The organism is Pseudomonas sp. MT92 (assembly GCF_058792515.1).
On the sequence record NZ_JBXAFA010000015.1, the window covers coordinates 112858 to 170528 of the forward strand.

General features: G+C 61.5%; 49 protein-coding genes and 1 pseudogene (2 of these 50 only partly in view). 29 read left to right on the top strand and 21 right to left on the bottom strand.

What is annotated here, in order from left to right:
* Positions 1–637, top strand: partial view of a phasin family protein gene (locus AC1Q6D_RS25725; protein ID WP_103404464.1) — the 3' portion only. 218 nt of this gene lie to the left of the window's left edge; only the last 637 of its 855 coding nucleotides appear in the window; its start codon lies off the left edge, out of view; its stop codon occupies positions 635–637.
* A 192-nt stretch (positions 638–829) separates the two neighbouring features.
* Here AC1Q6D_RS25725 and AC1Q6D_RS25730 read toward each other — a convergent pair whose 3' ends face one another.
* The 10 genes from AC1Q6D_RS25730 to AC1Q6D_RS25775 form a co-directional block, all read right to left on the bottom strand.
* Positions 830–1450, bottom strand: a complete 621-nt coding sequence (locus AC1Q6D_RS25730) for a TetR/AcrR family transcriptional regulator (RefSeq protein WP_103404465.1) — start codon at positions 1448–1450, stop codon at positions 830–832.
* Positions 1451–1509: 59 nt separating this feature from the next.
* Positions 1510–3192 carry a class II poly(R)-hydroxyalkanoic acid synthase gene (gene phaC / locus AC1Q6D_RS25735; RefSeq protein WP_103404466.1) on the bottom strand — a complete coding sequence of 561 codons (1683 nt, stop codon included), beginning with the start codon at positions 3190–3192 and terminating at the stop codon, positions 1510–1512.
* 112 nt (positions 3193–3304) lie between these two features.
* On the bottom strand, positions 3305–4159 hold the full coding sequence (gene phaZ, locus AC1Q6D_RS25740) for a poly(3-hydroxyalkanoate) depolymerase (protein ID WP_047536441.1): 855 nt from the start codon (positions 4157–4159) through the stop codon (positions 3305–3307).
* Positions 4160–4315: 156 nt separating this feature from the next.
* On the bottom strand, positions 4316–5995 hold the full coding sequence (gene phaC / locus AC1Q6D_RS25745) for a class II poly(R)-hydroxyalkanoic acid synthase (RefSeq protein WP_103404467.1): 1680 nt from the start codon (positions 5993–5995) through the stop codon (positions 4316–4318).
* Positions 5996–6254: 259 nt separating this feature from the next.
* Positions 6255–6632 carry a gamma-butyrobetaine hydroxylase family protein gene (locus tag AC1Q6D_RS25750; RefSeq protein WP_103404468.1) on the bottom strand — a complete coding sequence of 126 codons (378 nt, stop codon included), beginning with the start codon at positions 6630–6632 and terminating at the stop codon, positions 6255–6257.
* A 136-nt stretch (positions 6633–6768) separates the two neighbouring features.
* Positions 6769–8106 carry an ATP-dependent protease ATPase subunit HslU gene (gene hslU / locus AC1Q6D_RS25755; protein WP_047536446.1) on the bottom strand — a complete coding sequence of 446 codons (1338 nt, stop codon included), beginning with the start codon at positions 8104–8106 and terminating at the stop codon, positions 6769–6771.
* A gap of 55 nt (positions 8107–8161) precedes the next feature.
* Positions 8162–8692: an ATP-dependent protease subunit HslV gene (gene hslV, locus AC1Q6D_RS25760; RefSeq protein WP_103404469.1), complete on the bottom strand. Its 531-nt coding sequence runs from the start codon at positions 8690–8692 to the stop codon at positions 8162–8164.
* Positions 8693–8968: 276 nt separating this feature from the next.
* A complete protein-coding gene (locus tag AC1Q6D_RS25765) occupies positions 8969–9682 on the bottom strand; it encodes an SPOR domain-containing protein (protein ID WP_090465652.1) in 714 nt (237 codons plus the stop codon).
* Between the two features lies 1 nt (position 9683).
* Positions 9684–11420: an arginine--tRNA ligase gene (gene argS / locus AC1Q6D_RS25770; protein ID WP_103404470.1), complete on the bottom strand. Its 1737-nt coding sequence runs from the start codon at positions 11418–11420 to the stop codon at positions 9684–9686.
* Positions 11421–11589: 169 nt separating this feature from the next.
* Entirely contained in the window at positions 11590–13809 is a 2220-nt protein-coding gene (locus AC1Q6D_RS25775) for a primosomal protein N' (RefSeq protein WP_103404471.1), read from the bottom strand.
* Positions 13810–14097: 288 nt separating this feature from the next.
* On the opposite strand from AC1Q6D_RS25775, the gene rpmE reads away from it, so the two are divergent.
* The 3 genes from rpmE (at position 14098) to AC1Q6D_RS25790 (ending at position 16591) form a co-directional block, all read left to right on the top strand.
* Positions 14098–14316, top strand: coding sequence for a 50S ribosomal protein L31 (gene rpmE, locus AC1Q6D_RS25780; RefSeq protein ID WP_018929146.1), 219 nt, complete (start codon positions 14098–14100; stop codon positions 14314–14316).
* Between the two features lie 35 nt (positions 14317–14351).
* Positions 14352–15140 carry a thermonuclease family protein gene (locus AC1Q6D_RS25785; RefSeq protein ID WP_103404472.1) on the top strand — a complete coding sequence of 263 codons (789 nt, stop codon included), beginning with the start codon at positions 14352–14354 and terminating at the stop codon, positions 15138–15140.
* Positions 15141–15322: 182 nt separating this feature from the next.
* On the top strand, positions 15323–16591 hold the full coding sequence (locus AC1Q6D_RS25790) for a malic enzyme-like NAD(P)-binding protein (protein WP_047536459.1): 1269 nt from the start codon (positions 15323–15325) through the stop codon (positions 16589–16591).
* A 209-nt stretch (positions 16592–16800) separates the two neighbouring features.
* Here AC1Q6D_RS25790 and AC1Q6D_RS25795 read toward each other — a convergent pair whose 3' ends face one another.
* On the bottom strand, positions 16801–19239 hold the full coding sequence (locus AC1Q6D_RS25795) for a penicillin-binding protein 1A (RefSeq protein WP_371919912.1): 2439 nt from the start codon (positions 19237–19239) through the stop codon (positions 16801–16803).
* Positions 19240–19454: 215 nt separating this feature from the next.
* Here AC1Q6D_RS25795 and AC1Q6D_RS25800 point away from each other — a divergent pair, with 215 nt between their 5' ends.
* The 23 genes and pseudogenes from AC1Q6D_RS25800 to AC1Q6D_RS25910 all read left to right on the top strand — a co-directional run bounded on the left by AC1Q6D_RS25800 (position 19455) and on the right by AC1Q6D_RS25910 (position 46450).
* Positions 19455–20516: a pilus assembly protein PilM gene (locus AC1Q6D_RS25800; RefSeq protein WP_103404474.1), complete on the top strand. Its 1062-nt coding sequence runs from the start codon at positions 19455–19457 to the stop codon at positions 20514–20516.
* A complete protein-coding gene (locus tag AC1Q6D_RS25805) occupies positions 20516–21082 on the top strand; it encodes a PilN domain-containing protein (RefSeq protein WP_103404475.1) in 567 nt (188 codons plus the stop codon). Before AC1Q6D_RS25800 ends, AC1Q6D_RS25805 begins: the two co-directional genes overlap by 1 nt.
* Positions 21079–21702 carry a type IV pilus inner membrane component PilO gene (locus AC1Q6D_RS25810; protein WP_103404476.1) on the top strand — a complete coding sequence of 208 codons (624 nt, stop codon included), beginning with the start codon at positions 21079–21081 and terminating at the stop codon, positions 21700–21702. Before AC1Q6D_RS25805 ends, AC1Q6D_RS25810 begins: the two co-directional genes overlap by 4 nt.
* Positions 21699–22226, top strand: coding sequence for a pilus assembly protein PilP (locus AC1Q6D_RS25815; protein ID WP_103404477.1), 528 nt, complete (start codon positions 21699–21701; stop codon positions 22224–22226). Before AC1Q6D_RS25810 ends, AC1Q6D_RS25815 begins: the two co-directional genes overlap by 4 nt.
* A 13-nt stretch (positions 22227–22239) precedes the next feature.
* On the top strand, positions 22240–24312 hold the full coding sequence (locus tag AC1Q6D_RS25820) for a type IV pilus secretin PilQ (RefSeq protein WP_103404478.1): 2073 nt from the start codon (positions 22240–22242) through the stop codon (positions 24310–24312).
* 4 nt (positions 24313–24316) lie between these two features.
* Positions 24317–24835: a shikimate kinase AroK gene (gene aroK / locus AC1Q6D_RS25825; protein WP_047536474.1), complete on the top strand. Its 519-nt coding sequence runs from the start codon at positions 24317–24319 to the stop codon at positions 24833–24835.
* A 152-nt stretch (positions 24836–24987) separates the two neighbouring features.
* A complete protein-coding gene (aroB, locus tag AC1Q6D_RS25830; RefSeq protein ID WP_047536476.1) occupies positions 24988–26088 on the top strand; it encodes a 3-dehydroquinate synthase in 1101 nt (366 codons plus the stop codon).
* 10 nt (positions 26089–26098) lie between these two features.
* Positions 26099–27697: an AAA family ATPase gene (locus AC1Q6D_RS25835; RefSeq protein ID WP_103404479.1), complete on the top strand. Its 1599-nt coding sequence runs from the start codon at positions 26099–26101 to the stop codon at positions 27695–27697.
* Between the two features lie 348 nt (positions 27698–28045).
* Positions 28046–32491 carry a glutamate synthase large subunit gene (gene gltB, locus AC1Q6D_RS25840; protein WP_103404480.1) on the top strand — a complete coding sequence of 1482 codons (4446 nt, stop codon included), beginning with the start codon at positions 28046–28048 and terminating at the stop codon, positions 32489–32491.
* A gap of 33 nt (positions 32492–32524) precedes the next feature.
* Positions 32525–33943 carry an FAD-dependent oxidoreductase gene (locus AC1Q6D_RS25845; RefSeq protein ID WP_103404481.1) on the top strand — a complete coding sequence of 473 codons (1419 nt, stop codon included), beginning with the start codon at positions 32525–32527 and terminating at the stop codon, positions 33941–33943.
* Between the two features lie 189 nt (positions 33944–34132).
* The gene (hemE, locus tag AC1Q6D_RS25850) at positions 34133–35200 is read left to right on the top strand and encodes a uroporphyrinogen decarboxylase (protein WP_047536484.1); all 1068 of its coding nucleotides are present in this window, start codon (positions 34133–34135) and stop codon (positions 35198–35200) included.
* Between the two features lie 295 nt (positions 35201–35495).
* Positions 35496–36962, top strand: a complete 1467-nt coding sequence (gene gbpA / locus AC1Q6D_RS25855; RefSeq protein ID WP_103404483.1) for an N-acetylglucosamine-binding protein GbpA — start codon at positions 35496–35498, stop codon at positions 36960–36962.
* Positions 36963–37058: 96 nt separating this feature from the next.
* Entirely contained in the window at positions 37059–37589 is a 531-nt protein-coding gene (locus AC1Q6D_RS25860; protein ID WP_103404484.1) for a type II secretion system protein N, read from the top strand.
* Between the two features lie 8 nt (positions 37590–37597).
* Positions 37598–39523: a type II secretion system secretin GspD gene (gene gspD, locus AC1Q6D_RS25865; protein ID WP_103404485.1), complete on the top strand. Its 1926-nt coding sequence runs from the start codon at positions 37598–37600 to the stop codon at positions 39521–39523.
* A complete protein-coding gene (gspE, locus tag AC1Q6D_RS25870) occupies positions 39520–41001 on the top strand; it encodes a type II secretion system ATPase GspE (RefSeq protein ID WP_103404486.1) in 1482 nt (493 codons plus the stop codon). The genes gspD and gspE overlap by 4 nt, the downstream gene beginning before the upstream one ends.
* Positions 41002–41004: 3 nt before the next feature.
* Complete coding sequence (gspF, locus tag AC1Q6D_RS25875; protein ID WP_103404487.1) at positions 41005–42213, top strand: type II secretion system inner membrane protein GspF; 1209 nt, start codon at positions 41005–41007, stop codon at positions 42211–42213.
* A 2-nt stretch (positions 42214–42215) separates the two neighbouring features.
* Entirely contained in the window at positions 42216–42665 is a 450-nt protein-coding gene (gene gspG, locus AC1Q6D_RS25880) for a type II secretion system major pseudopilin GspG (protein WP_103404488.1), read from the top strand.
* A 3-nt stretch (positions 42666–42668) separates the two neighbouring features.
* Positions 42669–43136 (top strand): type II secretion system minor pseudopilin GspH, encoded by a 468-nt coding sequence (gspH, locus tag AC1Q6D_RS25885; RefSeq protein WP_103404489.1) that lies wholly within the window; start codon positions 42669–42671, stop codon positions 43134–43136.
* On the top strand, positions 43129–43512 hold the full coding sequence (gspI, locus tag AC1Q6D_RS25890) for a type II secretion system minor pseudopilin GspI (protein ID WP_103404490.1): 384 nt from the start codon (positions 43129–43131) through the stop codon (positions 43510–43512). The genes gspH and gspI overlap by 8 nt, the downstream gene beginning before the upstream one ends.
* Positions 43505–44047, top strand: coding sequence for a type II secretion system minor pseudopilin GspJ (gene gspJ / locus AC1Q6D_RS25895; RefSeq protein WP_103404491.1), 543 nt, complete (start codon positions 43505–43507; stop codon positions 44045–44047). Before gspI ends, gspJ begins: the two co-directional genes overlap by 8 nt.
* The gene (locus AC1Q6D_RS25900) at positions 44044–44892 is read left to right on the top strand and encodes a type II secretion system protein GspK (protein WP_103404492.1); all 849 of its coding nucleotides are present in this window, start codon (positions 44044–44046) and stop codon (positions 44890–44892) included. Before gspJ ends, AC1Q6D_RS25900 begins: the two co-directional genes overlap by 4 nt.
* Positions 44889–45995, top strand: a pseudogene (gene gspL / locus AC1Q6D_RS25905) (type II secretion system protein GspL). Before AC1Q6D_RS25900 ends, gspL begins: the two are co-directional and overlap by 4 nt.
* Entirely contained in the window at positions 45992–46450 is a 459-nt protein-coding gene (locus AC1Q6D_RS25910) for a type II secretion system protein M (protein ID WP_103404493.1), read from the top strand. Before gspL ends, AC1Q6D_RS25910 begins: the two are co-directional and overlap by 4 nt.
* Here the strand turns inward: AC1Q6D_RS25910 and AC1Q6D_RS25915 are convergent.
* The gene (locus tag AC1Q6D_RS25915; protein ID WP_047536509.1) at positions 46443–47723 is read right to left on the bottom strand and encodes an MFS transporter; all 1281 of its coding nucleotides are present in this window, start codon (positions 47721–47723) and stop codon (positions 46443–46445) included. The two genes, AC1Q6D_RS25910 and AC1Q6D_RS25915, sit on opposite strands and share 8 nt — an antisense overlap.
* Positions 47724–47842: 119 nt before the next feature.
* On the opposite strand from AC1Q6D_RS25915, the gene AC1Q6D_RS25920 reads away from it, so the two are divergent.
* On the top strand, positions 47843–48745 hold the full coding sequence (locus AC1Q6D_RS25920; RefSeq protein ID WP_103404494.1) for a LysR family transcriptional regulator: 903 nt from the start codon (positions 47843–47845) through the stop codon (positions 48743–48745).
* Positions 48746–49227: 482 nt separating this feature from the next.
* A complete protein-coding gene (locus AC1Q6D_RS25925) occupies positions 49228–49491 on the top strand; it encodes a DUF6124 family protein (RefSeq protein ID WP_103404495.1) in 264 nt (87 codons plus the stop codon).
* A gap of 121 nt (positions 49492–49612) precedes the next feature.
* Here the strand turns inward: AC1Q6D_RS25925 and AC1Q6D_RS25930 are convergent, their stop codons facing one another.
* The 9 genes in view from AC1Q6D_RS25930 to AC1Q6D_RS25970 are tightly spaced (at most 26 nt apart) and all read right to left on the bottom strand, a layout consistent with a single transcriptional unit that may run on beyond the window.
* A complete protein-coding gene (locus AC1Q6D_RS25930; RefSeq protein ID WP_103404496.1) occupies positions 49613–50839 on the bottom strand; it encodes a beta-ketoacyl-ACP synthase in 1227 nt (408 codons plus the stop codon).
* Positions 50839–51567 carry a 3-oxoacyl-ACP reductase FabG gene (gene fabG, locus AC1Q6D_RS25935; protein ID WP_103404497.1) on the bottom strand — a complete coding sequence of 243 codons (729 nt, stop codon included), beginning with the start codon at positions 51565–51567 and terminating at the stop codon, positions 50839–50841. The genes AC1Q6D_RS25930 and fabG overlap by 1 nt, the downstream gene beginning before the upstream one ends.
* A complete protein-coding gene (locus tag AC1Q6D_RS25940) occupies positions 51564–52037 on the bottom strand; it encodes a hotdog family protein (protein ID WP_047536520.1) in 474 nt (157 codons plus the stop codon). Before AC1Q6D_RS25940 ends, fabG begins: the two co-directional genes overlap by 4 nt.
* Positions 52034–53230 (bottom strand): beta-ketoacyl-[acyl-carrier-protein] synthase family protein, encoded by a 1197-nt coding sequence (locus AC1Q6D_RS25945; protein WP_103404498.1) that lies wholly within the window; start codon positions 53228–53230, stop codon positions 52034–52036. The genes AC1Q6D_RS25940 and AC1Q6D_RS25945 overlap by 4 nt, the downstream gene beginning before the upstream one ends.
* Positions 53227–53730, bottom strand: coding sequence for a hypothetical protein (locus AC1Q6D_RS25950; RefSeq protein WP_103404525.1), 504 nt, complete (start codon positions 53728–53730; stop codon positions 53227–53229). The genes AC1Q6D_RS25945 and AC1Q6D_RS25950 overlap by 4 nt, the downstream gene beginning before the upstream one ends.
* A gap of 26 nt (positions 53731–53756) precedes the next feature.
* Positions 53757–54482 (bottom strand): class I SAM-dependent methyltransferase, encoded by a 726-nt coding sequence (locus tag AC1Q6D_RS25955; protein WP_103404499.1) that lies wholly within the window; start codon positions 54480–54482, stop codon positions 53757–53759.
* Positions 54479–55726: an NAD(P)/FAD-dependent oxidoreductase gene (locus AC1Q6D_RS25960; RefSeq protein WP_103404500.1), complete on the bottom strand. Its 1248-nt coding sequence runs from the start codon at positions 55724–55726 to the stop codon at positions 54479–54481. Before AC1Q6D_RS25960 ends, AC1Q6D_RS25955 begins: the two co-directional genes overlap by 4 nt.
* Positions 55713–56873 (bottom strand): sodium:proton antiporter, encoded by a 1161-nt coding sequence (locus AC1Q6D_RS25965; RefSeq protein ID WP_103404501.1) that lies wholly within the window; start codon positions 56871–56873, stop codon positions 55713–55715. The genes AC1Q6D_RS25960 and AC1Q6D_RS25965 overlap by 14 nt, the downstream gene beginning before the upstream one ends.
* Positions 56870–57671, bottom strand: partial view of an MMPL family transporter gene (locus AC1Q6D_RS25970; RefSeq protein WP_219738997.1) — the final stretch only. The gene runs 1532 nt beyond the window's last position; 802 of the gene's 2334 nt are visible here — the last part of the coding sequence; its start codon lies beyond the right edge, outside the window; its stop codon occupies positions 56870–56872. The genes AC1Q6D_RS25965 and AC1Q6D_RS25970 overlap by 4 nt, the downstream gene beginning before the upstream one ends.

Here is a 57671-nt window from a genome sequence, read left to right on the forward strand (position 1 = left end):
TTCTTCGGCCAAGTCGCGCATCAGCGGCGTGAAAGATCGTGCACTGGGCAAGTGGGACGAGCTGGAAGGCGCTTTCGACAAGCGTCTGAACAGCGCTATTTCGCGCCTGGGCGTACCGAGCCGCAACGAAGTCAAGGCACTACACAGCAAGGTCGATACCCTGACCAAGCAGATCGAAAAGCTCACCGGTGCCAAGGTTGCGCCTGTCGCGGCGAAAACCGCGGCCGCCAAACCAGCGGCTAAACCAGCCGCCAAAACCGCTGCCAAGCCACTGGCTAAAGCGGCGGCTAAACCTGCTGCCAAGCCAGCGGCGAAAACGGCCGCTGCCAAACCCGCTGCAGCCAAACCAGCGGCTAAACCGGTTGCCGCAAAAGCCGCCGCTAAACCTGCTGCCAAGCCTGCCGCCGCCAAGCCTGCAGCGAAAACCGCAGCGGCCAAACCAGCAGCAAAACCTGCCGCTGCGAAGAAGCCAGCGGTGAAAAAACCGGCCGCTCCAAAAGCTGCCGCACCAAAACCAGCAGTGGCTGCCGCAACGCCGGCAGCACCGGTCAGTTCGTCGAACTCCGCGACCGCGCCGACCCCTGCTGTAACCCCGACTGCCGCGCCAGCACCTTCGACGCCAACCAGTCAGTCCTGATTTTTTCAGGGCTCAAGAAAACGCCCGGCCTGCCAAGGTCGGGCGTTTTTTTTGCAGCATTTTGAAAGCACCACAAACCTGATGTGGGAGCGAGCCCTGCTCGCGATGAGGTCATCGCATTCAAAAACATTGCCTACTGACACACCGCCATCGCGAGCAGGCTCGCTCCCACAGGGATAGGTGTGATCAGCATTAATCGTGCTCTTCCAGGTACTGCATCGCCAGTCGCTCCGTCGCCACCTTGATGGGCGGCAGCAGATGCGGCGCCACCAGCATCATGATCTGGTAGACCACCAATCGCACTTCACCTTCGCGATCGAGAATCCGCTGATAGTCCAGCGAGAACAGCAGCGTCATGGTGATCTGCTCCACCAGTTGCCCCAGCGCCTGGGTGTCGCTGACCAATTGCCCCTGGGCTTTCAATCGCGCCAGTAACGACGCCAGCGTGCGCTTGAGTGCATTGAGCAGGTTGCGGATGCCCTTGGCCAGCTTCGGCAGGCGGCCGGCCAGGTTCGACAGGTCCTGGAACAGAAACCGGTAGTGGGCCAGGCGTTCGACGATCAGGTGCAGGAACAGCCAGTAATCTTCCGGTGCCAGTTCAACGTCCGATGGCGGGTCGAGCAGCGGGGCCAGCTCATTCTGGAAGCGTTCGAACAACCCGAGAATCAGCGGCTCCTTGCCGTGGAAGTGGTAGTAGAGGTTGCCGGGGCTGATGCCCATTTCGTTGGCAACTTCCATGGTGGAGACGTTTGGTTCGCCCTTCTGATTGAACAACTGCAGGGCACATTCGAGGATGCGGTCGCGGGTTTTCATCCAGTCTTCTTATTGATCGGGTGATGCCACGGCCGGTCGCGGCCGTGGGTCGTTGAGTGTCAGCGCACGCGCACGTAAGTACCGGGCGCCGCCTCCATGGGTGGATAGTTCTGGTTGCCGAGGGCCATCTGGGTTTCCTTTAGCGCCCCCGAACGTTCCTGAATCCAGCTCAGCCACGGGGTCCACCAGCTGCCATCGACGTGCTTGGCATCGTAGTACCAGGCCCGTGGGTCACTGCTCAGTTTGCCGTTCTCGACGTAGTTGGCTTTCGGGTTGTTCGGCGGGTTGAGAATGCTCTGCACGTGTCCGCTGTTGGACAGCACGAAGCGGCGATCACCCCCGAGCAGCAGCGTCGAGCGATACACCGCGTCCCACGGTGTGATGTGGTCATTGATACCGGCCACGCTGAAGCTGTCGACGGTGACCTTCTGCAAGTCGATCGGCGTGCCACACACTTCCAGGCCACCCGGGTGGGTGAGCGGGTTGTGCTTGAAAAAATCCAGCAGGTCGCCATGCAGGGCCGCCGGCAAGCGCGTGTTGTCGTTGTTCCAGTAGAGGATGTCGAACGCCGGGGGTTCTTTGCCCAACAGGTAGTTGTTGACGAAATAGCTCCAGATCAAGTCGTTGGGGCGCATCCAGGCGAACACCTTGGCCATGTCGCGACCGTCGAGCACGCCTTTCTGGTAGGAACGACGCTTGGCGGCTTCCAGGGTCTGTTCGTCGGCGAAGAGGGTCGCTGGCGAATCCAGCTGGCTGTCGAGCAGGCTCACCAGATACGTCGCGCTGGAGACCCGGCGCAGTTGCCGTTTGGCTTGCAAGTGACCTTGCAACGCAGCAATGGTCAGCCCGCCGGCGCAGGCGCCCATCAGGTTGACCTCGCGGGCACCGGTGATCGCCCGGCACACATTCATGGCTTCCTCAACCGCCTCGACGTAGGTCGACAGGCCCCATTCGCGGTGACGCACATCCGGGTTGCGCCAGCTGATCACGAAGGTTTGCAGGCTGTTCTTGAGGGCGAACTGGACAAAGCTGTTGTGCGGGCTCAGGTCGAAAATGTAGTACTTGTTGATTTGCGGCGGAACCACCAGCAGCGGCTTGGAATACTGCTTTTCGCTCATCGGCTTGTACTGGATCAGTTCCAGCAACTCGTTGCGAAACACCACGGCGCCGGTGGTGGTGGCGACGGTCTTGCCGACTTCGAAAGCCTGTTTGGTGACTTGCCGGGGCAGGCCGTCGTTGTGCAGCAAGTCATCCACCAGGTGACCGATCCCGCGCACCAGGCTGTTGCCGCCGGAGTTGAAGAGTTCCTTGATTGCCAGTGGATTGAGCAGGCTGTTGGACGGTGACACGGCATCGTTGAGCAGGGCGAAGGCGAAATGCGCGCGGGCACGATCGTCCGGGGTCATGTTGCTCTCGTCGATCCAGCTCTTGACCTGCTTTTGCCAGGCCAGGTAGGCCTGCAAGCTGCGACGGTAAAACGGGTTGAGGCTCCAGGCCGGGTCGGCGAAACGGCTGTCCTGTGGATTGGTCGGGTGCAGGGTCTCACCGAGCAGCACACGGCCCAGCTGCCCGCCCAGTTTCAGGGCGTGCCGGGCGCTGTGCACCGGGTTGCGCAGGCCATGGGCGGCAACGCTGCGCAGGGTCGAAATCAGATCCCGACCGCGCAGGCCGGTAATCGCACTCTGTGCGTTGATGAACGCGGCGGGAGTGGGCAAAGTGTCCCGCGCTGGTTTGTCACGCATGAGTCAACACTCCTTCGTCTTCAGGCCAAAAACACACAACCGAACCTGAACACCATAGACGCTGTTTCGGGTTGTTGCGCGGCGCGGCGTCCTGCCGCCCGTCAATGAGCCGCTAACCGCCCAATGGCGCCGGGTGCGGATGCATCACGGCGCGTTGTCGTTCTTCTTCGAGGAATTTCATGATGATCGGCGCCACCGCTTCGGCTCGCGTGATCAAAAACAGATGGCCGTCATCGATGATGTGCAGCTGGGCATTGGGAATCCGCCAGGCCAGCAAGCGCATGTTGATCAGCGGGATCAACGGATCGTCATCGCCCGCCAGTACCAGGGTCGGCTGATGGATCTTGTGCAGCCAGTGGATGCTGGTCCAGCCGAGGCCGGCAAACAGTTGCCAGTAGTAACCGAGCTTGCCTGCCGAACGCACTTTTGCCGCGTGGCTCGCGGCCAGTGTCGGGTCGCGGCGAAATGAGCCGCCGTAGATCATCGGTGCAATGCGAATCACGTGCGACGGCTGGATGTAGCGCCTCGGACTGGCCATCATCCACAGCACTTTCGGCTTGCCCGGCACCATCACCGCGCCGGCCGCAGTGGCGGCCAGCACCAGTTTCTTGCAGCGCTCCGGATAGTCGTAGGCGAACTGCTGGGCAAGGGCGCCGCCCCAGGACACGCCGATGACGTTGACCTGCCCGTAGTCGAGGTAGTCGAGCATGCGTGCCGTCAGTTTGGCCAGGCCCGGAAAGCGATACGGTCGATTCGGCGTCGAAGAGCCACCGACACCGGGCACGTCGAAAGCGATGACTTCCAGGTCCGGGTCCAGTGCCGCGACGAACGGAAACACCAGCTCCAGGTTGGCGCCGATGCCGTTGAAAATCAGCAAGGGCGTCAAGTGAGGCTTGCCGGGGCGTACCGCCGTGCGGAGGGTCTGGCCATCCAGGTCGACGGTACGAAATATGAACGGTTGCGGCATGCTTCTGGCCCTGTTTATGAATTCATCCCCGCCCCCCTGCAGGAGCGAGCCTGCTCGCGAAGAATGTCCGGGCAACGCGGTCGTTCAAGTGCCCCGCGTCATCGTTAACGTCCGTCGCGAGCGAGCTTGCTCCTACAGGGGAGCGGGGTGTGTCAGTTACCGCTCGTGTACGTAAGTGCCTGGCGCAGTCTCGCCTGCCGGATAAGCCTTGTTGCCCAGTTTCGCCGGGGCCTTTTTCAGTTCGCCCGAACGCTGGGCCTGCCAGGCCTGCCAGTGCAACCACCAGGAGTCGGTGTGCTTGGTGGAGTTCTCTTGCCACTCCTCGGCATTGGCGGCCATTTCGGTGCTGGTCATGTAACGGGATTTCGGATTGCCCGGCGGGTTCAGGATGCTCTGGATATGCCCGCTGCTGGACAGCACGAACTCGACATTGCCGCCGAACAGTTGCGCCGACTTGTAGCAGGACTTCCACGGGGTGATGTGGTCGTTGGTGCCGGCCAGGGAAAAGATGTCGGCCGTGACCTGCTTCAGGTCGATGGGCGTGCCGCACACTTCCAGTGCATTGGGGCGAATCAGCGGGTTGTTTTTGAACATCTCGATCAGGTCGCCATGGAACGCGGCGGGCAATCGGGTGGTGTCGTTGTTCCAGAACAGGATGTCGAACACCGGCGGTTCGTTGCCGAGCAGGTAGTTGTTGACCCAGTAGTTCCAGATCAGGTCGTTGGGACGCATCCACGCAAAGACTTTCGCCATGTCGCGGCCTTCCAGAACGCCGGCCTGGTAGGAGTGGCGCTTGGCGGCTTCGAGGGTCTGCTCGTCGACGAACAGGGCGACATCGCTGTCCAGCGTGGTATCGAGCACGCTGACCAGCAGGGTGAGGGCGTTGACCTTGTTCTCGCCGATCGCAGCGTAGTGGCCCAGCAGGGCGGTGCAGGTGATACCACCGGAGCAGGCGCCGAGCATGTTCACATCTTTGCTGCCGGTGATGGCGGTGACCACGTCGACCGCTTCCTTGAGCGCCTCGATGTAGGTCGACAGACCCCACTCGCGCTGCTCCTTGGTCGGGTTGCGCCAGCTGACGATGAAGGTCTGCACATTATTGCGCAGGCAAAACCGCGCCAGGCTCTTGTCCGGGCTCAGGTCGAAAACGTAGAACTTGTTGATCTGTGGCGGCACCACCAGCAATGGACGCTCGTGGACTTGCTCGGTAATCGGCTTGTACTGGATCAGCTCCAGCACATCGTTGCGAAAGACCACTGCACCGTCGGTCACGCCGAGGCTCTTGCCGACCTCGAACGCGCCCATGTTGACCTGGCTCGGCATGCCGCCGTTGTGCACAAGGTCCTTGGCCATATGCGAAAGACCATCGAGCAGGCTCTTGCCGCCGGTTTCGAAGAAGCGTTTGACGGCCGCCGGGTTGGCCGCCGTGTTGGTCGGGGCCATGGCTTCGGTCATGAGGTTGATCACGAAGTGCCCGCGAGCGGCGTCACTGGCCGAGAGTTTGCTGTCATCGATCCAGTCGTGGAGTTCCTTGCGCCACGCCAGGTAGGTTTGCAGATAGCGTTTATAAAGGGGGTTCTGGCTCCAGGCCGGATCGGCGAAGCGACGGTCATCGCTGCCCGGTTGCAGGGTGGATTTGCCGAACAGCACGTTCTTGAGTTCAAGGCCGAAGTGCGCAACATGCCTGGCGCTGTGCACCGGTTGTTTGATGGCCTGCCTGAGCACCATTCGAGCAGAAGCCAGTAGATCCTTTCCACGCAGTCCAACGACAGGATTCAGTCCCAAGGTGTTTTCCGAGGCCTGATACTTCAAGTCATCGTTATTCTTGTTACTCATCTACGACGCTCCATTGTCCTGAGACGAGTACCCGGGGCCTGCTGTGCAGTTACACAGCCAATGCCAGGTACTACTGCTCGGGTGACCGTTAGTGCTGCATCGCTGCTTTTGTTTCGCAGAGAACACTGCAGGGAACTTGCCAGCTCCATTGGTTACCCGAGTTTAATTTTTTTCGCAAGCAGGCCAATGACTGACCTTACGGCCAAGCATTCAAACAGATGAAATTAGAAAATGCCCTCTAAAGAGCAAGAGGCTCAGGCTAGAGCATCAGCTTGACGACGGATTCGTTCGGGTCGCGGGTTTTTCCGGCGGCTTTGAGCTCGGCAAGATAATCCTCCCAGAGTGCGTCATGACGTCGCCCCAGTTCATAGAGGTATTCCCAGGTGAACAGGCCGCTGTCGTGGCCGTCATCGAAGGTCAATTTCAGTGCGTACTGACCGGCCGGTTCTATCTTGCTCAGGCCTACGTTGATCTTGCCAAATTGCAGGATGGGTTTGCCGTGGCCCTGGACTTCGGCGGAAGGAGAGTGCACGCGAAGGAATTCGGCGGGCAGGGTGAATTCCTCGCCGGTCGCGTATTTGAGCGTCAGGGTTTTCGAGGCTTTGTGCAGTTTGATGTCGGTGGGGAGTTGGGTCATGACCTGAGTTCCGTTAGGGATGGAACCCTGTAGGAGCGAGCTTGCTCGCGATGGACGTTAACGATAGCGCGTGGTGTCTGAACAAACGCGTCGCTCTCAGGTTCATCGCGAGCAGGCTCGCTCCTACAAGTGTTGCTTACAGGATATAACGGGACAGGTCTTCGTTCTGCGCCAATTCGCCGAGGTGGCTGTTGACGTAGTCAGCGTCGATCTGGATCGCCTTGTCGTCATGGGCGCTGGCCAGGTCGCCGGCGCTGAACGACACTTCTTCAAGCAGGCGCTCAAGCAGCGTGTGCAGACGACGGGCGCCGATGTTTTCGGTTTTCTCGTTGACCTGCCAGGCGATTTCCGCAATGCGTTTGATGCCGCTTGGCTGGAACTCGATGGTCAGGCCTTCGGTTTTCAGCAGTGCACAGTATTGCTCGGTGAGCGAAGCGTGCGGTTCGCTGAGGATGCGTTCGAAGTCTTCCGGCGACAGCGCCTTCAGTTCGACACGAATCGGCAGGCGACCTTGCAGCTCGGGTACCAGATCGCTCGGCTTGCTCAGGTGGAAAGCGCCCGAGGCGATGAACAGAATGTGGTCGGTCTTGACCATGCCCAGTTTGGTGTTGACGGTGCAACCTTCGATCAGCGGCAGCAAGTCGCGTTGCACACCCTCGCGGGACACATCGGCGCCGCCGACATTGCCGCGCTTGGCGACCTTGTCGATTTCGTCGATGAACACGATACCGTGCTGCTCGACCGCTTCCAGTGCCTTGGCCTTCAATTCTTCATCGTTGACCAGGCGACTGGCTTCTTCGTCGCGCACCATCTTCAGCGCTTCCTTGACCTTGAGCTTGCGGCTCTTGCGTTTGCCTTTGCCCATGTTGGCGAATAGGCTCTGCAGCTGGTTGGTCATTTCTTCCATGCCCGGTGGCGCGGAGATATCGACACCGGCGATTTCGGCGACTTCGATTTCGATCTCCTTGTCATCCAGCTGACCTTCGCGCAGGCGCTTGCGGAACAGCTGACGGGTGTTGGAATCCGAGGTTGGGGCATCGTCGTTGCTGAAGCCCATGCGCGGCGGCGGCAGCAGCGCGTCGAGGATGCGCTCTTCAGCGGCGTCTTCGGCGCGGTGGCGAACCTTGATGATTTCCTGTTCGCGCAGCAGCTTGATCGCCGCATCGGCCAGGTCACGAATGATCGATTCGACGTCGCGGCCGACGTAGCCGACTTCAGTGAACTTGGTGGCTTCGACCTTGATGAACGGTGCGTTGGCCAGTTTGGCCAGGCGACGGGCGATTTCGGTTTTACCGACACCGGTCGGGCCGATCATCAGAATGTTTTTCGGGGTGACTTCAACGCGCAGCTCTTCGGGCAGCTGCATCCGGCGCCAGCGATTGCGCAGGGCAATGGCGACGGCGCGCTTGGCATCGTCCTGGCCGATGATATGGCGATTGAGTTCGTGGACGATTTCACGGGGAGTCATGGACATAGTATTTGGCGGACCTCAAGCAAGAATGAGCCGTGGCGCGATGGCCGGAGCGGACTTATTCGGCGCAGTCCTGCTCCTCAATGGTCTGGGTGTGGTTGGTGAATACACAGATGTCGCCGGCAATGCCCAGGGCGGTCTCGACGATTTCCCGGGCCGACAGATCGGTTTTCTTCAGCAGTGCGCTGGCGGCAGCCTGGGCGTAACCGCCACCGGAACCCATGGCGATCAAGCCTTGCTCGGGCTCAACTACGTCGCCGTTGCCGGTGATGATCAGAGAGGCGTCTTTGTTGGCGACCGCGAGCATGGCTTCGAGGCGGCTCAGGGAGCGGTCGGTTCGCCATTCTTTGGCGAGTTCTACGGCAGCACGAACCAAGTGGCCCTGATGCTTTTCAAGCTGGCCTTCGAAACGTTCGAAGAGGGTAAAGGCGTCAGCGGTGGCACCGGCAAAACCGGCGAGGACCTGCCCGTGGTACAGGCGGCGAACTTTTTTCGCGTTGCCTTTCATCACGGTATTGCCAAGGGATACCTGGCCGTCGCCGCCCATGACGACTTTGCCGTGGCGGCGAACTGAAACGATGGTGGTCAAGGGAAGAGTCTCCACGCAGCGGGGCGAAAATGCCTTATGCCCACTCATATGGGGGTGGTGAAGTGGATTTCAACTGTAGGACGGGAGAGGGGACGAGTGGTGCATTGCGATGGTGATGGAGTGCCGCTGTCACCGTTGTGGCGAGGGAGCTTGCTCCCGCTTGGCTGCGAAGCAGCCACAAACCCGGTTCCTGCGGTCTGCCTCATGGACCGCAAACGCTGGTTTTGGGAGTGCTCCGCACTCCAGCGGGAGCAAGCTCCCTCGCCGCAAGGGGCGTTATCGACTCTGGCGCTGTTGTAACAACAGGTTGCTGAAGCCGGCGCCGGCCAGTTGTTTCTGGGCGGTGGTCAGTTGTTCGCGGTTGCTGAACGGTCCGACCAGAACCCGATACCAGGTCTCGTCTTTCACTGTGCCGGATTCGACCGCCACCGCCTGGCCGAGCAGGATGATCTGCGCACGAACCTTGTCGGCGTCAGTTTGCTTGCGGAACGAACCCGCCTGGAGGAAGAACTTCGTCACCGGCGCGGCTTTGGTGACGGGTGGCGCGGGTGGCGGCGTGATACCGGACAGCGCCGCCTGAGCGCGGGCGGTGTCGATCTTCGCCGCTTCCGCCGGTGTAACCGGCGTCGTCGGAACGGCCGGCACTTGCGGCGTCGGCAGGGTTTTTTCCGGCACGGCATCCGGCGGCACGATGACTTCCGATTCCGGCAGCAAGGTGTAGAAGTCGTACTTCGGCTTCACCGGTTGCGTCGGGCTCGGCGGGGTCTTGTTGGCCTCGGCGATCTTGGTGGCTTTCTGCTGTTGTTGCTCCACCTTCTCGCGTTTGACCGTATCGCTGCCCTTGCCCGGCTCCAGCTTCATCAGGAATACGATGAATGCGCCGACCGTCAGGCCGATGGCCATCCACAACCAACCCGGAATCGGCTGCTTCGCTGGAGCTTGGTAACGGCTGGCGCCACGCTTGGGTGCAGGTTTTTTCTTGGCAGCCAACTTACATACGCTCCAGAGTTTCCAGGCCCAAGAGTTCCAGGCCTTGCTTGAGGGTGCGTCCGGTCAGCGCGGCGAGGCGAAGGCGGCTCTGCATTTGCGCCGGGGTATCGGCGGCGAGGATCGGGCAGTTCTCGTAGAAGCTGGAGAACAGGCCGGCGACGTCATACAGATAAGTGCAGAGAATGTGCGGCGTGCCTTTTTCAGCCACGTTATTCAGCACTTCGCCGAATTGCGCGAGTTTTGCCGCCAGTTCGTGTTCGTGGGGCGCTTCGAGGACGATCTGGCCGTCGACTTCGCTGAAATCCTTGCCGAGCTTGCGGAACACGCCGGCCACACGGGTATAGGCGTACAGCAGGTACGGCGCGGTGTTGCCTTCGAAGTTGAGCATCAGGTCGAAGTTGAAGCTGTAGTCGCTGGTGCGGTGCTTGGACAGGTCGGCGTATTTCACCGCGCCAATGCCCACGACCCTGGCGATGTTGCGCAGCTCGTCTTCGGCCAGTTCCGGGTTCTTGTCCTTGACCAGGGTGTAGGCGCGTTCCTGGGCTTCGGTCAGCAGATCGATCAGCTTCACGGTGCCGCCGTCGCGGGTCTTGAACGGACGGCCATCAGCGCCGTTCATGGTGCCGAAGCCCATGTGCTCCATGTCCATCGGGTGGGTCACGAAGCCGGCCTTGCGCGCCACGGCGAACACTTGCTGGAAGTGCAGGGCCTGACGCTGGTCGACGAAGTACAACGCGCGGTCGGCCTTGAGCTTGCCGCTGCGGTAGCGCACGGCGGCCAGGTCGGTGGTGGCGTAGAGGTAGCCACCATCGGCCTTGACGATGATCACCGGCAGCGGATCGCCGTCGGCGTTCTTGAATTCATCGAGGAACACGCACTGGGCGCCATTGCTCTCGACCAGCATGCCGGCGGCCTTGAGGTCGTTGACCACGTTGATCAAGTCGTCGTTGTAGGCGCTTTCGCCCATCACGTCAGCCATGGTCAGCTTGACGTTCAACAGTTCGTAGATCTTCTGGCAGTGGGACAGCGAGATGTCCTTGAACTTGGTCCACAGCGCCAGGCAGTCCGGGTCACCGGCCTGCAACTTGACCACCAGGCCACGGGCGCGATCGGCGAACTCTTCGGATTCGTCGAAGCGCTGCTTGGCGGCGCGGTAGAAGTTTTCCAGGTCCGACAGTTCGTCGCTGGTGATCGGGTTTTCCTGCAGATAAGCCATCAACATGCCGAACTGGGTGCCCCAGTCGCCAACGTGGTTCTGACGGATCACTTCGTCGCCGAGGAACTCGAGCACCCGTGCCACGCCGTCGCCGATGATGGTCGAGCGCAGGTGGCCCACGTGCATTTCCTTGGCCAGGTTCGGGGCCGACAGGTCAACCACCGTGCGTTGCACCGGGCCGGCCTTGCGAACGCCGATGTGCTTGTCGGCCAGGGCGGCGTCCAGGCGGGTCGCCAGGGCATCGGTGTTCTGGAAGAAGTTGAGGAAGCCGGGGCCGGCGATTTCGGCCTTGGCGACATTTTCGTCAGCCGGCAGCGCGGCGATGATTTTCTCGGCCAGATCACGCGGCTTCATGCCGGCAGGCTTGGCCAGCATCATGGCGATGTTGCTGGCGAAGTCGCCGTTCTTCTTATCGCGAGAGTTTTCCACCTGGATCGCCGGCGTCAGGCCTTCAGGCAACACACCTTCGTTGACGAGTTGGGTGATGGCTTGTTGGATCAGCTGGCGAATGGTGTCTTTCATGGTCTTCTCTTTCGACCGCTGGCGCGGCGGCGCATCGTGCGCTGGTGGAAAAACTGGGCATTATCCGTGGCGAAGACGGGCTTGCCAACCTTAGCAGGCAGGATGTGGATGTGTGGTGACAATTAAGGCCCCATCGCGAGCAAGCTCGCTCGCGATGGCGGTACCCAAATCAATACAAATCGACCGGGTCCACATCCAGCGACCAGCGCACCGCCCGCCCGCTCGGCATCTGCTCCAGCACTAACAACCAACTGGCCAGCAAGCGATGCAGCGGCGCCCGCGCGGTGGCCTGTAACAATAGCTGTGCTCGATAGCGTCCGGCGCGGCGTTCCATCGGTGCCGGTACCGGCCCCAGTAATTCGATGCCGGTCAAACCCTGTTCGGCCAGCAGGCGTTCGGCCTCGTTGCACGCCTCGTCGAGAAATCCTTCGGCCTGTCCCGGCTTGTGCGCTTCGGCTCGCAGCAGTGCCAGGTGCGCAAAAGGCGGCAGGCCTGCCGCGCGGCGTTCACTCAAGGCTTGCTCGGCAAAGGCGAAATAACCTTGCTCGGTCAATTGCACCAGCAGCGGGTGATCGGCCAAATGCGTCTGGATGATCACCTTGCCCGGCTCTTCGGCACGCCCGGCACGCCCGGCAACCTGGACAATCAGCTGTGCCATGCGCTCGCTGGCACGGAAGTCACCGGAAAAAAGCCCGCCGTCGGCGTCGAGAATCGACACCAGGGTCACTCGTGGAAAGTGATGCCCTTTGGCAAGCATTTGCGTGCCCACCAGGATGCAGGGCTGGCCTTTCTGGATGGTCGCGAACAACTGATTCATGGCGTCTTTGCGCGAAGTGCTGTCGCGGTCGACCCGCAAAACCGGGTAGTCGGGGAACAAAATGCCCAGTCGCTCTTCGGCCCGTTCGGTACCTGCCCCCACCGGACGCAAATCGACCTTGTTGCATTTCGGGCACTGGCGCGGCACTCGCTCGACGTAGCCGCAATGGTGGCAGCGCAACTCGCCGTGGCGCTGGTGCACGGTCATCCGCGCATCGCAGCGCTGGCATTCGGACATCCAGCCGCAATCGTGACAGAGCAGGGTCGGTGCGAAGCCGCGGCGATTGAGGAACACCAATACTTGCTGGCCAGCAGCCAGCGTCTGACCGATGGCTTGTTGCATCGGCCCGGAAATGCCGCTGTCCAGTGGGCGACTTTTTACGTCAAGGCGCAGGAAGCGTGGCTGCTTGGCGCCACCGGCGCGCTCGTTCAGGCGCAGGAGGCCGTAGCGTCCGGTGTAGGCGTTGTGCAGGCTTTCCAGCGAGGGTGTAGCGGAGCCGAGCACGATCGGGATGTTTTCCTGGCGGGCGCGCACCAGGGCCAGGTCGCGGGCGTGGTAGCGCAGGCCTTCCTGCTGTTTATAAGAGCCGTCGTGTTCTTCATCGATGATGATCAGGCCGGGATTCTTCATCGGCGTGAACAGTGCCGAGCGGGTGCCAATAATGATATCGGCTTCGCCGTCGCGGGCGGCGAGCCAGGCATCGAGGCGTTCACGATCGTTGACTGCCGAGTGGATCAGGGCGATGCGCGCATTGAAGCGCTGTTCGAAGCGCGCCAGGGTCTGCGGGCCGAGGTTGATTTCCGGGATCAGCACCAGCGCTTGTTTACCGGCCTCCAGGGTTTCGCGGATCAGTTGCAAATAGACTTCGGTCTTGCCACTGCCGGTGACGCCGGCCAGCAGGAACGCGTGATAACTGTCGAATCCGGCGCGAATCGCTTCATAAGCGGCGCGCTGCTCCGGATTGAGCGGCAGTTCAGGCTGCGCCAGCCAGTGTTCGTGGCGTGCGCCAGGGGCATGTTTGCGGATTTCGACCTGCACCAGGTCCTTGGCCAGCAACAGATCGAGGCTGTCTTTGCTCAGCATCAGTTTGCTCAGCAGCGGATGAGCGACGCCGTGGGGGTGCTGGGCCAGCGTCGCCAGCGCTTCACGTTGGCGCGGGGCGCGGGCGATGCGCGGGTCATCGAGGCTGGCGCCGGGGGCGGCGGACCAGAAACGCTCCTGGCGTGCCTCGGCCAGTTCGCCTTGGCGCAGTAGCACCGGCAGCGCCCAGCTCAAGGTGTCGCCGAGACTGTGTTGGTAATACTGGGAAGTCCACAGGCATAGCTTGAACAGGGCGGGTGGCAGTGGCGGCGTGGCATCGAGCAATGCCAGTGCGGGCTTGAGTTTTTCCGCCGGGACTTCGCTGGTGTCGGTGACCTCCACCAGAATCCCGATCATCTCCCGCCGGCCGAACGGCACTCGCAGGCGCATACCGGGATGCAACTGGGCGCGCAGGACCCCGGCCGGAGCTCGGTAGTCGAACAGGCGGCGCAGCGGCGAGGGCAAAGCGAGGCGCAGGATGGCGTCGGGCACGCGGGGAGTCTCGATAGACAGGCAACAAAAGGGCTAGGCGCATAACGTGTGGGAGCGAGCCTGCTCGCGATGACGGCGTGTCAGTCAGCATTCATCGCGACTGGTACACCGCTATCGCGAGCAGACTCGCTCCCACCGGGGATCGCGTATTGGCTCGGGAGCCTAGCAGACGGTCGGTCTCAGGGACAGCTTGCGTGATTGGCATTGTCTGGTAGAATCCGCGGCCTAATTACGTGCGGTATTCAACAATAGTGTTGGGTGGCGGCACGCTAGCCCGAGGAAGACATCATGAAAGCTGATATCCATCCAGAATACCCAGCAGTTGCTGTTACCTGCAGCTGCGGCAACAAGTTCGAAACCCGTTCGACCTACGGCAAAGCCCTGGCGATCGACGTTTGCAACGAATGCCACCCGTTCTACACCGGTAAGCAAAAGACTCTGGACACTGGCGGCCGCGTTCAGCGTTTCGCAGACCGTTTCGGTGCTTTCGGCGCGAAAAAGGCCTAAGGCCGATCAACTTGGGAGGCCGTTTCGGTTTTTCCATGCTGATGAAAAAGGCGTCCCTTGCGGGCGCCTTTTTTGTGTCCGCGATTTGGCTCTCCGGCGCCCAGGCGTTCTGCCCGGCACCGAGTGGTCTGGCATCGGTCGCGGTGCAGCGGGTAGTGGACGGTGACACGCTGCGCCTCGCGGATGGTCGCAGTGTGCGCATGATCGGCTTGAATACGCCGGAGCTGGGCAAGAAAGGCCGGTCCGACGAACCATTTGCCGTGGCGGCGCGAAAGCGTCTCGAAGCCTTGGTGGCCGCGAGCGGCGGACGGGTCGGATTGCTTCCTGGCAAGGAAGGCAAGGATCACTACGGCCGTACCCTGGCCCATGTCTACGGTGCCGAGGGTGCCAACCTCGAAGCGCAGATGCTCGCCGAAGGGCTCGGCTTTCAAGTGGCAGTCGCACCCAATGTCGATTTGGTCGACTGTCAGCAAGCGGCAGAACGCAGCGCCCGACAGGCCGGTCTTGGTGTGTGGCGCCAGTCACCTGTACTGAAAGCGGATCAGATCAGTGACTCCGGGTTTGCCGTGCTCAGCGGTCGTGTGAGCAAGGTTCAGCGCAATCGCGGCGGGGTTTGGATCGAGTTACAGGATTCGGTTGTATTGCGCGTTGCACCCAATGTGCTGGACAGATTCTCCGCTGCCGCGCTTGATGGCCTCAAAGGCAAGCAAGTCGAGGCTCGCGGCTGGGTGCTGGATCGTTCGCGCAAGGGCGGTCTCAAGGAGGGGCAGGCGCGCTGGATGTTGCCGCTGACCGATCCAGCGATGCTTCAGGTCGCGCACTGATAAAAAATTGTAGACATTTTTTCTGTCGATTGTGAGCAGTCTATCCCTTGTGTTCCGCGGCTCTTGGCCCAAAGTCGTAGGTCAGGGCGCTTGACAGGGGTGACTGGTCAGTCTTGTGGGGATTTTGCGAGGCGCGTATCCTCGCTGACCAGTCTGTCCAACAGTAAAAGCGGAATGCCCCCATGTCTGATTTGAAAACTGCCGCTCTCGAATATCATGCCAATCCTCGTCCAGGGAAGCTGAGCGTCGAGCTCACCAAGGCCACCGCTACCGCCCGCGACCTGTCGCTGGCCTACAGCCCCGGCGTAGCCGAACCAGTACGCGAAATCGCTCGCGACCCTGAACTGGCCTACAAATACACCGGCAAAGGCAACCTGGTTGCAGTCATTTCCGATGGCACCGCGATTCTGGGTCTGGGTAACCTCGGCCCATTGGCCTCCAAGCCAGTCATGGAAGGCAAGGGCGTGCTGTTCAAGCGCTTTGCCGGCATCGACGTTTTCGACATCGAAGTCGACTCCGAAAGCCCGCAAGCCTTCATCGATACCGTCAAGCGCATCTCCATCACCTTCGGTGGCATCAACCTGGAAGACATCAAGGCGCCTGAGTGCTTTGAGATCGAACGTGCTCTGATCGAGCAGTGCGACATCCCGGTATTCCACGATGACCAGCACGGTACCGCTATCGTGACCGCCGCTGGCATGATCAACGCCCTGGAAATCGCCGGTAAAACCCTGCCGGAAGCCAAGATCGTTTGCCTGGGTGCCGGCGCTGCCGCGATCTCCTGCATGAAGCTGCTGGTCAGCATGGGCGCGAACATCGAAAACATCTTCATGGTTGACCGTACCGGTGTGATCCACTCCGGCCGTGACGACCTGAACCAGTACAAGGCTGTCTTCGCCCACGCGACAGACAAACGTACCCTGGCAGACGCTCTGGAAGGTGCAGACGTGTTCGTCGGCTTGTCCGGTCCGAACCTGCTGAGCGCTGAAGGCCTGAAATCCATGGCGGCCAACCCGATCGTGTTCGCTTGCTCGAACCCTGATCCGGAAATCTCCCCGGAACTGGCACACGCGACCCGTAACGACGTGATCATGGCCACCGGTCGTTCCGACTACCCGAACCAGGTCAACAACGTACTGGGCTTCCCGTTCATCTTCCGTGGTGCCCTGGACGTTCGCGCCAAGCGCATCAACGAAGAAATGAAAGTGGCTGCGGCCAACGCCCTGCGTGAACTGGCCAAGCTGCCAGTGCCTCAGGACGTGTGTGATGCCTACGGTGGTGCGCCGCTGGAATTCGGTCGTGAGTACATCATTCCGAAGCCAATGGACAAGCGCCTGATCACCCTGATCTCCGACGCTGTGGCCAAGGCCGCAATCGAGACCGGTGTGGCGACCCTGCCGTATCCGAAGAACTACCCGCTCAAAAGCGTGGATGACGTGTTCAACGGCTAAGTCGTTGTAGCGCTTCAAAAGAAAGCCCCGGCTCGTGAGAGTCGGGGCTTTTTTGTTGTCTGGAGGGTCGATGGCACAGTTGTGTGCGCTGCCAAACCCTGTAGGAGCGAGCCTGCTCGCGAAAAATAGCCAGACAGCGCGGGTATTCAGACTGCCCGCGTCATCGTTGACGACCATCGCGAGCAGGCTCGCTCCTACAGGCTGCTTCTCTAGAACAAATCGATCGGCGCCGCTTCATCCGCTGGCAGCGGGCTGCCTGGCGCATTGCCGTTGCCCAGTTCGCTTGCCGACGGTGGCGTGTCTTCGGCCTTGAACAGTTCGAAGTAGGCTCCAGGCGTGCCTGGGCTTGCCGCACGGCCACTGACCGGGTCGACGCGCAGGCTCAGGATGCCTTCCGGCTCCGGTTGTGTATGTGGCGGCAGGCCTTTGAGCGCGGCGCCCATGTAGTTCATCCAGATCGGCAGCGCGACGGTGCCGCCGAACTCCTTGCGCCCCAGGCTTTCCGGCTGATCGAAGCCGGTCCAGACGGTGGTCACGTAATCGGCGTTGTAACCGGAGAACCAGGCGTCCTTGGACTCGTTGGTGGTCCCGGTCTTGCCGGCGATGTCAGGGCGACCCAAGGCCAGTGCACGGCGGCCGGTGCCGAGTTTGATCACATCTTCAAGCATGCTGTTGAGGATGTAAGTGGTACGGCCATCGACGATGCGCTCAGCCACGGCCGGTGCCTGTGGCGCCGGTTGGGTAGTTGGCGCTTCACCCGGCATGGCGTTGACCGTGAAGGCCTGGGCGGACGGTGCGGCGATGCCGTCGTTGGCGGCGCCGCCTTTCGGCACGCTTGCCGGGTTGGCGACGAACAGCGTGTCGCCGTTGCGGCTTTCGATCTTGTCGATGATGTAAGGGGTGATCTTGTAGCCGCCGTTGGCGAAGGTGCTCCAGCCGGTGGCGATCTCCATTGGCGTCAGGGTCGCGGTGCCCAGGGCCAGGGACAGGTTGGGCGGCAGATCCTGCTTGTTGAAGCCAAAGCGGGTGATGTAGTCGATGGTTTTGCCAACGCCCATCGCCTGCAGCAGGCGGATCGACACCAGGTTACGCGACTTGTACAGCGCTTCGCGCAAGCGGATCGGGCCGAGGAAAGTGTTGGTGTCGTTTTTCGGACGCCAGACCTTGTCCAGGTACTCATCGACGAACACGATCGGTGCGTCGTTCACCAGGCTGGCGGCGGTATAGCCGTTATCCAGCGCAGCGGCGTAGACGAAAGGCTTGAAGCTCGAGCCCGGCTGGCGTTTGGCCTGCAAGGCTCGGTTGTAGTTGCTCTGCTCGAAGGCGAAGCCACCGACCAGCGCGCGGATCGCGCCGTTTTGCGGATCAAGTGAAACCAGCGCGCCCTGGGCCTGCGGGATCTGGCTGAACTTCAACGAATTGTCCGCCTGACGTTGCACGCGAATCAGGTCCCCGACCTGGGCCACGTCGGACGGCTGCTTCGGATTAGCGCCCATGCTGTTGGTGTTCAGGAACGGACGCGCCCATTTCATGCTGTCCCAGCTGACGTGCTCGTCGCCATTGCGGGTCAGCACCTGCAGGCCGTTCTTCTCGACCTGAGTGACGATGGCCGGTTCAAGGCTGCTGATGGTGCGCTGCTTGGTCAGCTCGGTCGCCCAGGCGTCGCGGGTCTTGCCCGGCAGGCGCGACTCAGGGCCGCGATAGCCGTGGCGCTGGTCATAGGTCATCAGGCCTTCGTGGACGGCGGTGTTGGCCATTTCCTGCAGATTGCTCGGCACCGTGGTCGTCACGCGGAAACCTTCGGTGTAGGCGTCGCTGCCATAGCGGCCGACCATTTCGGCACGGGCCATCTCGGCAATGTACGGCGCATTCACTTCCGGTGTCGGGACGTGATAGCTGGCGTTCAGCGGTTCGTTGATCGCGGTGGTGTAGTCGGCCTCGCTGATTTTGCCGAGCTTGTACATGCGCCCCAGGATCCAGTCGCGACGCTCTTTGCTGCGGGCCGGGTTGGCCAGCGGGTTGAAGCGCGACGGGGCTTTGGGCAGGCCGGCGATCATCGCCATCTGCGCGAGGCTGACGTCACGAATCGACTTGCCGTAATAGACCTGCGCCGCCGCCTCGATGCCGTAGGCGCGGTTACCCAGATAGATCTTGTTGACGTAAAGCTCGAGGATCTCGTCCTTGGTCAGTTGCCGTTCGATCTGCAAGGCCAGGAGGATTTCGGTGGTCTTGCGCGAGAAGCTGCGTTCGCTGGTCAGGAAGAAGTTCTTCGCCACCTGCATGGTGATGGTGCTGCCGCCGGACTGGATGTGCCCGCTTTTGACCAATTGGGTCGCGGCACGCATCAGGCTGCTGGGGTCGACGCCGTAGTGATTGGCGAAGTTATCGTCTTCAGCACTTAGTAACGCATTAATGAAGTTGGGGGGAATGTCGGCGAAACGGATCGGTGTACGGCGCATTTCGCCAAATTCTGCGATCAACTTGTTGTCGCTGCTGTAGACCCGCAAAGGGATCTGCAACTGGATGCTTCGCAACGCCTCTACGGACGGCAATCCGGGGCTAAGGTAGAGAAACGCCCCGCTCAGACCCAGAAGCAGTCCGCAGAAAACCGCGACGATGGACCAACCGAAAAATTTCAGCAGACGAATCAAGGCTTTTGGATATCCAGGGCAAAGAATGAATTAGGCATCAGGGTTCAGGCTAAAGGCGAACGACCCGCGCTTGAGAAAAGCGGAAAAAAACGCTGGGCATTATAAGCATTTTTCCGCCAGAAGCGTCATTTGCGCTGATGTCAAGACGGGCGGATGGAACGCAAAACACAAAGCAGAGTCCGTAACTCACGGATAGTCATAGGGAATTGCCAGTGCCAGGACTCTTCAACAAAAAGGCCGATACGCTTTTGGGTATCGACATCAGCTCCACTTCGGTGAAGCTTCTGGCGCTGAGCCGCCAGGGCGCCCGTTATCGGGTCGAGGCCTATGCGGTCGAACCGCTGCCCGCCAACGCCGTTATCGAAAAAAATATTGCCGAGCTCGATGCTGTGGGCCAGGCGCTCTCTCGCGTGTTGATCAAGGCCAGGACCCGCCTCAGGAACGTGGCTGTGGCGGTGGCTGGCTCGGCGGTGATCACCAAGACCATCGAGATGGACGCCGGACTTTGCGACGACGACATGGAAAACCAGCTGAAGATCGAGGCCGATCAGTACATTCCCTTTCCGCTGGACGAAGTCGCCATCGACTTTGAAGTGCAGGGCGCTTCAGCGCGCAATCCCGAGCGGGTCGATGTGCTGCTCGCGGCCTGCCGCAAGGAAAACGTCGAGGTCCGTGAGGCAGCCCTGGGTCTTGCCGGCCTCACCGCTCGCGTGGTCGACGTCGAGGCTCATGCCCTCGAACGATCATTCGGGTTGCTGGCCAATCAATCGGTGCTGCCCAAGGACCGCCTGGTGGCAGTGGTCGACATCGGGGCGACCATGACCACCCTGAGCGTATTGCTCCACGGGCGCATCATCTACACCCGCGAACAATTGTTCGGTGGCCGGCAGCTGACGGAGGACATTCAGCGCCGCTACGGCCTGACCCTCGAACAGGCGGGGTTGGCAAAGAAGCAGGGTGGTTTGCCGGATGATTACGTCAGTGCAGTGTTGCAGCCGTTTCGCGAGGCGCTGGTGCAACAGGTATCGCGTTCACTGCAGTTTTTCTTCGCTGGCGGCCAATACGACGCTATCGATCACATCCTGCTGGTCGGCGGCACCGCGTCAATCTATGGGCTGGAACGGTTGATCGAGGAGCGTTTGGGCACACCGACCCAGGTGGCCAACCCATTTGCCGGAATGACGTTGAGCGCCAAGGTCAACGCCGCCGCCCTGGCCAGCGACGCGCCGGCCATGATGATTGCCTGTGGGCTGGCCCTCAGGAGCTTCGACTGATGGCGCGGATCAATCTTTTGCCCTGGCGCGAAGAGCGGCGCGAGGAGCGTCGAAAACGTTTTTTATTGATTCTGGCAGGCGTGCTGGTGGGATCGGCGGGTGCGGTGCTGGTTGCGAATCAAGCCATCAACGGCGCCATTGAACGGCAAGTCGCCCGTAACAATTACATCAATCAGCAGATTGTCGTGGTCGACGAGCGGATCAAACAGATCAGTGATCTCAAGGCGCGTCGCCAGCAATTGCTCGAGCGCATGCGCATCATCCAGGACCTGCAAGGCAATCGGCCGATCAATGGGCGAATTTTTGATCAGCTGGCGCGGACCCTGCCCGACGGGGTGTATTTCACCGAAGTCAAAAGGGTGGGCAAAACCTTGTCGATTTCTGGCGCCGCTGAATCCAACAATCGTGTTTCCGACCTGATGCGCAACTTGAACGCTTCGGACTGGTTCGATGCACCGAGCCTGACTGAAGTCAAAGCGACCACTGCGGGTCAGTTGGATCAGGCCAATGTCTTCCAGTTGACCGTTCGTCAGACTCAACCGGCCGCCGTGGAGGATGAACAATGAGTCCTTCCGGATGGCTGGAAGAGCTGCGCAGTGTCGATATTCACGAATTGGGCACCCACAACATCGGTTCATGGCCGCCTGCGGTCAAGGTTCTGCTGGGCGTGTTGGTCATGATTCTGGTCCTGGGGCTCGGTTACAGCTTTTCCACAAGTGAGGTTCAGAGCCAGCTCGACCTCAAGCGCGAAGAAGAGACGGCCCTCAAGGAGCAGTTCGCCACCAAGGCGCATATGGCGGCGAATCTGGAGCGCTATACCCAGCAACTGAAAGAGATGGAAAACTCTTTTGGTGTGCTGCTGCGGCAACTGCCCAGTGATACCGAAGTGCCCGGCCTGCTGGAGGACATCACTCGCACAGGTCTGGGTAGCGGGCTGGAGTTTGAAGAGATCAAGCTGCTGCCGGAGGTGACCCGGCCGTTCTACATCGAACTGCCGATCCAGATCACCGTTACCGGTACCTATCACGACCTGGCCACGTTCGTCAGTGGTGTGGCCGGGTTGCCGCGCATCGTTACCCTGCATGATTTCGACCTGGCACCGGCCAAACCCGACGGCGGCCCGAAACTGCGCATGAGCATCCTTGCCAAGACCTATCGCTACAACGATCAGGGGGCGCATCAATGAGCCTGATTCGTTGTTTATCGATGGTCGTGTCGCTCGTCGTCCTTGCCGGCTGTGGCGGTGGCGATGACTTCGGCGACCTGGATGCCTGCCTGAACGAAATGCGCCTGCGCGCGCCGGGCAAGATTGAACCAACGCCCACAATCCGGTCTTACCCGACATTCACTTACAACGCAGCCAACCTGCGCAGCCCGTTTTCACCCCAGGTCAGAATCGACCTGTCCGGTCAGAAACACGGCTCAAGCAACGTCAAGCCCGATCCCGACCGAATCAAGCAATACCTTGAGGGGTTCAACGTCGAGCAGTTTGAAATGGTCGGCACGATCTCCAATGCAGCGGGCTCCTTTGCATTGCTGCGCGGGGCTGGCGGGGTGCACAGGCTGAAAGTCGGTGATTACCTGGGGCGTAATGACGGGCGGATCGTCGCCATCAGCGGCTCACAAGTGGATGTGGTCGAAATCGTCCCCGACGGCGAAGGTGCCTGGCTGGAACGGCCGCGGACCCTCCCTCTGAAAGAGCACTCATAGTGGAACTGGAAAAATGAACAGGACTTTCTCAGCCCTCGGAATGACGCTATGGATAGCGTTGTTGTCGCCGATGGCACAAGCGGCCAGCCTCAAGGCCCTGGATGTTGCGGCGCTGTCGGGAGACCGCGTCGAGCTGAAGCTGGCATTCGACGAGCCGCCACCGGCCCCTCAGGGCTACACCACGGCATCACCGGCACGGATCGCACTGGATCTGCCGGGTGTCGTCAGTCAATTGGCGAACAAAACCCATGACCTGGGCGCTGGCAATGCCCGAAGCGCGACAGTGGTGGAGGTCAAGGATCGTACGCGTCTGATCATCAATTTGACCCAGGTAGCCCCCTACAGCACGCGCGTCGAGGGCAACAACCTGTTCGTGGTGGTCGGGCAGGGCGGCAAAGTCGCGCCGACCACATCTGCCACCCTCGCAGCGCCGGCCCCGGCGCGCCCCCCAATGCCATTGAACAAGGCTATTCGCGGTGTGGATTTCCAGCGGGGTACCCAGGGCGAAGGCAATGTGCTGATCGATCTGTCGGATCCGTCGATTGCGCCGGACATTCAGGAGCGCGACGGCAAGATCGTCGTCGGGTTTGCCAGGACCCAATTGCCCGACCCCTTGCGCGTGCGTCTGGATGTGAAGGATTTCGCCACGCCGGTACAGTTCGTCAACGCCAGCGCTACGGGTGATCGGGCCACCATCACGATAGAGCCCGGTGGCGGCGCCTTCGACTACTCGACCTATCAGACCGAAAACAAACTGACCGTCAGCGTCCGTCCGGTGACCGCCGACGACCTGCAAAAGCGTGATGCCGACCGCCATGCCTACAGCGGCGAAAAACTTTCTTTGAATTTTCAGGACATCGACGTGCGCTCGGTGCTGCAACTGATCGCTGATTTCACCAATCTCAATCTGGTCGCCAGCGACACCGTGCAGGGCGGCATTACCCTGCGCCTGCAGAACGTACCTTGGGATCAGGCGCTGGATCTGGTGCTGAAAACCAAGGGGCTGGACAAGCGCAAGATCGGTAACGTCCTGCTGGTGGCGCCGGCCGACGAAATTGCTGCCCGGGAACGTCAGGAGCTGGAATCGCAAAAACAGATCGCCGATCTGGCACCGCTACGGCGGGAACTGTTGCAGGTCAATTACGCCAAGGCGACGGATATCGCCAAACTGTTCCAGTCGGTGACCAGTGCCGAGGCGAAAGTCGACGAACGGGGCTCTATTACCGTCGATGAGCGTACCAACAACATCATTGCCTACCAGACCCAGGACCGACTCGACGAACTGCGGCGAATCGTTGCCCAACTGGATATTCCGGTGCGCCAGGTCATGATCGAAGCGCGAATCGTCGAAGCCAACGTCGATTACGACAAAAGCCTGGGTGTGCGCTGGGGCGGTTCCGTCCAGAACAGGGGCAACTGGAATACCTCCGGGGTCAGCAACGGCGCCAACGGCTCCTCGACCATTGGCACGCCGGGCAGCACCAGCACCAATTCACCGTTCGTCGATTTAGGGGCGGCGAACAACACCTCGGGGATCGGCATTGCGTTCATCACCGATAACGTCTTGCTGGACCTTGAGCTGACAGCCATGGAGAAAACCGGAAACGGGGAAATCGTCTCGCAACCCAAGGTTGTCACGTCCGACAAGGAAACCGCCAAAATCCTCAAGGGCACCGAAATTCCCTATCAGGAAGCCAGTTCCAGCGGCGCGACTTCGGTGTCCTTCAAGGAAGCATCGCTGTCGCTGGAAGTGACGCCACAGATCACTCCGGACAACCGGATCATCATGGAGGTCAAGGTCACCAAGGACGAACCGGACTACCTGAACAAGGTCCAGGATGTGCCGCCCATCAAGAAAAACGAGGTCAATGCCAAGGTCCTGGTCAACGATGGTGAGACCATCGTCATTGGCGGTGTTTTCTCAAATACTCAAAGCAAGGTTGTAGATAAGGTGCCATTTCTTGGCGATGTGCCGTATCTTGGCCGCCTTTTCCGGCGTGACGTGGTTTCGGAGAAAAAATCCGAGCTGTTGGTGTTTCTCACTCCGCGTATCATGAATAACCAGGCGATTGCTGTGAGTCGTTGATTCTGTGCGAAATTTGATTCTTGTAGGACCGATGGGCGCTGGAAAAAGCACCATCGGCCGGTTGCTGGCCAAAGAGCTGCGCTTGCCATTCAAAGATTCCGATAAGGAAATTGAATTACGCACGGGCGCCAATATCCCATGGATCTTCGATAAAGAAGGCGAACCGGGCTTTCGTGACCGCGAGGAGGCAATGATTGCCGAGCTGTGCGATTACGATGGCGTGGTGCTGGCGACCGGCGGCGGTGCAGTGATGCGCGAAGCCAATCGTCGAGCCCTGCACGCCGGTGGGCGGGTGGTTTATCTGCATGCCTCTGTCGAGCAGCAGGTCGGCCGTACGTCCCGCGACCGCAATCGGCCCTTGTTGCGCACCGCCGATCCGGCCAAGACCCTTCGGGATCTGCTGGCGATCCGCGATCCGCTGTATCGGGAAATCGCTGATCTGGTGGTGGAAACCGATGAGCGGCCGCCCCGCATGGTCGTGCTCGATATCCTGGAACGCTTGCAGCAGCTGCCTCCCCGTTAATGCGCGGCGCGAAATGCGCTATCCTCGGCGTCCTGCCGCAACCGCTCAAGGTTGTGGCGAACGGCGACCCAGCGGCGTCAATAACAGCAAAGGCCGTGGACATTCGTTAACTCAAGGCGGAACGCCTGATTCCATCTTCACTGTGGGGACACATGCAGACACTCAAGGTCGATCTAGGCGAGCGCAGCTACCCGATTCATATTGGCGAAGGTTTGTTGGATCAGCCTGAGCTGCTGGCCCCGCATATTCGCGGACGGCAAGTGGCAATCATCTCCAATGAAACGGTCGCGCCGCTCTATCTTGAACGTCTGACTCGCAGCCTCGCGCAGTTCTCGGTGATTTCCGTCGTGTTGCCCGACGGCGAAGCCTTCAAGACCTGGGAAACCCTGCAACTGATCTTCGATGGCCTGCTGACCGCACGGCACGACCGCCGTACCACGGTGATCGCCCTGGGTGGCGGTGTGATCGGTGACATGGCCGGTTTTGCTGCCGCCTGCTATCAGCGCGGCGTCGATTTCATTCAGGTTCCGACCACACTGCTGTCGCAAGTTGACTCCTCGGTGGGCGGCAAGACCGGGATCAACCACCCGCTGGGTAAGAACATGGTGGGTGCCTTCTATCAGCCGAATGTGGTGCTGATCGACACGGCCTCCCTCAATACCCTGCCGGCCCGCGAACTGTCCGCCGGTCTGGCTGAGGTCATCAAATACGGGCTGATCTGCGATGAGCCGTTCCTGACCTGGCTCGAAGACAACGTCGATCGCCTGCGTAATCTGGATCAGCAAGCCCTGACCTACGCCATCGAACGCTCCTGCGCGGCCAAGGCAGCGGTGGTCGGCGCCGACGAAAAGGAAACCGGTGTTCGTGCCACCTTGAACCTGGGCCACACCTTCGGTCACGCCATCGAAACCCACATGGGGTATGGTGTCTGGCTTCATGGTGAGGCCGTCGCTGCTGGCACCGTAATGGCGCTGGAAATGTCCGCCCGCCTGGGCTGGATCAGCGAACAGGACCGTGATCGCGGCATTCGTCTGTTCCAGCGCGCCGGACTGCCGGTCATTCCGCCCGAGGAGATGACGGAAGCCGATTTTCTCGAACATATGGCAATTGATAAAAAAGTGATCGACGGTCGTTTGCGCCTGGTGCTGCTGCGCCAAATGGGTGAGGCAGTGGTGACCGACGATTATCCGAAAGAGGTTTTACAGGCCACGCTGGGAGCGGATTACCGCGCCCTGGCTCAGCTTAAAGGTTAATAAGATCGCGATGACTAGTTTGCATGCGGACGAGGCTTTCCTCGGCCATTACCAGTTGAGTCATGACCCTTTTGCTCCACGGGTGCCTGGCTTCAAGTTTTTCCCGGCCCAGCGCAAACCGGTGCTGGGACAGCTGCACCACCTGGCGCGTTACAGCCAGTTGCTGTTGGTCGTTACAGGGCCCCAAGGCAGCGGCAAGACGCTGTTGCGCCAGGCCCTGGTGGCCAGCACCAACAAACAATCCGTGCAGAGCGTGGTGGTTTCCGCCCGTGGCGCCGGCGATTCGGCTGGCATCCTGCGGCAGGTTGCCCAGGCGCTGGACGTTGCCCAGGCCGAGATCGGCGCGATTCTGGCGCAGGTGGTGCAACTGGCGCTTACCGGTCAGGAAGTCTATCTGCTGGTGGATGACGCCGAGCAACTCGACGAGTCCGCGCTCGAAGCCTTGATGGCCCTGGCCGCCGGTGCGCCGGAAGGCCGTCCGCATGTGTTCCTGTTCGGTGAGTCCTCGCTGATCGCTCAGCTGGAGCAGTTGAGCCTGGAGGAAGAGCGTTTCCACGTCATCGAGCTGCAGCCTTATACCGTAGAGGAAACTCGCGAATACCTGGACCAGCGTCTCGAAGGCGCTGGCCGGGGTATCGAACTTTTTACCGCGGATCAGATCTCTGATATTCATGAAAGCTCCGACGGTTGGCCTGGCAACATCAATCAGGTCGCCCGCGATGCCATGATCGAAGCCATGATTGCCAGCCGCACAGCGGTCAAGCGTCCAAGTATGGGGTTCAATATGCCGAAGAAACACGTATTGGCGATTTCCGCCGTCGTCGTGGTCGCGGTGGCCGCCGCCTGGTTGATGCCGGGTCGCAACAAAGCGCCGACCACGGGTGCGCCTGCCAACGAACAGGCGCAACTGCCGCTTGGCCAGGGCAAACCGCAAGCCAATGGTGGTGCGCCGTCTGTCGAATTCGCCGGCAATACGCAGCCGATGCCGTTGCCGTTGGTCGGTAATTCGCAACCGGTCATGCGTGGTCCGCTGGCTGAAGCTGCGGGTGGCATTTCCGAGGGAGATGATGGCGTGCCGGTCGAAGGCTCCAGCGCCACGCCGCCGACCGTGACCACGACTGCGCCGCCCGTGGGCGTGCCTGCCGGTCCTGCGCCGACACCCGCAGCCAAGCCGGCGCCTGCTCCGACTCAAGTCGCTACCGCCAAGCCAGCGCCGGTTCCAGCGGCCAAGCCTGCACCCGCGCCCGTGGCTAAAGCCGCACCAGCGGCCAAGCCGGTCGAGAAGCCAGTCGAGAAACCAGCCGCCGTGGCCAAGGCCGCGGGCGGCACCTGGTACGCAGGTCAGGCTCCGGGCAACTACGTGGTACAGATCCTCGGCACCAGCTCTGAAGCGGCCGCGCAAAACTTCGTCAAGGAGCAGGGCGGCGAGTACCGCTACTTCAAGAAAGTCCTCAACGGCAAGCCACTCTATGTGATCACCTACGGCAGTTTCGCCAATCGTGATGCAGCCGTTTCCGCCATCAAGGCCTTGCCAGCGAAGGTTCAGGCTGGTAAACCTTGGCCTCGCACTGTCGCCAGCGTCCAACAGGAACTGGCAACAACTCGCTGAAGATTCGGCGGCCTTACCCAGGCCGCCTCTCCAAGCACCTCAAAATTTCTACAAGCGCGCCGTCTCTACAGACCGCGTGCCTTGTGGTGTCTGCGTCACAGTAGTCTTTGAGTCGTTGCGGTCAAGATTAAAAAAGTTTTGACTAGCACAGCGGATCGCTTTAAACCTTTCACAAATGCGACATGAATTTGCGACATTTCGTCGTCAAATTTGTGAGGCCAAGTGACGGTGTGTACAATGACCTCCCTTTTGCCCCCGCAAAGCCGGCGTACGTTCGGCGTGGATGGTAAGTGGTTGAATTAAAAAGAAATTTGCCTCGATAAGAGGCAGCCTGGTGAGAAAGTGTCTATGAAAGCAGGTCTGTACCAACCAGATGAATTCAAGGATAACTGCGGTTTCGGCCTGATAGCTCATATGCAGGGCGAGCCCAGTCATACCCTTTTGCAAACGGCCATCGAGGCCCTGACCTGCATGACCCACCGCGGTGGGATTAATGCCGACGGCAAGACCGGTGACGGTTGCGGTCTGCTGATTCAAAAGCCGGACGTGTTCCTGCGAGCCATCGCCCAGGAAACGTTCGGCGTCGAACTGCCCAAGCAATATGCCGTGGGCATGGTCTTCTTCAACCAGGACCCGGTCAAAGCCGAAGCCGCTCGCGAGAACATGAACCGCGAGATCCTGGCCGCCGGCCTGCAGTTGGTCGGCTGGCGCAAAGTGCCGATTGATACCAGCGTCCTCGGCCGCCTGGCCCTTGAGCGCCTGCCGCAGATCGAGCAGGTGTACATCGGCGGTGAAGGCCTGAGCGACCAGGACATGGCCGTCAAGCTGTTCACTTCCCGTCGTCGCTCGTCCGTGGCCAACGCCGCCGACGTCGATCACTACGTCTGCAGCTTTTCCCACAAGACCATCATTTATAAAGGCCTGATGATGCCGGCGGACTTGACCGCCTTCTATCCAGACCTGAGCGATGAGCGCCTGCAAACCTCGATTTGCGTGTTCCACCAGCGCTTCTCCACCAACACCCTGCCGAAATGGCCGCTGGCTCAACCGTTCCGCTTCCTGGCGCACAACGGCGAGATCAACACCATCACCGGCAACCGCAACTGGGCCGTGGCCCGTCGCACCAAGTTCACCAACGATTTGATGGACCTGGAAGAGCTCGGCCCGCTGGTCAACCGCGTCGGTTCCGACTCCTCCAGCATGGACAACATGCTCGAGCTGATGGTCACCGGTGGCATCGACCTGTTCCGTGGCGTGCGGATGATCATTCCGCCTGCGTGGCAGAACGTCGAGACCATGGACCCGGATCTGCGTGCGTTCTACGAATACAACTCGATGCACATGGAGCCGTGGGACGGCCCGGCCGGCGTGGTCATGACCGATGGTCGCTACGCGGTGTGCCTGCTCGACCGTAACGGTCTGCGTCCGGCGCGTTGGGTCACCACCAAGAACGGCTTCATCACCCTGGCCTCGGAAATCGGTGTCTGGAACTACCAGCCTGAAGACGTGATCGCCAAGGGCCGTGTGGGCCCTGGCCAGATCTTTGCCGTGGACACCGAAACCGGTCAGATCCTCGACACCGATGCCATCGACAACCGCCTGAAGTCTCGTCATCCGTACAAGCAATGGCTGCGCAAGAACGCCCTGCGCATCCAGGCGACCATGGAAGACAACGACCACGGTTCGGCGTTCTACGACGTCGACCAGCTCAAGCAATACATGAAGATGTACCAGGTCACGTTCGAAGAGCGCGACCAGGTGCTGCGTCCGCTCGGCGAGCAAGGCTACGAAGCCGTGGGCTCCATGGGCGACGATACGCCGATGGCCGTGCTGTCCCAGCGCGTGCGCACGCCGTACGACTATTTCCGCCAGCAGTTCGCGCAGGTGACCAACCCGCCGATCGACCCGTTGCGTGAAGCCATCGTCATGTCGCTGGAAATCTGCCTCGGTGCCGAGCGCAACATTTTCCAGGAGTCGCCGGAACACGCCTCGCGCGTGATCCTCAGCTCGCCGGTCATTTCCCCGGCCAAGTGGCGCTCGCTGATGAACCTCGATCGTCCGGGCTTCGAGCGCGCGATCATCGATCTGAACTACGACGAAAGCGTCGGCCTCGAAGCGGCGATCCGCAACGTTGCCGATCAGGCTGAAGAAGCTGTGCGCGCCGGTCGTACCCAGGTCGTACTGAGTGACCGTCACATCGCCCCGGGCAAACTGCCGATCCACGCTTCCCTGGCCACCGGCGCGGTGCACCATCGCCTGACCGAAAAAGGCCTGCGTTGCGACTCCAACATCCTGGTGGAAACCGCGACAGCGCGTGACCCGCATCACTTCGCCGTGTTGATCGGTTTCGGTGCCTCTGCCGTTTATCCGTTCCTGGCTTACGAAGTGCTGGGTGACCTGATCCGTACCGGTGAAGTACTGGGCGACCTCTACGAGGTGTTCAAGAACTACCGTAAAGGCATCACCAAGGGCTTGCTCAAGATCCTCTCGAAGATGGGTATCTCGACCATCACGTCCTACCGTGGCGCGCAGTTGTTCGAAGCCATCGGTCTGTCCGAGGAAGTCTGCAACCTGAGCTTCCGTGGCGTGCCAAGCCGCATCAAGGGTGCGCGTTTCGTCGACATCGAAGCCGAGCAGAAAGCCCTGGCCACCGAAGCCTGGAGCCCACGCAAGCCGATCCAGCAAGGCGGTCTGCTGAAGTTCGTCCACGGTGGCGAATATCACGCGTACAACCCGGACGTGGTCAACACCCTGCAAGCCGCTGTGCAGCAGGGTGACTACAGCAAGTTCAAGGAATACACGTCGCTGGTGGACAACCGCCCGGTGTCGATGATCCGCGACCTGCTGAAAGTCAAAACCCTCGACACGCCGCTGGACATCAGCGAGATCGAACCGCTGGAATCGGTGCTCAAGCGCTTTGACTCCGCCGGTATCTCCCTGGGCGCCCTGTCGCCGGAAGCTCACGAAGCCCTGGCCGAAGCCATGAACCGCCTCGGTGCGCGTTCCAACTCCGGCGAAGGCGGCGAAGACCCGGCGCGCTACGGCACCATCAAGAGCTCGAAAATCAAGCAGGTTGCCACTGGCCGTTTTGGCGTGACCCCGGAATACCTGGTCAATGCCGAAGTGCTGCAGATCAAGGTCGCCCAGGGCGCCAAGCCGGGCGAGGGCGGTCAACTGCCAGGCGGCAAGGTCAACGGTCTGATCGCCAAGCTGCGTTATGCAGTGCCGGGCGTGACCCTGATTTCGCCGCCGCCGCACCACGACATCTACTCGATCGAAGACTTGTCGCAGCTGATTTTCGACCTGAAACAAGTCAACCCGAAAGCGCTGGTCTCGGTGAAGCTGGTAGCAGAAGCGGGCGTCGGCACCATCGCTGCCGGTGTGGCCAAGGCCTACGCGGACTTGATCACCATCTCCGGCTACGACGGCGGGACCGGTGCGTCGCCGCTGACTTCGATCAAATACGCGGGCGCCCCGTGGGAACTCGGCTTGGCCGAAACCCACCAGACCCTGCGTGGCAACGATCTGCGCGGCAAAGTCCGGGTACAAACCGACGGCGGCCTGAAAACCGGCCTCGACGTGATCAAGGCTGCCATCCTCGGCGCTGAAAGCTTCGGCTTCGGCACCGCGCCGATGATCGCCCTGGGCTGCAAATACCTGCGCATCTGCCACTTGAACAACTGCGCTACCGGCGTTGCGACCCAGAACGAGAAGCTGCGCAAGGATCACTACATCGGCACCGTCGACATGGTGGTGAACTTCTTCACCTACGTCGCCGAAGAAACCCGCGAGTGGCTGGCCAAGCTGGGTGTGCGCTCCCTCGAAGAGCTGATCGGCCGTACCGATCTGCTGGAAATCATCGAAGGGCAGACCGCCAAGCAGCATCACCTGGACCTGACCCCGTTGCTGGGCAGCGATCACGTGCCGGCGGACAAGCCACAGTTCTGCGGCGTGGACCGTAACCCGCCGTTCGACAAGGGCCTGCTGGCCGAGAAAATGGTCGACATGGCCACCTCGGCGATCAACGACCTGAGCGGCGCCGAATTCGCCCTGGATATCTGCAACTGCGACCGTTCCATCGGCGCGCGGATCTCCGGCGAAATCGCCCGCAAGCACGGCAACCAGGGCATGGCGAATGCGCCGATCACGTTCCGTTTCAAAGGGACTGCCGGTCAGAGCTTCGGCGTGTGGAACGCCGGTGGTCTGAACATGTACCTGGAAGGCGATGCCAACGACTACGTCGGCAAGGGCATGACCGGTGGCAAGCTGGTCATCGTTCCGCCGAAGGGCAGCGTCTACAAGACTCAGGACAGTGCCATCATCGGCAACACCTGCCTGTACGGCGCCACGGGCGGCAAGCTGTTCGCCGCCGGCACCGCGGGTGAGCGTTTCGCCGTGCGTAACTCCGGTGCCCACACCGTCGTGGAAGGCACTGGCGATCACTGCTGCGAGTACATGACCGGTGGTTTCGTCTGTGTTCTGGGCAAGACCGGTTACAACTTCGGCTCTGGCATGACCGGTGGTTTCGCCTACGTGCTCGACCAGGACAACACCTTCGTTGACCGGGTCAACCACGAACTGGTGGAAATCCAGCGGATCAGCGGCGAGGCGATGGAAGCCTACCGCAGCCACTTGCAGCGCGTGCTGAACGAGTACGTCGAGGAAACCGACAGCGAGTGGGGTCGTGAGCTCGCCGAAAACCTCGACGATTACGTGCGCCGTTTCTGGTTGGTCAAGCCCAAGGCTGCCTCCCTGAAATCGTTGCTTTCCAGCACCCGTGCCAACCCGCAGTGATATGCGCCTGAAGAGTTTGATGAGGTTTTAACAATGGCTGAACGTCTGAATAATGACTTCCAGTTCATCGAGGTCGGGCGCAAGGATCCGAAGAAGAAACTGTTGCGTCAACGCAAGAAAGAGTTCGTGGAAATCTACGAACCGTTCAAACCCCAGCAGTCGGCCGACCAGGCCCACCGCTGCCTGGGTTGCGGTAACCCGTATTGCGAATGGAAGTGCCCGGTGCACAACTTCATTCCCAACTGGCTGAAACTGGTGGCCGAGGGCAACATCCTCCAGGCCGCCGAGCTGTCGCACCAGACCAACACCCTGCCGGAAGTCTGCGGCCGGGTGTGCCCGCAGGATCGTCTGTGCGAGGGTGCCTGCACCCTTAACGACGGTTTCGGCGCGGTCACCATCGGTTCGGTGGAGAAGTACATCACCGACACCGCGTTCGCCATGGGCTGGCGTCCGGACATGTCCAAGGTCAAGCCGACCGGCAAGCGCGTCGCGATCATCGGTGCGGGCCCGGCGGGCCTGGGTTGTGCCGACGTGCTGGTGCGCGGTGGCGTGACCCCGGTGGTGTTCGACAAGAACCCGGAAATCGGCGGTCTGCTGACCTTCGGCATCCCCGAGTTCAAGCTGGAAAAGACCGTGTTGAGCAATCGCCGCGAAGTCTTCACCGGCATGGGTATCCAGTTCCGCCTCAACACCGAGGTGGGCAAGGACATCACCATGGAGCAACTGCTCGAAGAATACGATGCGGTCTTCATGGGCATGGGCACCTACACCTACATGAAGGGCGGCTTTGCCGGTGAGGACCTGCCGGGTGTGTACGACGCACTGGACTTCCTGATCGCCAACGTCAACCGCAACCTGGGCTTTGAAAAGTCGCCGGAAGATTTCGTCGACATGAAAGGCAAGAAGGTCGTGGTACTGGGCGGTGGTGACACGGCGATGGACTGCAACCGTACGTCGATCCGCCAGGGCGCCAAGTCGGTGACCTGTGCTTATCGCCGCGACGAAGCGAACATGCCGGGCTCGCGCAAAGAGGTGAAGAACGCCAAGGAAGAAGGCGTGAAATTCCTCTACAACCGCCAGCCGATCGCCATCGTCGGCGAAGACAAGGTCGAAGGCGTGAAAGTGGTCGAGACCCGTCTCGGCGAACCGGACGCCCGCGGCCGTCGCAGCCCTGAGCCGATCCCGGGTTCCGAAGAGATCATCCCGGCCGATGCCGTGGTCATCGCCTTCGGTTTCCGTCCGAGCCCGGCGCCGTGGTTCGAACAGTTCAGCATCCAGACCGACAGCCAGGGCCGCGTTGTCGCGCCTGAGCAGGGTCAGTACAAGCACCAGACCAGCAACCCGAAGATCTTCGCCGGTGGCGACATGGTCCGCGGTTCCGACCTGGTGGTGACGGCGATCTTCGAAGGCCGTAATGCGGCTGAAGGGATCCTGGATTACCTGGGCGTCTAACCCGCGTCCAACTGGCTGCAACGCAATACCTGTGGGAGCTGGCAAGCCAGCTCCCACAGTGTTTTGTGCTGCTGAAAAGCCTGCATTTCACCGCGACAAATTGACCCGATAGACAAAAGGCTGACCTGCATCCGTGCCTTTTGCGCCCGGCTCTGAGAAAATGCCCGCACTTTTTTTCCGGATGCCGACATGACTGCCCTGAAGAACGACCGTTTCCTCCGCGCCCTGCTCAAGCAACCCGTAGACGTCACTCCCGTGTGGATGATGCGTCAGGCCGGTCGCTACCTGCCGGAATACCGCGCCAGCCGAGCCAAGGCCGGCGATTTCATGAGCCTGTGCATGAACCCGTCGTTCGCTTGTGAAGTCACGATGCAGCCGCTTGATCGTTATCCACAACTGGATGCGGCGATCCTCTTTTCCGACATCCTGACCATCCCCGATGCCATGGGCCAAGGCCTGTACTTCGAAACCGGCGAAGGTCCACGTTTCAAAAAAGTTGTCAGCACCCTGGCCGACATCGAAGCCTTGCCGATTCCCGATCCGCAGAAAGACCTTGGCTACGTGATGGACGCGGTCAGCACCATCCGCCGCGAACTGAATGGCCGGGTGCCGCTGATCGGCTTCTCCGGCAGCCCGTGGACCCTGGCCACCTACATGGTCGAAGGCGGCTCGTCGAAAGACTTCCGCAAGACCAAAGCCATGCTCTACGACAACCCGCAAGCCATGCACCTGCTGCTGGACAAGCTCGCGCAGTCGGTCACCAGCTACCTCAACGGCCAGATCATGGCCGGTGCGCAAGCGGTGCAGATCTTCGACACCTGGGGCGGCAACCTGTCGGCGGCGGCTTATCAGGAGTTCTCCCTGGCCTACATGCGCAAAATCGTCAGCGGACTGATCCGCGAGCACGAAGGTCGCAAGGTGCCGGTGATCCTGTTCACCAAGAACGGCGGCCTGTGGCTGGAAAGCATCGCCGACGCCGGTGCTGATGCACTGGGCCTGGACTGGACATGCGACATCGGCAACGCCCGTGAGCGTGTCGGCAGCAAAGTCGCGCTGCAGGGCAACATGGACCCGACCGTGCTCTATGCCAAGCCAGAAGCGATCCGCACTGAAGTCGGGCGCATTCTCGCCAGCTACGGCAAAGGCAGTGGCCACGTGTTCAACCTCGGTCACGGCATCACGCCGGAAGTCGATCCGGAACACGCAGGTGCCTTCCTGCGCGCGGTGCATGAGTTGTCGGCGCAGTATCACGAGTAACTGATTCTGCAATGATCAGAAGCCTGTCCGGCCTGGTGCCGGACAGGCTTTTTTTATGTCTTTCAACTTCGTGTTTAGTCGAGGGGGAGCTTCTTGTAAGAAGTTTTTCATTTCTTGTCGGATGTAGGCGCATAGAGACTGATCCTGCGGTAAGCAGAGATTTTCCCTACATAGCAAACGAATTTATCCAAGTAAGGTTTCGGACCCTTGCGCAGCCCCTCGCTGAGCAATGTCGCAAAAATCGGCGCCCGTTCTGCGCGTCTTGATCTTCGATAAGTAGTCTGGAATTCATTTGATGAAAAATACGTCTTATAAGGGAAGTGCGTTCGCTGCCTGCACCTCCTCAATGATCCTGTTATCGGCAATGTTGGCATCCCAAAGTGCTTCCGCTCACGGTTATCTGGAAGTACCGCCTTCGCGCGCACTGGCTTGCCAGAAAGGCTTGAACACCAACTGTGGCGGCGCGCAATACGAACCACAAAGTGTCGGCGAAACCTTCAAGGGCTTTCCGGCCGGTGTCGGTGGTGCGCCTTTGCAAGGACCGGTCGACGGCAAGATCGCAAGTGGTGGCCACTCGCTGTTCTCCGCCCTGGACGCTCAGTCCGCCACGCGTTGGCACCTGACGGAAATCAAGGACCGCAACATCGATTTCCAATGGCGCTACACGGCTGTGCACCCGGCCACCAAGCATGAGTACTTCATTACCCGCAACAACTGGAACCCGAACGAAGCGCTCAAACGCGCCACCTTCGAAAGCACGCCGTTCTGCACCATCGACGGCGGCAATCAGAAGCCGGAATCCGGCGCCAAGCACAACTGCAACATCCCCGCGGACAAAAACGGTCACCACGTAATTCTGGCGATCTGGACCGTCGGTGATACCGATGCGGCGTTTTACAACGCGGCGGACGTGAACATCATTGCCGAGCCTGAGTTGCCGGGCGGCTGGTCTTCCGTGGGCGGCATCGCGCCTTCGACCCAGTTGCTGGCGGGTGACAAGGTCAAGGCCCGTGCCTTCTCCGCCAACGGCGAGAGCTCGAACTACAGCGTTGAAATCTCCATCGATAACGCCGAAGAAGGTTCGCCAAACAATTGGTCGTTCAAGCTGGCCGAAGCCATCAACAAGGCTCACACCCTGGTCCGGGCTGGCGTTCGCGATGAAAACGGAACCATTGAGCCGGTCAAGGGCAACAACAGCCTGTATGCGCAGAAAGAAAGTGGCGTAATCCGCTACGAAGTGCAGCTGGACATGAGGGAAGACGCTGCCGCGCGCATGGCGGTGGCGGCCCAGCAACCGGAATACGTTCTGGACAAAGGCCAGGCCAAGGTCGAGTTCAGCATGATTGCCAACCGCAAGATGAACGTCGAGGCGACCCTGCACGACGAGCACAACAAGCTGGTCGGATCCACCTCGGCACAGGTCGACAGCGGCTCGACATCGCTGACCCTGGATGTGCGCAGCAACCCGGGCAAACACACCCTGACGCTGGTCGGTACCACCCTGGATGGCCGCACCACTCGCCAGGACACCCAGGCCACCCAACTGACCGGTGATGGCGCCGGTGCCGACTATGACTTCGTGTTCCCGGAAGGCATCAGCGACTACACCGCCGGCACCAAAGTGCTGCAGCCAAAGACCAACGAAGTCTTTGAATGCAAGCCGTTCCCGGAATCGGGCTACTGCAAGCAATACAGCCCGACCGCCAACGGCTATGAGCCGGGTGTCGGTGCGCACTGGCACATGGCGTGGAACAAGCTCTAAGTCCCGCCGCAGTACTTCAGGCGACCTCTTGAGGGTCGTCTGAAGGCGAACTCTTCTGTTGGATAATCAAGTGAACCAGTCGTGACGTTTTCACTGATGACGGTTACCCGTTTCGGCTTGCGCCTGCGCAACGTTGGCCTGCTGATTTTGCCGCTGGGCTACAGCGTGTTTCTGGCGTGGCAGGAGTGGCGCTTTCGTGAATTCTTCGTTCGGCCCCCCCTGACAGTGACCACTGTAACGGCTGCCCCCGCCACCCTGCGTGACACTCTCGATGCCACGGCGGTGGCCACCGTGCTTGGCCTGACGACACAAACCGCGCTGCTTGCCAGTGCCGAACCGCTGACCTTGCAAGCGAGCTTTGTCGTCAGCAGCGGTTTATCCCGTGCCTTGCTGACCGATGCCCAAGGCCCACGCATGTATCAAGTGGGCGAACGCTTGCCCGGTGGCAGTGTTCTGCGCCGCGTCGAGGCCAATCAAGTGGTGTTGTGGAACAAGGGACGAGAGGAGCGATTGACGCTGCAACCACCTGTCGCGCGTTTCCTGCGCCCAGTCGAATCCCCCGTCGATGCACGACCTCCCGTTATTTCTACGCGTTATCTACGCCCGATTATCGGGCCGTCAGAGTGATCAAGCCCATGAACAGTTTCACTGGCGCGCAAGCCTTGCGTTCCATGTTTCTCTTTGTCGCTTTGGCGATCGTGCCTCTTCCCGGCGCACTTCAGGCCGCGGAAGAAAAGTGGCAGCTGGCGATGAACAACGCCGAGCTTCGCGACATTGTCGAAGAGATCTCCTCCATTCTCGGTACCACCGTGGTGCTTGATCCCAGGGTTTCCGGGCGTATCACCGTGATGTCCCGGCAGGCCCTCGACCGTGAGGGCGTTCGCCGGTTGTTCTACTCGGTGTTGGACGCCCACAACTTCACGGTGATCGACGAGGGTGACCGGATCCTGATCACGCCTGTGACCGACGCCAAGACCCGCGCCAGCGGCTCGGCGAAAAATGCCACGGCCTCGCAATTCGTCACCCGGGTCATCGAGCTGAACACCAGCAGCGCCAACGATATTGCCGGTCTGGTCCGGCCTTTGGTGTCGGCCAACGGCTATGTCGGGCCTTCGGCGTCTGCCAATGCGCTGGTGATCACGGACACGACCGCCAATGTGCAACGAATTACCCAAGTGGTGCGGCAACTGGATGCCGGAAAGAACAGCCTGCATGCGGTGGTTCAACTGCGTCATGCCCAGGCCAGCGACGTGGCTCCGGTGATGGAGGCCTCTCTGGGCAAACGGACTGCCGATACGCCGATCCAGGTGCTGGCGGATACCCGAACCAATCGTCTGATTCTCATTGGCCCGGCCGCCGTCCGCCAACGCTTGGCGGGCCTGGCCCGTCGTCTCGACATCCCTGCCACCGAGTTGCCTGACAACGCCCGGGTGATCCGCCTGCGCCACAGCGATGCCAGGCAATTGGCGGAGATTCTGGAAACCATGGGCCAGGGCCGCAAAGCTGCACCGACCCTGAGCGGCAGCAAGGAAACGGCCGCCAGTGCGACATTCATGATCAAGGCCGATGAAAGCCAGAACGCGCTGGTGTTGATCGCCGAGCCGGCGCAGGTCAGGACCATCGAAAGCATCGTGCGCCAGTTGGATCAGCCGCGAGCGCAGGTGTTGATCCATGCGGCCATCGTCGAAATTTCCGGCGACATCGCCGAAGCCGTGGGTGTGCAGTGGGGCCTGAACACCGGTGACGCCAAAGGCTTCATCAACTTCCCCGGCACCGACATTCCCATTGTCGGCGGCCTGACGTTCGACGAGAAAAAATCGGCACCCGAAGGTGCGCTGTTGCGTCTGGGAGGCGACCGTTTCGGCGCATTGATTTCGGCGCTGGCCAGCAACACCCGCAGTAACCTCTTGTCCACGCCGAGCCTGTTGACCCTGGACAACCAGGAAGCGGAAATCATCGTCGGCCAGAACGTGCCGTTCAAAACCGGTTCCTACGCCACCAACAGCAGCGGCGCGGATAACCCGTTCACCACGGTCGAACGCAAGGACGTGGGCATCAGCCTGAAGATCAAGCCGTACATCAATGAAGGCTCGACCTTGCGCCTGGAGGTCGAGCAGGAAGTCTCGGACATCGCGCCCTCGGTATCGGGCATCGACTCTTCGGACCTGATCACCAACAAACGAGCGCTCAAGAGCACCATCCTCGCCGACGACGGCGAAATCATCGTGATTGGCGGCCTGATCCGCGACAGCGTGCGCACCCAGAAAAGCGGTGTGCCGCTGCTGCGCGACATTCCCTATCTCGGCGCACTGTTCCGCTGGAACCGGGAAACCCAGACCAAAAGCAACCTGATGGTGTTTTTGCGACCGACCATCGTGCGCAGCAAGGAGGACCTGGTCGAGGTCAGCCGGCAGCGTTACAACGCGCTGCATGACTTGAGTCAGCGAGGGGCGCAGGGCAACAACTCATTGCTGCTGCCGGCCGATGCGCGTCAGTTGTTCGAGCCGGGTTCCGACGCGCCACTGTTCGATCTGCGCAAGCCGGCGACGAGTGCGCCATGACTGGCGTGAGCGATGTCTGCGAGCCGCTGCCGTTCGGGTTCGCCCGGCGTTTCGGTGTCTTGCTGGAGCGTGACGGTGACCAGTGGGGGCTGGCGCTGCGTGCCGATACGCCGCTCACCGCGCTGGCCGAAGCACAGCGGCTATGCGGTCCGGAGTTCCCACTGCGGCTGTTGCCAGCGCCGGTATTTGCCGCACGTCTGGCAGCGGCGTACCGCGAAGGTCAGAGCGCGGCAGAGCAGGTCGCTCAAGGGCTGGATGAGGACCTGGACTTGCTCAGTCTGGTGGATCAGGTGCCGCAAACCGCCGACTTGCTGGAACAGCAGGGCGATGCGCCGATCATTCGCCTGATCAACGCGCTGCTCAGCGAAGCGGTACGCGAACAGGCCTCGGATGTGCACCTGGAAACCTTCGAGCAGTACCTGTCGGTGCGCATGCGCGTCGATGGGCAATTGCGCGAAATGCTCCGGCCACGGCGTGAACTGGCGACGCTGCTGGTGTCGCGGATCAAGGTCATGGCGCGGCTGGATATCGCTGAAAAGCGCGTACCCCAGGATGGCCGCATGGCCCTGCGGCTGGCCGGGCATGAAGTGGACGTGCGGGTCTCGACCCTGCCATCGGCGCACGGTGAACGAGTGGTATTGCGCCTGCTCGACAAACAGGCCGGGCGCCTCGAATTGCAGCGTCTGGGCATGCCGGAAGGGACCCTGGCGGACCTGCGCGAACTGCTCGGCAAACCCCACGGCATCCTGCTTGTCACCGGGCCGACGGGCTCCGGCAAGACCACCAGTCTGTACGCCGCGTTGAGCAGCCTGAACGACCAGACGCGCAACATCCTCACCGTCGAAGACCCCATCGAATATCACCTGCCGGGAGTCGGCCAGATGCCGGTCAATCCGAAGGTGGACATGACCTTTGCCCGTGGTTTGCGGGCGATCCTGCGCCAGGACCCGGACGTGGTGATGGTCGGCGAAATCCGTGATCGCGAGACGGCGGAAATCGCCGTGCAGGCCTCGCTCACCGGTCATCTTGTGCTCTCGACCTTGCACACCAACAGCGCGGTCGGTGCGGTCACGCGGCTGGTCGATATGGGCGTCGATGCCTACCTGCTGGCGTCTTCGCTGGTGGGCATTCTGGCCCAACGCCTGCTGCGCACCTTGTGTCCACATTGCAAGGCGCCTTACAGCGCTGACGCAGCCACCTGCCAGCGTTTGGGGCATGACGCGACGGCGCCTTTACAGCTGTTCCGGGCCATGGGCTGTGACCAGTGCCAGCACGGTTATCGCGGGCGCATCGGCATCTACGAATTGATCAGTGTGACGCCGGCCATTTCTGCGCTGATTCATCAGGGGGGCAGCGAACAGGCGTTGCTCGGCGAGGCGCGCAAGGCATCGCACAGCCTGTTTCAGGACGGTCGGCAACGGGTGATCGACGGCTTGACCAGCCTCGACGAGTTACTGCGTGTGACTCGGGAGGACTAAGGCATGCCGACATTCGACTACCGCGCCGACGACGCCCAGGGCCGCCGCTGCAAGGGGCGGCTTGAGGCTGACAGCCCTCGACATGCCCGGCAGCTGTTACGCGAGCGCGGCTTGTGGCCCCGTGACGTGAGCGAGATCCGGGTGACTGCCGGCACCAAGACCTCGTTTGGCACCGGTCGTTTGAGTGCCGCCGATCTGGCATTGCTGACACTGCAACTGTCTACCTTGGTCCAGGCCGGTCTGCCGCTGGAGGAAGCCCTCGATGCGGTGGCCAAGCAGAGTGCCAAACGTCGGGTGGCCGGCCTGTTGTCGGCCGTCCGGAGCCGAGTGATGGAGGGCCATGCGCTGGCCACGGCCTTGGCCCGGTTCCCCAGGGCCTTCCCCGAACTGTTCCGCGCTACCGTCGCCGCGGGGGAGCGCTCCGGTCATCTGGGCCATGTGCTGGAGCAACTGGCGGCTTATACCCAGGCGCGTCAGGCCTCGCGGCAAAAGATCCAGATGGCCTTGGTGTACCCGGCGATTCTGATGCTGGCCAGCGTGGTGATCGTCGGTTTTCTGCTCGGTTACGTGGTGCCGGACGTGGTGAAGATTTTTGTCGACAGCGGTCAGGCACTGCCGTGGCTGACCCGAGCGCTGATCAGTGCCAGCGAGGGGCTGCGCAGCCATGGCCTGATGTTGCTCGGCGTGATCGCGATGGTGGTGGGTGTCTGGCGCTGGAGCCTGCGTCAGCCGACCTGGCAGCTGCGCTGGCATCGCCTGATGCTGAACCTGCCGGTGATCGGCGAAGTGCTGCGGGCGATGGAGGCCGCGCGATTCGCCAGCACCCTGGCCATCCTCGGCAAAAGTGCGGTGCCGCTGGTCGACGCCCTGGAAATCGCCGCCGCCGTCATCGGCAACCTGACCATCCGCGCACGCATGGCCGACGTGGCCCGCTCGGTCCGCGAAGGCGGGACTCTGACCCGTGGCCTGGAACTGAGCGGCGACATCCCGCCGATGATGCTGCACATGATCGCCAGTGGCGAACGAGCCGGCGAACTCGACCGCATGCTGGCCCGCGCCGCCGAACAACAGGAAAGCAGCCTGGCAGCGCGCATCGCCTTGGTGGTGAGTCTGTTCGAACCGGCCATGCTCGTGCTGATGGGTGGCGTCGTGCTGCTCATTGTGCTGGCCATCCTGCTCCCGATTCTCAGCCTCAACCAATTGGTGAATTGACCTTGAACGCCCTACATCGCAGAACATCCCAGCGCGGTTTTACCCTGATCGAAATCATGGTGGTGGTGGTCATCATCGGCATACTCGGGGCCATCGTGGTGCCGCAGTTCATGAGCCGCCCCGACCAGGCCAAAGTCACCGCCGCCAAAGTCGATATCCAGGCCATTGCCACGGCCCTGGAAATGTATCGCCTCGACAACTTCCAGTACCCCTCGACCCAGCAGGGCCTGGAGGCCTTGGTCAAGCGTCCGTCCGGGCTCCCGGCGGCGCGCAACTGGAACCCTCAGGGCTACTTGAAAAGTCTGCCTGTCGATCCGTGGAACACGCCCTATCAGTACCTCAACCCCGGCGTGAAATCGGCCAATGGCGGCTATGACTTGTACTCCCTGGGTTCCGACGGAGTGGTCGGTGGTGAAGGGCACGGGGCAGACATCGGCAACTGGGGTGGTTGAACCATGCCACGTCGCTGCAGGGGGTTTACCTTGCTGGAATTAATGATCGTGATCGTGTTAATCGGCGTGCTGGTGGGCATGGTGAGTTTCGCCACCGGCATGAACCCGGCGCGTCAGGCCAGGCAGGAAGCGGATGCGCTCGCGGGCATGATTCGACAGCTGCGTGAGCAGGCGGTGCTCGAAAGCCAGGAGCATGGGGTGCGCCTGAGTGCCGATGGCTACCGGCCGATGCGGCTCGGTGTGCGGGGCTGGGAGCCGGTGTCGGCTTTTTATCGATGGCCCGACAATGTGCGCCTGCGCCTGAAACACGATGGTTATTCCGTGAGCCTCGGCGCCGACGAAGGCCCTCCGCAATTGCTGATGCTCAGCAGCGATGAAACCAGCACCTTCACCCTGACATTCGAGACCAAAGGCCGAGACTGGTTGAGCCTGTCCAGCGACGGTATCAGTGAGGTGCTGATCGATGGCTAGGCCGTCGATCCTGCCTCGCATGGACGGATTCACCCTGCTGGAAATCATGGTGGCGCTGGCGATATTCGCCGCCCTGGCGACGGCTGTATTGTCCGCGAGCCAATACGTCGTGAAGCAGGCGGCAGTGGTCGAAGAGCGCCTGATCGCGGCGTGGGTGGCGGACAACGCGTTGACCGAATGGCGCCTGCAATCCACGCCGGCCATAGGGCCGCAGCAACGGCTTGTGCACATGGATCGGCGTGACTGGGTCGTGCGTCAGCGCGCCCGCAACGGCAGCGACCCGCGTCTGCTCGAAGTCGATGTCGAGGTCAGCCTTGCCGGTCGCGAGCAGGTGCTGCACCGCGCCAGTGGCTGGATACTCAATCGCCATGAATAGGCAGGCCGGGTTCACCTTGCTGGAGTTGGTGATCGCCTTGGCGATCTTCGCCCTGTTGGGGCTGGCCAGCTGGACGCTGTTCGACGCAGTGGTGCGTGTTCAGCGCAGCACCATGACCCACGAAGGTGAATTCAGGCGTCTGCAACGCGCTGTGGCGGTGATCGAGCGCGATCTGCTGCACGTCACCGAACAGCCGATCATGCTCGAGCAAACACAGCTGCAATGGCAGCGCGGCAACTGGCGCAACCCGCTGGATCAAGCGCGCAGCGAACGACAAACGCTGACCTATCGCCTCGACAACGGCGTGTTGTGGCGTGACAGTCGAGCCGAAGGCACGCCGATCGAGCAGCGGCAAAAACTGCTCGATGATGTCCGGCACTTGAGCTGGCGCCTGTTCGATCGCCAGGCCGGTTGGCGCAGCGATTGGCCGACCGGCCAGGCGGCCGATACCCCGCTGGCGCTGGAAGTGCAACTGTCGACAGGTCGTTTCGAGTCGATTCGGCGGGTGGTGTTGTTGCCGGGGGCCTGGCCATGAAGACGAGCCAGCGTGGCATGGCCTTGATCAGTGTCTTGCTGGTCATGAGCCTGGCCCTGTTGATCATCGGCGGGGTGCTGCGCAGCCATCGGCTGTTGCTGCAAAGCAGCGCTCAGCAGTTGCAGCAGATGAACTTGAAGCAACTCGCCCTGGCCAATGAAACCTGGACGTTGCTGCGGTTGCAGGACGCCGGGCAAACGGCAGGGAGCCCGGTCGATCTGACTCAGGATTGGGCAACAGTCCGTGGTTACGAGGTTGAAGACACGCAAGTACGGGTCGCGGTCGAGGACCTGGCCGGGCGTTTCAACGTCAATGCCCTGTTGATTCAGGGGCAGATTGATCAGGTCACGCTCAATCGCTGGCATCGCCTGCTGGAATTGCTCGAATTGCCCGCACTGCCATTGGCGCAGGTGGGCGCGTTGCGAGAAACGAGTCAACTGCGCCTTTTGCCGGGTGTCGACGGTGAACGGCTGCGTCGGCTGGAACCTTGGGTCGCGACGTTGCCCAAAGACGCCGCGCTGAACATCAATACGGCCCCGGAAGTAGTCTTGCGTTCAATCGACGGCCTCGACGCGGCAACGGTAACCGCGTTGCTGCGCCAGCGCTCGACAACGCCTTGGCCGAGCGTTCAGGCCTTCACCCAAGACCCGATGCTTGAAGGTTTGGGCTTGAGCAGCCACGGCCTGGGCATTGATAGCCGCTGGTACCGGATCACGGTCCAGGTGACCCAGGGGCAAAGCCGTTTGCGCCTGGCCACCGATGTCGAACGCGATCCTAAAACACGCCAACTGAAGATCCTGCAACGGCGTGTGCTGCCGTCGAATTCTCACGAGATAACCCCATGAAAACCTGGCTCTACCTGACGGCCGAAGGCCTGGCCGCGCCGTCGCTCGACTGGCCCAGTTGTGTGTGGTCGTCGACCGGCCAACGACAGATCATGCCGCTGAACCAAGCGGCGCCGGAACTGAAGGGGCAAGCCGTCGACCTGTTGTTGCCCATGGAACTCTGCAGCTGGGTGCGCAGCGAGCCCTGGCCCTCCAGGCGTCGACCTGCCGCACAAGCCATCGCCTTCGCCGTTGAAGAGCAGTTGGGTGAATCCCTGGAAAAGCTGCACCTGAGCATCGGCGCTCGCGACCCGCAAGGGCGTTATCCGGTGATGGTGATTAACCGCGAACGCTTCGCTGCTGTACTCCAGCTGCTGAAGGAGGCGGGCATCGAAGTGCGTTCGGTCTTCGTCGATGCGGACTGGTTGCCGCAAGACCAGGCGCTCGGCGTCTGGTGGTTCGGTCGCTGGATGCTCGGCGGTGGTTTGTCCGCTCGTCTGACGTTGGCGGAGGATGGACTGACACTGCTCAAACCGGGGCTGCCCCTCGATATCCAGTGGCGTGACGAGCGGCAGGAGATGGCCGACCCGGATCAATGGCTGACCCTGGCGTCGCCACAGGCGATCAATCTGCTGCACGGTGATTTTGCCCGGCAGCGCAAACGTCTGCCTTGGCGCCTGGGTGGGTTGGCGTTGGCGCTGCTGTTGGCGCTGAACTGAGTCGCCAACGAAGCGCGAATCCACTTTCTCGAAAGCCAGGGCCGTGAGCTCCACAGCCGCAACGAACAGCAGTTCAAGGCGCTGTACCCGGAACAGACACGCATCGTCGACCTGGCGGCACAATTCGGCGCCCTGCAAAACCAAGGCACGGAGCCGCAGAGCAGCCGTATCGCCGGCCTGGTCAATCTGGTCGAGCAAGTCATTGGCGCCAGTCCGGTCGAAGTCCAGCGCATCGAGTTTCGCCAGGGTGACGGCTGGAAAATCCAGCTGACCGCCAACAGCTTTGCCGAGCTGGAGTTGCTGCGCGAGCGTGGGCGGCAACAGGGAACGCCCGTGCGCATCGACAACGCGAGCAAGAACCAAAACGGTGTCCAGGCAACCCTGACCGTGGAGCAAGAGGCATGAAGCCACACGAGCTTAAAGCAGCGACGTTACGACGCTGGGCGCGTCTGTCCATTCGAGAACAGCGGCTGCTTGGGGGGCTGGGTGTGTTTGTCCTGAGCGTCGCGGCATTCAGTCTGGTCTGGCAACCGACGCAACAACGACTGATGGCGGCCGAGCGTCAGTATCAACAACAGCTGGCGCTGGCGACCCGACTGCAACAGGCGCGACCTTCCAGCCATCGGCCAACACCGGTCGATCAGCCCCTGTCGTTGCGCATCAGCGAAAGCGCTGCCACCGCAGGGCTTGAGTTGCAACAGATGGACAGCGACAACGATCTGCTGCGCCTGACCGTCAGCGGCGACGCCATGACATTGCTGCCATGGCTGGACCGCATCGAACGTGACGGTATTGCGCTGCAATCGCTGATCCTGGAAAAACGTGACGCCGTGCTGGAGGCGCGGATGGTGCTCAGATAGTCGCGCCGGTGCCCGGCAACGGCGGCAACTTCGCCAGTTTCAGCGCGACCAGCAGCGCCACCAACAGCAGCCCGCCGATGAACAAACCGATACCGTTCCAGCCGCCCAGGTGCCAAAACACCCCGCCCGCCGTGCCGGCAATGCTCGAACCGGCGTAATAGCTGAACAGGTACAACGACGATGCCTGGCCCTTGGCCTTGGTGGCGCGGCGGCCGATCCAGCTGCTGGCCACGGAGTGGGCGGCGAAGAAACCGAAAGTGAACACCAGCATGCCGAAGATCACCAGCGGCAGCGCGGTGAACATCGTCAGGGCAAGACCGGCGAGCATCAGCACGATGGTGCTCCAGAGCACCTTGCGCCGGCCGAGTTTGTCGGCCAGCGAGCCGATTTTCGCCGAACTGTAGATACCCGACAGGTACACCACCGACAGCAGCCCGACGAAGGCTTGCTCCATGTGGTACGGCTCGGCCAGCAGGCGATAACCGATGTAGTTGAACAGCGTGACGAACGCGCCCATCAACACGAAGGCTTCGAGAAACAGCAGCGGCAGACCAGCGTCGCGAAAGTGCATGGTGAAGCCATCGAGCAGGCTGCGCGGGTGCAACGAGCGGGCGCGGAAGTTGCGCGATTCCGGGAGGATTTTCCAGAACACCGCTGCTGCGATCAGCGCCAGGCCGCCGATCACCAGCATGGCCGTGTGCCAACTGACGAAGTCGATCAGCACCCCGGTAATCAGGCGCCCGCTCATCCCGCCGATGGCATTGCCGCCGATGTACAGGCCCATCGCCAGGCCGATGTGATGCGGGTGAATTTCTTCGCTCAGGTAGGTCATGGCCACCGCCGCCAAACCGCTCAGCGACAAGCCGATCAACGCGCGCATCAGCAACACGCCGTGCCAGCTCGGCATCATCGAACTGGCAATGGTGCACAGCGCGGCGGCGAACAACGCCGCCACCATTACCGGTTTACGCCCGACGCGGTCTGACAGGGGGCCGGTGATCAACAGGCCGATGGCGAGCATGCCAGTGGCCACCGACAGGATCAGGCTGCTCTGCGCCGCGTTGATCGAATACTCATGGGACAACAGCGGCATCATCGGCTGCACGCAGTACAGCAGGGCAAAGGTCGCGAAGCCGCCGCAGAACAGCGCCAGCACAGTGCGCATGAATGCCGGCGTGCCTTTTTCGATGTAGATCTCCTTGAGTTCAGCGACGACATCGTCCTGTACGGCAGGTGGAACTTCATGGGCAAGAGGGGCGACAGCAGTTTTCACGTTGGACCTCGCAGGGGCGCAGCCGGTCAGGCAATGAAAAAAGCATATAGCTGGCTAATGATTCAATCCAATATATTGTTCGACCTGTTTGATAGCTTTTACGACCTAATGGAAATCCCATGGAATTGCGTCATCTACGCTACTTCATCGCCGTCGCCGAAGAACTGCATTTTGGCCGCGCCGCCCAAGTGCTGGGCATCTCACAGCCACCGCTGAGCCAGCAGATTCAGGCGCTGGAACAGGAGGTCGGAGCGCGGTTGTTCGAACGTACCAATCGTCGGGTCGAGCTGAGCGAGGCGGGTCGACTGTTCCTCGAAGAGGCTCGGCTGGTGCTGGCCCAAGTCGACAAAGCGGCAGATGTCGCCCGCCGGGCCCAGTTGGGTGAGTTGGGTGAATTGAAGATCGGTTTCACCTCGTCGGCACCGTTCAACTCGACCATTCCCCAGGCGATTTTCTCGTTTCGCCAGCGTTTCCCCGCGGTGCACCTGAACCTGCGGGAAATGAGCAGCACCCAAGTGGCGGACGCCTTGGTGGACGAATCGATCGAGGTCGGCATCATGCGGCCATTGGGCCTGCCGGACTCCCTCAGCGTGGTCGAGTTGATGCGCGAGCCGCTGGTGGCGGTGCTCAGCGCCAAGCACCCGTTGGTCAAGGACAGTGAAGAAGGTTTGTTCCTGTCAGCCCTGGCCCTCGAGCCTTTCGTATTTTTCCCGCGCAGCTACGGCAGCGGTCTGTACGCACAACTTCTCAGCCTGGCCCGCGATGCCGGCTTCAGCCCGCACTTCGCCCAGGAGGCCGGCGAGGCGATGACCATCATCGGCTTGGTGGCGGCGGGACTCGGTGTCTCGGTGTTGCCGGCGTCCTACCAGCGGATGCGCATCGATGGCGTGGTCTATCGACCCTTGCTCGACCCGGCGGCGGTATCGGCGGTGTGGCTGGTGCAGCGCAAGGATCAGAAATCGCCGATGGCGAGGGCGTTTGTGGAGTTGTTGACGAGGAAGGTTGAGCCGTTGAAATCGTGACGGTGTGAACACAATATTCCCTGTAGGAGCGAGCTTGCTCGCGATGGACTAAAGAACACCGCGTGCATCCAGGAAGCACGTGTCATCGTTAAGGACCATCGCGAGCAAGCTCGCTCCTACAGATCAGATTTTTCGCCGCTGCCCGTGGGACATTTCTGAACTACCCAGAATAGGCTACAGCGCCTTGCGACGTTGCCTGCAACTACCCCAGAATCCGCCGGCTTGTGCGCTTCGGGGGTCATCGTTAACTTGATCGGCGTCACTGATGGTCAGTGATCGGGTTTAGTAGCCCGTTCCGAAGTAAGCGCATTAGCGCTCCTGATAGGCAGGTATTCCCGTACCTGCCCTTGATGGCAGCCGTGCGCAGGGCGCCTTCGGGCGCGCCGGGGTACATCGGCCGGTCTACTAACCTGCGTACAGCTGCCACCCTTTTGATCAGTCGCGATGAGGTGTCGGCCCGATCTGCTACAGGACGCTAAATCATGACCGATTCAGAACATTCACCGGACACCGGTCCGCACGCGCCACACCGGCCGAGCAGCATCTTCCTCATCGACCCCGCTATCGACAACCACACCCTGCTGGAGCACGCCTGTGTGTCCCTGGCCTCCGCCAACGTGATGGCCATGGATTTCGCCAGGAACCTGAAGGGGTCGCAGAGCGACACCCTGGTGGGGATCCAGCAATTGATCATGCTGGGCGAGCTGGCGGTCAATCGGGTGCTGAATACACTCGATCCACCATAAACCATTGTAGGAGCGAGCCCTGCTCGCGATGGACGTCAACGATAACGCGTGGTGCCTGAATGACCGCGGCGTTCGGACGTCTTTCGCGAGCAGGGCTCGCTCCTACAAAGAAGGATATTGCTTACGCCCAGCGCTTGAATATCAACGAAGTATTCACCCCGCCAAACGCAAAGTTGTTGTTCATCACGTATTGGTTGCTCATCTGCCGAAACTCGCCGCGCAGGTAATCCAGTTTGCCGCAGTGCGGGTCGACTTCGTCGAGGTTGAGGGTGTGGACGTACAGGTCGCGGTTCATCATTTCGATGCTGAACCAGGATTCCAGTGCGCCGCAGGCGCCGAGGGTGTGGCCGAGGAAGCTTTTTTGCGAGCTGATCGGCATGTGCTCGCCGAACAGGCTGCTGGTGGCCAGGGTTTCGGCGATGTCGCCCTGTTCGGTGGCGGTGCCGTGGCCGTTGACGTAGCCGATGTCCGACGGCTTGAGTCCGGCGTCTTCCAGCGCCAGTTCCATGGCCCGGCGCATGGTGACTAGCTCCGGACGGGTGGTGTGCTGGCCGTCGGCGTTGCTGCCGAAACCGACGATCTCGGCATGGATGTGCGCGCCACGGGCCAGGGCGTGCTCCAGTTCTTCGAGCACCAGCATGCCGCCGCCTTCACCGATCACCAGGCCGTCGCGCCCCTTGTCGTAGGGGCGAGGGCTGGTTTGCGGGGCGTCGTTTTTCAGGCTGGTGGCGTAGAGCGCATCGAAGACCATGGCTTCGGTCGGGCACAGTTCTTCGGCGCCACCGGCCAGCATCAATGGCAGGCGGCCGAACTTGATCGCCTCGTAGGCATAGCCGATGCCCTGGCTGCCGCTGGTGCAGGCGCTGGACGTCGGGATCAGGCGGCCGGTGAGGCCGAAGAAAATGCTGATATTCGCGGCCGTGGTGTGCGGCATCATCCGCACGTAGGAGTTGGCGTTCAGGCCCTCGGCGACCGAGTTGAGCAGCATGTTGCCGAACGCTTTGATCTCGTCGGTGCTGCCGGTCGATGAGCCGCAGGCCACGCCCATGCGTCCGTCCTTGATCGATTCATCGCCCAACAGCCCGGCGTCGGCCAGCGCCATCTCCGCCGCACCCACCGCAAGCCGCGACACCCGGCCCATGCTGCGCAGTTGCTTGCGCGTCCAGTGGCTTGGCACCTTGAAGTCGTCGATGGGGCCAGCCAGACGGGTGTTGAGTTCGGTAAAGCGATCCCATTCATCCATGCGACGGATGCCGCTGCGGTTGGCCGCGAAGTGGCCGACGATGGTTTCCCAATCGCTGCCCAGGGACGTGATGCCGGCCATGCCGGTGACGACGACGCGCTTCATCAGCACAGGCCTCCGTTGACGGCCAGAACCTGCCGGGTGATGTACGAGGCTTCCGCCGACATCAGGAAATTCACCGCACCGGCCACCTCTTCAGGGGTGCCCATGCGTTGAGCAGGGATCATTTTCATCAGTTCTTCCACCGGCACGTTTTCATCGAGCATGGCTGTGTCGATCAGGCCGGGTGCGACACAGTTGACGGTGATTTTGCGCTTGCCCAACTCGATCGCCAACGCCTTCGCCGCACCGATCAAGCCGGCCTTCGAGGCGCTGTAGTTAACCTGGCCACGGTTGCCGATCAGCCCGGACACCGAGGTAATGCAGACAATTCGCCCGGCGGCGCGCCGACGGATCATCGGCATCATCACCGGGTGCAGAACGTTGTAGAAACCGTCGAGGTTGGTGCGCATCACCACATCCCAATCATCCTCGCTCAGGGCCGGAAAAGCACCGTCGCGCGTCAGGCCGGCGTTGAGCACCACGCCGTAATAGGCGCCGTGGGCCTCGACGTCGGCTTCAAGGATGGCTTTGCAGCGGGCGCGGTCGGCCACGTCGAATTGCAGGACACGGGCCTGGCGCCCCAAGGCTTTGATGTCGGCCTTCACGGCTTCGGCGTCTGCCAGGCCGCTGCGGCAATGCAACACGATATCGTGCCCGGCCTGGGCCAGGCGCAGGGCGATGGCGCGGCCGATACCACGGCTGGAACCGGTGACCAGTACGGATTCAGTCATGGTTGTGTTCCTTGTGACGAGCCTTCGGGCTCGGAAAGATATTGAGTCGGCTGGGGCGGGCGATACACGTTCAGACGGGCGGTGGCGTGAATGCCCGGCGCATTGATGTGGCATTCGAACACGCCCATGCCGTTATCGTCTTCGAGCGAGCGGAGGCCGTGGATGGTCAGCTCGGTGCCGGCCGGAAAGCTTTCGACGTTGCATTCGAATTTACGACTGCCGAGCAGGAAACCGAGCGCTACGGCATCGCCGCGCTGGCGCGCATGGCAACCGGCGAAGGCGGCGACGCTCTGGGCCATCAGTTCGATGCCGACCCAGGCTGGCAGGCTGCCGTCCGGTTGGCTGAACAGGCCATCGGGCCTGACGGTGAGACGGGTGTGGATCTGCTCTTCATCGAACGCCAGGATCTGCTCGATGAGGATCATGTCGCCAGCGTGGGGCAGCAGTTCGGCGAGCGGCCAGTCAATCATGGGGCGTCTCCGATAATCAGGCTGACGTTATTACCACCGAAAGCGAAGGAATTGCTCATCAGGTAGCGGGGACCAGTGGACGTCAGGCGCGTGGCCGGGGTCACCCAATTCAGGGTGGGCAGTTCAGGGTCCGCCTGGCCATCCCAGACGTGCGGCGGCAGGGCGTGTTCTTTATTGCCGGTGCTCAGGCTCAACCAGCAGAACGCCGCTTCCAGCGCCCCCGCGGCACCGAGGGTGTGGCCGGTCATGGGTTTGGTCGAAGAGCAGGGCACCCCTTCAGGGAACACGGCCGCGACGGCATGGCTTTCCATGGCGTCGTTGTGTGGGGTGGCGGTGCCGTGCAGGTTCAGGTAGCCGATCTGTTGCGGTTGCAGTCCGGCGCGATTCAAGGCTTTGCGCATCGCTTCCTGAGCTCCACGGCCGCTCGGTTCCGGTGCGGAAATGTGATGCGCATCCGAGCTGGCGCCGCTGCCCAGCAGGGCAATCGCTTGACCGTCGCCGGGCTGCTTGCTCATCAGGAACAGCACGGCGGCTTCGCCGATGTTGATGCCGTTGCGGTTGCGCGAAAACGGGTTGCAGCGCTGCCCGGACACCGCTTCCAGCGCCGAGAAACCGTTGAGGGTCAGCTTGCAGAGGGTGTCGACGCCACCGCACAGCACCACGTCGCACACGCCCAGGTCCAGCAGACGCTGGGCGCTCATCAGGGCACGGGCGCTGGAGGTGCAGGCCGTGGAAATCACGTAGGCCGGCCCACTCACCTGCAGCCAGTCGGCGAGGAAATTGGCCGGTGCACCGAGTTCCTGTTGCTGGTAGTCGTAGTCGGCCGGGAACTGCTGATCGCGGATGTAATGGCCCAGGCTCTCACTGGCTTCGTCGATGCCCGAAGTGCTGGTGCCCAGCACGATGCCGATGCGATCGCGGCCGTAGGTCTGGATCGCGCGGTCGATGTCCGGGCGAATTTGCAAGGCGGCTTCCAGCAGCAATTGGTTGTTGCGGCTGCGTTGCCGGATCAACTCGGGTGGAATCGCCGCCAGCTCGCCTGCAACCGCGCCTACCGGCAACGACCGTTCCGGTACCCAGCCGGCTTCGCTGCGCATGCCGGAGCAATCGCCGGCAAACAGGTTACGCGTCACTTCCTGCTTGTCGCGGCCCAGGGCGCAGATCACGCCGAGGGCATTCAGGTAGGCGGTCATGGTGCCTCCCCGCTCAGGGGCGTGACTTGATATTTCGGGCCTTTGGGCAGGTTCAATTCAAAGCTCATCGGTTGTGAATAACGAACGTCCCAGCGTTCGGGCAGGGAGCGTTGCGTGCCATGTTGCCAGGCAGCGGGATAGTTGCCGTGCAACTCGTCCTTGGGCGTCAGGGCAAACAACAGCGCCGCGAACAGCTCCCGGGCTTCGGGGTTGGGCGGCAGCAGGCCGTCGGCGTGCCAGGTTCCGTCGACCAGCTTCTGACGTGCCTGCGGGATGCCCAGCAGGTCCATCATCGACCAGCGGATGCCCGGGCCTTCACGCTGGATCACCAGCACCGAGTCCTGGCGTTGTTCGGCCTGCAGGCGCTGGATATGCAGTTGCAGCGGCAGCGACAGGTTCGGAGTTTGCTCGGGCAGCGGTGGCTGGCTGGCGCAGGCGCTGAGCAGCAAGGCTGCGGCAAACAGCAGAAATCGCAGGACACCCGCTATCCCACAGGTCATGCGTTCTGAGTGACGGATGGTGAACATCAAACTCCACCTTTCAACGGTTTGCGCGCCACCACATTGACCAGGGTTTCTTCCCGTTGGCCAAAGGGTTTTGGCTGGCACAGGCCCAAGCGTTCCAGCAGACCGAAATCCTTGGCGCGGCTCCACCAGAGGTACGGATAAGACACATTCTGCGGACCGAATTCAAAACCCTGGCCTCGGATCATCTCCAGATACTGCTCGGCACTTTTTTGCACGTGCATCGGATGCCGGAACAACCAGCGAATCACCCAGGTATCAATGTAAGCCTCGGTGGATTCGGCGAACATCAGGTAGCCGCCCGGCTTGAGCACGCGGTAGAACTCGGCCAGTGCCTTTTCCTGTTCCACCAGATGATGGAACGTCTGGTGACAGAACAGCAGGTCGACGCTGGCGTCCGGTACGGCAAGGGTGGCGCAGTCGCTGCCGATCAACTCCACGGCAATACCCTGATAGACCGCTTCTTCACGGCTCTGGTTCAGGCTGTGGGGGTCGGCGTCCACGCCAATCAGACGTTCGGGCATGAAGGTCTGCTGCAGGTACTTGAACGACTTGCCTTGACCGCAGCCCGCGTCCAGCAGCACCGGATGGCTCGGCAGCGCCTCGCTGAACAGGCTGCGCAAATCGTCGATCGCCACGCGCAGCACGCGGTACTGCCAGGTGTAGCTGCGCAGGAACCACAGACCGAAACGGGTTTCTTCGACGTAGTTGTCGCTCAAGTAGCTCATGTCGCATCCCGTGCGCAGAGTTGGGAAATCACTTTCAGGCGGCGTTTGGCTTCGCTGACGAACGGGTTGCGCTCGTCCCAGGCGTAGCCGGCCAGAATCGAGCTGATCATGCGGCGGATCTCCCCGGCGCTGCCCTCGTGGTAAATCACGTCCTGGAAGGTCCCGGCGTACCAGCCTTCGACGTAGCAACGAAAGGTATCGACCCCTCGCTTGAGCGGCTTGGCGAATTCCTTTTCCCAGTCGACGGTTTCACCTTGCAACTGCCGGTGCAGGACGCCGGCGGCCATGCTCGCCGAACGCATGGCAATGGTCACGCCGGACGAAAACACCGGGTCGAGGAACTCTGCGGCATTGCCCAGCAACGCAAAGCCCGGACCGTGCAGGCTTTTGACGTTGGCCGAATAGCCGCCAATGGTCCGCGCGGGCGTATCCCACACCGCGTTGTTCAGCACGCCGGACAGGCTGGGCGTCTCGGCAATGAAACCGCGCAGGCAATCGTCCAGATCGTCGGTGCGGCCCTCGAAATGCTCCGCTGCGGCGACCACGCCGACCGAGCAGCGACCGTTGCTGAACGGGATGGTCCAGAACCAGACATCGCGTTTGTCGGGATGAGTGGTGACGAGGATCTTGGTGCGGTCGAAGGTCGGGCTGTCGATGCCGTCTTCGATATGGGTGAACACCGCCTGGCGCACCGGGAAATTCGACGGCGCTTCGAGGTCGAGCAAGCGCGGCAGCACACGACCGTAACCGCTGGCGTCGAGCATGAAGTCAGCCTCGATGCGGTATTCGCTGCCGTCCTCGCGACGCACGCCGAGCTGCGGGTGCGGCAGATCGACCTCGACACTGACGATGGCTTCGCCGTAGCGGATTTCCACGCCTTGCAGCGCGGCCTGATCGGCCAGCAGTTTGTCGAAGTCGGCGCGCTGGACCTGGAAGGTTGTCGGCTTGCCCTGGGTAAAGGTGTCACCGAAATCGAACGCGCTGTAACGCTCGCCCCAGGCAAACGCAGCGCCGGTTTTCACCTGGAACCCCGCCGCATTGACGGCGTCCAGCATGCCCGCCTCTTCGACGAAGTCCAGACAGTGCGCCAGCAGGCTTTCGCCGATGGAAAAGCGTGGGAAATGCTGACGCTCGATCACCAGCACATCATGACCCTGGCGTTTGAGCAGCGCGGCGGCGATGGCACCCGAAGGGCCTGCGCCGATGACCACGATCTGGCGACGTTCCATTTCAACGGTGGGCATGGGGGCTCCTTGCCGAGGCGGCAGCTTTCAGGGGAATCCGGTGCATGCCGGCCAGTGCCGGCAGCAAGGTGGCGATCAGGCCCATCAGCATCAGCGCAAAGTACAGCGCCGGGCCGATGAGCTGTTGTTGCAGCAACAGGTTGAGAAACACGATCTCACTCAAGCCGCGAATGTTCAGCAGCACGCTTTCCCGCCAGCGGCTGGCGCCATTGAACGAAGCGCCGGCCCAGCCGAGGCCGAGCCAGTTGCCGAGCATTTTGCTGGCAATCGGTAACAGCAGCAGGGCCGCCAGTTGCACCCAGCCAAGACTGTCCATGGCGCTGTGCACATTGATCTGCACGATGCCGAACGTGAGGATCAGCGGGATGGCGATGTAGGTCTGCAGAAAAATCATCCAGCGCACCGGAAACGGCAGTATCAGCGGCGCCTTCAGGGCGGCCATGAGCAGCAGATAACCGATGCCGAAAATCAACGCATTGAGCTTGTAGTGTTCGGCCACCACCAGCAGCGCGAAAAAACACCCGCTGTACAGCCATGCCTGGCGCAGGCCGAGCAGGCGCAGCAGCACCGGCAGACAGGCGCCGGCCAGCGGCAGCAGCAAACTGCTTAGATGCAGCGTGCCCTGGGCGATGGCGAACAAGGTCCAGCAAGTGAGGTCGATGAGGATCGCTGTCTGCACCAGGCGCCGGGTGGCGGCAGGCGGGTAATTGATATGCCGAAGGTACAGGTACAACACCGGAATGGCGGTAATGGCGAACAACAGGCCAACCGCCAGCGAGCTGATCCAGGGCTGCGGTGGCAGCAGCCAGAACGCCGTGGCCAGGCCGCAGGCAAACGGAATGCAGAAACTCGGCAGGGCGATTTTCAGGCTCTGGCGATCCAGGTGCAGGTCGATCACGTCACTGAGGATGTAGCCCAGCAGCAGCGCGAAACTCAGGCTGTAGAGGTTCTTCAGCCAGATCGGCGACACCAGCGCCGCACCGCTCAACTGCCAGTGGGGTTCGATCCAGAAATACATCAGCAGCGGCAGGCCAACGGTTGCCAGCAATAACTGGCTGACGATCGGGACCAAGCCCAGATGCCGGCCCAGTCGGGTCGCCACGGCAAACAACGCCAGGGCCATCGCCCAAAACAACGCGACCATCATGATGCCGGCTCCTCAAGGGTGGGCGATGGCCTGTGTTTTCCGGCCCAGGGGGCGAGCATGAAGCTGAAGATCAGGCCCAGGCTGACCGACAGACCGAAGTTGCTCACCGCCGGCGTGCTCGACACCGCCAGCAGGCCGAACGACAACCAGGTGGTCAGCGCCGCCAGCAGAGTGCCCAGCAGGCTCACGGCGGCGCCGCCGACCTGCTCACGCATGAGGATCGCGTAATCGACGCTGATGGCCGTCACCAGCAGCAGGCCGAACAGGCTGAACAGGGTCAACGGCTGCCCCAGCCAACCGAGGCTGGCGAGGCTGCACAGTGCCGCCAGCAGTGGCAGGGAGACAATACGCAACGCGCCGCCGAGGCCAAACGGCAGCATCAGCACCAGCACAATCAGCGCGCAGGAGGCGAGTTTCAGTTCGGCGGCACTGATCTGGGTGGCGGCGAAAAGGTCGTTCAGTTCACCGAGCCGGTCGACCAACTGCACCCCTGGCAGATCCAGTGCCTGGATGCGCAGCAGTGACGGGTTGTTCAGGCCTTGCAGGCTGACCATCGCCGCCACGCCATCATCGGTCGGCCCCAGCCACAGCGCCCGATAGGGTTCGGCCAGGGGGCCGGCCAGCGCCGCGTCGATGTCTTCGACAGGTAGCGCCTGCAAGGTTTTCAGCTCCGCTTGCAGCGCCTCGGCCGGCACGCCGACGTCGAGCAGCGGCTGCCAGACGCCCGGCAAGGTGCTCAATGCTTCGCGCACCCGGTGCTGTTCACTCGGCGGGCTCACCAGTTGGGTGAGTGACAGG

Bases quoted from the DNA above. Each gene is read 5' to 3' on its own strand.
- hemE (WP_047536484.1), top strand. From the start codon at position 34,133: ATGACTGCCCTGAAGAACGACCGTTTCCTCCGCGCCCTGCTCAAGCAA.
- AC1Q6D_RS25820 (WP_103404478.1), top strand. From the start codon at position 22,240: ATGAACAGGACTTTCTCAGCCCTCGGAATGACGCTATGGATAGCGTTG.
- argS (WP_103404470.1), bottom strand. From the start codon at position 11,420: ATGAAAGACACCATTCGCCAGCTGATCCAACAAGCCATCACCCAACTC.
- AC1Q6D_RS25940 (WP_047536520.1), bottom strand. From the start codon at position 52,037: ATGATTGACTGGCCGCTCGCCGAACTGCTGCCCCACGCTGGCGACATG.
- AC1Q6D_RS25815 (WP_103404477.1), top strand. From the start codon at position 21,699: ATGAGCCTGATTCGTTGTTTATCGATGGTCGTGTCGCTCGTCGTCCTT.
- AC1Q6D_RS25955 (WP_103404499.1), bottom strand. From the start codon at position 54,482: ATGAGCTACTTGAGCGACAACTACGTCGAAGAAACCCGTTTCGGTCTG.
- AC1Q6D_RS25945 (WP_103404498.1), bottom strand. From the start codon at position 53,230: ATGACCGCCTACCTGAATGCCCTCGGCGTGATCTGCGCCCTGGGCCGC.
- AC1Q6D_RS25835 (WP_103404479.1), top strand. From the start codon at position 26,099: ATGACTAGTTTGCATGCGGACGAGGCTTTCCTCGGCCATTACCAGTTG.
- gspE (WP_103404486.1), top strand. From the start codon at position 39,520: ATGACTGGCGTGAGCGATGTCTGCGAGCCGCTGCCGTTCGGGTTCGCC.
- aroB (WP_047536476.1), top strand. From the start codon at position 24,988: ATGCAGACACTCAAGGTCGATCTAGGCGAGCGCAGCTACCCGATTCAT.
- gspH (WP_103404489.1), top strand. From the start codon at position 42,669: ATGCCACGTCGCTGCAGGGGGTTTACCTTGCTGGAATTAATGATCGTG.
- AC1Q6D_RS25950 (WP_103404525.1), bottom strand. From the start codon at position 53,730: ATGACCTGTGGGATAGCGGGTGTCCTGCGATTTCTGCTGTTTGCCGCA.
- AC1Q6D_RS25920 (WP_103404494.1), top strand. From the start codon at position 47,843: ATGGAATTGCGTCATCTACGCTACTTCATCGCCGTCGCCGAAGAACTG.
- AC1Q6D_RS25730 (WP_103404465.1), bottom strand. From the start codon at position 1,450: ATGAAAACCCGCGACCGCATCCTCGAATGTGCCCTGCAGTTGTTCAAT.
- AC1Q6D_RS25925 (WP_103404495.1), top strand. From the start codon at position 49,228: ATGACCGATTCAGAACATTCACCGGACACCGGTCCGCACGCGCCACAC.
- AC1Q6D_RS25900 (WP_103404492.1), top strand. From the start codon at position 44,044: ATGAAGACGAGCCAGCGTGGCATGGCCTTGATCAGTGTCTTGCTGGTC.
- AC1Q6D_RS25860 (WP_103404484.1), top strand. From the start codon at position 37,059: ATGACGGTTACCCGTTTCGGCTTGCGCCTGCGCAACGTTGGCCTGCTG.
- AC1Q6D_RS25810 (WP_103404476.1), top strand. From the start codon at position 21,079: ATGAGTCCTTCCGGATGGCTGGAAGAGCTGCGCAGTGTCGATATTCAC.
- hslU (WP_047536446.1), bottom strand. From the start codon at position 8,106: ATGTCCATGACTCCCCGTGAAATCGTCCACGAACTCAATCGCCATATC.
- fabG (WP_103404497.1), bottom strand. From the start codon at position 51,567: ATGACTGAATCCGTACTGGTCACCGGTTCCAGCCGTGGTATCGGCCGC.
- AC1Q6D_RS25790 (WP_047536459.1), top strand. From the start codon at position 15,323: ATGTCTGATTTGAAAACTGCCGCTCTCGAATATCATGCCAATCCTCGT.
- phaC (WP_103404466.1), bottom strand. From the start codon at position 3,192: ATGCGTGACAAACCAGCGCGGGACACTTTGCCCACTCCCGCCGCGTTC.
- gspI (WP_103404490.1), top strand. From the start codon at position 43,129: ATGGCTAGGCCGTCGATCCTGCCTCGCATGGACGGATTCACCCTGCTG.
- AC1Q6D_RS25910 (WP_103404493.1), top strand. From the start codon at position 45,992: ATGAAGCCACACGAGCTTAAAGCAGCGACGTTACGACGCTGGGCGCGT.
- gbpA (WP_103404483.1), top strand. From the start codon at position 35,496: ATGAAAAATACGTCTTATAAGGGAAGTGCGTTCGCTGCCTGCACCTCC.
- AC1Q6D_RS25965 (WP_103404501.1), bottom strand. From the start codon at position 56,873: ATGATGGTCGCGTTGTTTTGGGCGATGGCCCTGGCGTTGTTTGCCGTG.
- AC1Q6D_RS25750 (WP_103404468.1), bottom strand. From the start codon at position 6,632: ATGACCCAACTCCCCACCGACATCAAACTGCACAAAGCCTCGAAAACC.
- AC1Q6D_RS25805 (WP_103404475.1), top strand. From the start codon at position 20,516: ATGGCGCGGATCAATCTTTTGCCCTGGCGCGAAGAGCGGCGCGAGGAG.
- gspJ (WP_103404491.1), top strand. From the start codon at position 43,505: ATGAATAGGCAGGCCGGGTTCACCTTGCTGGAGTTGGTGATCGCCTTG.
- gspF (WP_103404487.1), top strand. From the start codon at position 41,005: ATGCCGACATTCGACTACCGCGCCGACGACGCCCAGGGCCGCCGCTGC.
- phaC (WP_103404467.1), bottom strand. From the start codon at position 5,995: ATGAGTAACAAGAATAACGATGACTTGAAGTATCAGGCCTCGGAAAAC.
- phaZ (WP_047536441.1), bottom strand. From the start codon at position 4,159: ATGCCGCAACCGTTCATATTTCGTACCGTCGACCTGGATGGCCAGACC.
- rpmE (WP_018929146.1), top strand. From the start codon at position 14,098: ATGAAAGCTGATATCCATCCAGAATACCCAGCAGTTGCTGTTACCTGC.
- AC1Q6D_RS25845 (WP_103404481.1), top strand. From the start codon at position 32,525: ATGGCTGAACGTCTGAATAATGACTTCCAGTTCATCGAGGTCGGGCGC.
- AC1Q6D_RS25930 (WP_103404496.1), bottom strand. From the start codon at position 50,839: ATGAAGCGCGTCGTCGTCACCGGCATGGCCGGCATCACGTCCCTGGGC.
- AC1Q6D_RS25960 (WP_103404500.1), bottom strand. From the start codon at position 55,726: ATGCCCACCGTTGAAATGGAACGTCGCCAGATCGTGGTCATCGGCGCA.
- AC1Q6D_RS25785 (WP_103404472.1), top strand. From the start codon at position 14,352: ATGCTGATGAAAAAGGCGTCCCTTGCGGGCGCCTTTTTTGTGTCCGCG.
- gltB (WP_103404480.1), top strand. From the start codon at position 28,046: ATGAAAGCAGGTCTGTACCAACCAGATGAATTCAAGGATAACTGCGGT.
- gspD (WP_103404485.1), top strand. From the start codon at position 37,598: ATGAACAGTTTCACTGGCGCGCAAGCCTTGCGTTCCATGTTTCTCTTT.